Source organism: Pseudomonas sp. PAMC 26793 (assembly GCF_000313235.1).
Classification (GTDB): domain Bacteria; phylum Pseudomonadota; class Gammaproteobacteria; order Pseudomonadales; family Pseudomonadaceae; genus Aquipseudomonas; species Aquipseudomonas yamanorum.
On the sequence record NZ_AMXG01000023.1, the window covers coordinates 1 to 57,671 of the forward strand.

Sequence of the window (57,671 nt, forward strand, 5' to 3'; positions counted from 1 at the left end):
CCAGCGTTCAATCTGAGCCATGATCAAACTCTTCAGTTCAAACATCTTTGGGTTTTAAGAAACCCTAAACTTGGCTCAGCAATCGTTGGTTACATCTTTGATTTCTCGCGGAGTAACTTGTGATGCTGATAATCTTGTTGACTATCAGTCTGACTCCACAAGCACCCACACGAATTGCTTGATTCAGTTGTTAAAGAGCGGTTGGTTAAGATCTTTCGTCTCAACCGAGGCGCGCATTCTACAGCAGCCTCATTTGCTGTCAAGTGATTATTTTCAGAAGTTTTCAAAGCTTCCTTTGTAACTTCAACCACTTGCGCTTCCGATCTCTCGTTAGCGGGAGGCGAATTCTACAGCGTTACACGCTGCTGTCAACACCTCTTTTTCTCCGCTTTCGACCGAGAAGATCGAACCGTTAATAGGGCTAAACAACACGGCCTTACTAACTCCTTCTGGGCTTCGATGACCTGAAGCAACTCGCTGTCGAAACTTACATAACTCTTTGTTTACCAAGGAGTTTTCCGTTTCGACTGCGCCGGAAGTGGGGCGAATTATAGACAGATATAAATCGCCGTCAACAGTTAATTTCAGGTTTATTCGGATTTAAGCGTAATACGCGCAAATGCCTTCTTACCCGCCTGGCAAACGTGAGTCGCACCCAGCTCGTATATAAAGGTGCGATCAACAACCTCACCATCAATACGCACACCACCAGCCCCCAGAAGGTCGCGCGCCACAGCCGAGTTCTTCACCAGGCCCGCCTTATTAAGGACCGCAGCAATCGGCATTGCCTCGGCAGCAGTCAACTCAACCTCCGGCAGATCGTCCGGCAGCTCGCCATCCTTCATGCGGTTACCCGCAGCACGGTGAGCGCTGGCAGCAGCCTCCTCACCATGGAAGCGCGCAACAATCTCTTCCGCCAGCTTGATCTTCACGTCCCGCGGATTCGCACCAGCCTCTACTTCAGCACGCAATGCATTGATCTCATCCATCGAGCGGAAGCTCAACAGTTCGAAGTAACGCCACATCAGCGCATCCGGAATCGAAACCAGCTTGCCGTACATCACACCCGGTGCCTCCTGGATACCTACATAGTTACCCAAGGACTTGGACATCTTCTTGACGCCATCCAACCCCTCCAGCAATGGCATGGTCAGAATGCATTGAGCCTCTTGCCCATACGCGCGCTGCAACTCACGCCCCATCAGCAGGTTGAACTTCTGATCGGTACCGCCCAACTCGACATCGGCACGCAACGCCACCGAGTCATACCCTTGAACCAACGGGTACAGGAACTCATGGATAGCGATCGGCTGATTGGTGGAGTAGCGCTTATCGAAGTCATCGCGCTCGAGCATGCGAGCAACGGTGTACTGGGACGTAAGACGAATGAAATCCGCCGGCCCCATTTGATCCATCCAGGTGGAGTTGAATGCCACCTCGGTCTTGGCCGGATCGAGAATCTTGAAGACCTGGGTCTTATAGGTCTCGGCATTATCGAGGACCTGCTCACGGGTCAGCGGCGGACGCGTAGCGCTCTTGCCGCTCGGGTCGCCGATCATCCCGGTGAAGTCACCTATAAGGAAGATCACCTGATGCCCCAGCTCCTGGAACTGACGCAGCTTATTAATAAGCACCGTATGCCCAAGGTGCAGATCCGGCGCTGTCGGATCAAAGCCGGCCTTAATACGCAGGGGCTGGCCACGCTTGAGCTTTTCGATCAGCTCAGCTTCGACCAACAGTTCTTCCGCACCACGTTTGATCAGCGCTAGCTGCTCTTCAACCGACTTCATAACAGACCCGCAAGGCTCAGATTCAAAAGGGAACCAACCATACAAGATCAGGGACTAATTACAAGTTTTGCCCTGCGCACGGACACCGTTCAGCAAGCCTAGCGTTCGCAAGCTTGCACCACAGATGATTTGGTTATATTTTATACAGTTATTTCATCTTCATCATGTCATTCATCTTTTCCAATTCATCTTTTCAAAGTCAAAATTACTTATGACCACAGAACCGTCTAAAGCGCCGCCGCTTTACCCGAAGACCCACCTGCTCGCCGCAAGTGGGATCGCCGCCCTCCTGAGCCTGGCACTCCTGGTATTTCCTTCCAGCGATGTGGAAGCCAAACGAACGACACTGAGCCTTGACCTGGAAAGTCCGGTTGAGCAACTGACACAAGATCAAGACGCTTCCGACGCACTGCAAGCCACAAATAGCGCAACAGAGTCGCCGTTTGCCCAGATTGAAAACAGCGCCGAAGACACTAAAGAGACCGCGCAGGCCAAGCCTGCGGTAGAAGCCCCCAAGAACCCGCTACACCGGGAAGTTATTGTTGCCAAGGGCGACACCCTTTCGACCCTGTTCGAAAAGGTCGGCCTCCCAGCCGCGACGGTCAATGATGTGCTGGCAAGCGACAAGCAGGCCAAGCAGTTCACCCAACTCAAGCATGGCCAGAAGCTTGAATTCGAACTGACAGCCGACGGGCAACTGCACAACCTGCACAGCAATATCAGCGACCTGGAAAGCATCACGCTGACCAAAGGCGCCAAAGGCTTTGCATTCAACCGCATCACCACCAAGCCAGTGATGCGCTCTGCCTATGTACACGGCGTGATCAACAGCTCGCTGTCCCAATCAGCCGCACGCGCCGGCTTGTCCCACAGCATGACCATGGACATGGCCAGCGTGTTTGGCTACGACATCGACTTTGCCCAGGACATTCGCCAGGGCGACGAATTCGACGTGATCTACGAGCAAAAGGTCGCCAACGGCAAGGTCGTCGGCACCGGCAACATCCTTTCTGCGCGGTTCACCAACCGTGGCAAGACCTACACCGCCGTGCGCTACACCAACAAACAAGGCAACAGCAGCTACTACACCGCTGACGGCAACAGCATGCGCAAGGCGTTCATCCGTACTCCGGTTGACTTCGCCCGTATTAGCTCGCGTTTCTCGATGGGTCGCAAGCATCCAATTCTGAACAAAATTCGCGCCCATAAAGGCGTCGACTACGCAGCTCCGCGCGGCACGCCAATCAAGGCGGCTGGTGACGGCAAGGTTTTGCTGGCCGGTCGCCGTGGCGGCTACGGCAATACTGTGATCATCCAGCACGGCAATACCTACCGTACGCTGTATGGCCACATGCAAGGCTTTGCTAAAGGCATCCAGACTGGCGGCAACGTCAAGCAAGGCCAGGTGATCGGCTATATCGGCACCACTGGCCTGTCCACCGGACCACACCTGCACTACGAGTTCCAAGTCAACGGCGTGCACGTCGACCCACTGGGCCAGAAGCTGCCAATGGCCGACCCGATCGCCAAGGCCGAGCGCGCGCGCTTCCTGCAGCAGAGCCAGCCATTGATGGCCCGCATGGATCAGGAGCGCTCGACCCTCCTGGCCTCGGCGAAACGCTAAGCCATGTCGCTCTATATAGGTGTGATGTCCGGGACCAGCCTTGATGGCTTGGACATTGCGCTGATCGAGTTGGCACCGGCGATCAAGCTGATTGCCACCCATTACATCCCTATGCCTGACTCCCTGCGTTCCGAGCTGCTTGGCCTGTGCGCCAGTGGCCCGGACGAGATTGCCCGTTCGGCGATTGCCCAGCAGAACTGGGTGACACTCGCCGCCCAAGGCATTCACGCCTTACTGGACCAGCAGAAACTCAAACCCCAGGACATTCGAGCAATTGGCAGCCACGGCCAAACCATTCGCCACGAACCTGCCCGGGGCTTTACCGTGCAGATCGGCAACCCGGCGCTGCTCACCGAATTGACCGGAATCACCGTCGTCAGTGATTTCCGCAGCCGCGATGTCGCCGCAGGTGGCCAAGGCGCCCCGCTGGTTCCTGCATTTCATGAGGCATTGTTTGGCGAGCGCACGGGCAACCGCGCCGTACTGAACATCGGCGGCTTCAGCAACCTCAGCCTGATCGAGACCGACAAGCCAGTCGCCGGCTTTGATTGCGGCCCGGGCAACGTCCTGCTGGATGCCTGGATTCACCAGCAACGCGGCGAGAACTTCGACCGCGATGGCCTGTGGGCTGCCAGCGGGAAAGTTGAACCCCTGCTACTCAAGGCGTTACTCAGCGACCCGTTCTTCGTGACCAAAGGGCCAAAAAGCACCGGACGTGAAGTCTTCAACCTGGGATGGCTTGAGCATCATCTGGGACGGCTGCCGCCATTCGCAGCCCAGGACGTGCAAGCCACACTGCTTGAGCTGACCGCCCTGACCATCGTCGAATCCCTGCAAACCGCACAACCGCAGACCGAAACCCTGCTGGTCTGCGGCGGCGGCGCCCATAACGCAACCTTGATGAGCCGCCTCAGCGCACTGCTACCAGCCACCCAAGTCAGCAGTACCGCCACTTACGGCGTGGACCCCGACTGGGTCGAAGCCATGGCCTTCGCCTGGCTTGCCCATTGCTGCCTTGAAGGCATCGCCGCCAATCGCCCCAGCGTCACCGGCGCCCGCGGCCTTCGGGTACTCGGCGCGATCTACCCGGCCTGACCCCCCCACAGCAAAACGCCGCTTGACCCTATCAAGGCCAAGCGGCGTTTTTACATCCGCTTTCGATCAGATCGAGAACGAAGACCCGCAACCACAGGTAGTAGTGGCATTCGGGTTCTTGATCACGAAGCGCGAACCTTCCAGACCTTCCTGATAGTCCACCTCGGCTCCTGCCAGGTACTGGAAGCTCATCGGATCGACGACCAGGCTTACGCCCTCGCGCTCAACGATGGTGTCGTCATCGGCCACGTCTTCATCGAAGGTGAAACCGTACTGAAACCCTGAACAACCGCCGCCCGTAACAAATACGCGCAGCTTCAAGCGATCATTACCCTCTTCATCGACCAGGCTCTTCACCTTGTGCGCAGCACCGTGGGTGAATTGCAAAGCCGTGGGGGTGAAGGATTCAACGCTCATGCTGATAATCTCCCGGCGTAGCGCCGCCATATGCGTGATGGCGGGCATTATCCGCTTCTCCTAGAAAAGCGGTCAACTATTGTTACGGTATATCAATCTGCGCAGCGGCCGTTAAAAACACGAAAGGCCCGATCAACGGGCCTTTGCGCGACAGCAGAAAACTTACGGCAGCATGCCCGCATGGGACAGGCCCAGCTTCTCATCCAGGCCAAACAGGATGTTCATGTTCTGCACAGCCTGGCCCGAGGCGCCCTTGACCAGGTTATCGATCACCGACAGCACCACCACCAGGTCACCATCCTGTGGACGGTGCACCGCGATACGGCACACATTGGCACCACGCACACTGCGGGTTTCCGGGTGGCTGCCCGCCGGCATCACATCGACGAACGGCTCATTGGCATAACGTTTTTCAAACAGCGCCTGCAGGTCCACCGAACGATCAACGACTGTCGCATACAGCGTGGAGTGGATCCCGCGGATCATCGGCGTCAGGTGAGGCACAAACGTCAGGCCGACATCTTTACCTGCTGCGCGACGCAGCCCCTGCCGAATTTCCGGCAAGTGACGATGACCTTTCACCGCATAGGCTTTCATGCTTTCCGACGTTTCGGAGTAAAGCGAGCCGACAGCAGCACCACGGCCCGCACCGCTGACACCCGACTTGCAGTCAGCAATCAGCCGCGATGCGTCCGCCAGCCCGGCTTCCAGCAATGGCAGGAAACCCAGCTGTGTAGCGGTTGGATAGCAACCTGGTACGGCGATCAGGCGCGCTTGTTTGATCTGCTCGCGATTGACCTCCGGCAGGCCATACACCGCCTCTTCCAGTAACTCCGGCGCGCCGTGAGGCTGGCCGTACCACTTGGCCCACTCATCGGCGTCCTGCAGGCGGAAGTCGGCCGACAAGTCGATCACTTTGGTGCCCGCTGCCAGCAACTCGCCCGCCAGGGCATGGGCAACACCGTGAGGCGTGGCGAAGAACACCACATCACAGGCACCCAGGGTCTTGATGTCCGGCACGCTGAACGCCAGGCCATCGTAGTGGCCTCGCAGGTTCGGATACATGTCCGCCACAGCCAGACCGGCCTCGGATCGGGAAGTGATCACCACCACCTCAGCTTGCGGATGCTGAGCCAACAGACGCAGCAATTCGACACCGGTGTAACCCGTGCCGCCGACGATACCGACCTTGACCATAAACCTGCCCTCAACGAACCCACTGGAAAGCCGTCGATAATAGGGTCCGTATCGTCCTGCGACAACCGTCAACGTGACGTGTGGACGCTTGAGCCACTACTATCTTCAGCTACCGTGAACCTGGGAATAACTAAAAATGCTTTATCTATGGGTCAAAGCCTTCCATATCGTCAGCATCGTCTGCTGGTTTGCCGCGCTGTTCTACCTTCCGCGCCTGTTCGTCTACCACGCGCAAAGCGAGGACACCGTCAGCAAGGAGCGCTTCAGCGTGATGGAGCGCAAGCTCTACCGGGGCATCATGGGGCCGGCGATGATTGCCAGCCTGGTGTTCGGCGGCTGGCTGATCTACCTCAACCCGGCCATCTTTCAATCCGGCGCGTGGATTCACGCCAAGTTGACCCTGGTAGTACTGCTGATTGGCTACCACCACATGTGTGGCGCGCAGGTAAAACGTTTTGCCCGTGGCGAAAATACCCGCAGCCATGTCTTTTATCGCTGGTTCAATGAAGTGCCAGTTCTGATATTGCTGGCTATCGTAATTTTGGTCGTAGTTAAACCGTTCTAATCTCTATTACTCGGGGTACTTCCAATGTCGCTGCCCGCTTCGCTCGAACACAGTCTGCGCCTGCCTGTCGTGGCCGCGCCGATGTTTCTTATTTCCAACCCGCAACTGGTCCTGGCCTGCTGCCGTAATGGAATCGTCGGCAGTTTCCCTGCCCTCAACCAACGGGAAAGCAGCGGTTTCAAGGCATGGCTGGAAGAGATCGAAGCGGGCCTGGCGCTGCTGGACAACCCGGCGCCCTATGCGGTCAACCTGATCGTGCACAACAGCAACCCACGTGTGGAAGCTGACCTGGCGATCTGCGTCGAGCACAAAGTGCCGATCGTCATCACCAGCCTGGGCGCAGTGAAAGAACTGGTGGACGCCGTACACAGCTACGGCGGCCTGGTATTCCACGATGTCACCACCCGGCGCCATGCAGAGAAAGCCGCTGAAGCGGGCGTTGATGGCCTGATCGCCGTTGCGGCGGGTGCCGGTGGCCATGCCGGTACCTGGAGCCCATTCTCGCTGATTGCAGAAATCCGTCAGTTCTTCGACAAGACCCTGCTCCTCGCCGGTTGCCTCAACCACGGCCACGAGATCCTGGCCGCGCAGCTGCTCGGCGCCGACCTGGCCTATTTCGGTACCCGCTTTATCGGCACCACCGAAAGCCACGCCCCGGATGCTTATAAAGAGATGCTGCTCACATCGCGCGCCGCCGACATCGTGCACACTCCAGCCGTCTCCGGTGTACCCGCAAGCTTTATGCGCCAGAGCCTGGAAAACGCCGGTTTTGACCTCGCTGCGCTGCAAGGCAAGGGCGAAGTCAATTTCGGCTCCAAGCTCAAGCCTCTCAACGACGAAGCCAAAGCCTGGAAGACCGTGTGGTCCGCGGGCCAGGGCGTCGGCGAGATTAATGATTTGCCCAGCGTCGATGAACTCGTGGCCCGCCTGGATGCCGAATACCGCAAGGCGCTCGAACATGCGGCACAATTGCCTGAACGCTGGCCACGCTGATCCGCGATGTAACGCCTGCTGACCGAAGCAGGCCTCCCCTATTCAAGTGACAAGGATGCCCGCATGAGCGACAACCGTTTCAAGATTGTGTTTGATGGCGCATTGCTCCCGGGTGTCGAAAGCACCACCGCCAAGCTGAATCTCGCCGAACTGTTCAAAAGCGACGTTGAAGCGATCGAAAAACTCTTTACCGGCCGCCCGGTCGCCCTGAAACGCGACCTTTCCCGCGCCGATGCCGAGACCTATCTGCAAGCGTTGAAAAACGCCGGGGTCGATGCACGCATAGAAGAAGAGCAGCCTGTCGCCTTCAGCCTTGCCGAAACCCACGAAACGGACGCCGGCAGTTCCACTGATTACACCCGCCCCGCCGCTTCGCCTTACGCCCCGCCCCGGGCAGCCGTCGGCGAGAACCTGCCGGAGTTTTCCACCCTTAAAGTGTTCACCGTCAACGGTCGTATCGGACGCCTGCGCTTCCTGGCGTGGACACTGGTGTTGAGCGTGGTGATGCTCCTTATCTCAGGCGCGTTCTTCACTGTCGGGCTGGGCATCGCCGCGGTGTCTCCAACGATTGCCATGGTCATTGGCTTCCTGGTGGGGATTGCCCTGCTCGTGGCCGCTGTGTGGGTCAGCGTGCAGATCACCGTGCAGCGCCTGCATGACCTGGGCTGGTCCGGCTGGCTGTGGTTTCTGCACCTAGTGCCCTTCGTAGGCAGCATCTTCCCGATCCTGCTGATGGTGCTCCCGGGCAATACCGGCGCCAACCAGTACGGCGCGCCGCCACCGCGCAACTCTACCGCGGTCAAAATCCTGTCCGCCCTGTGGCTGGCATTCATTCCGCTGGTCTTTGCCGGCGCAGTGCTAGTGGGCATGAGCGGCTACCTGGACCAACTGGAAAGCGACGTAGGCGGTAGCTACGAAAGCAGCTCCATCAACTCCGATGACGACAGCGACCAGGCCACCACCGTCGATGAAGTCGATGTGCAAAGTGCTGACGACGCAGCCGAACCTGTAGACTCTACGCAACAGTGAAAAACGCCCGACGCCTGTGACGCCTTTGTCACAGGCCCGGTAGCGTTGCGATGGAGAAACGCATGACCCGTTACGCTCTGATCACCGGTGCCTCCAGCGGCATCGGCCTGGCCTTGGCCGAAGCACTGGCCCGTCGCGGCCGCAGCTTGATTCTGGTGGCCCGCCAGCGTGATCAGTTGGAAAGCATTGCAATCGAATTGACTCAACGCTTCGGCGTCGAAGTGCTGTTCCGTGCCTGCGACCTCGGCGAGCCCTTGCGGCTGTCGGGGTTCCTGCTGGAGCTTGAGGAAGGCGAGCGGCAGATCGACCTGCTGGTCAACTGCGCCGGCATCGGCACCAGCGGCCCGTTCCTGGCACAGGACTGGATGACCGAACAGGACCTGATGGAAGTCAACATCCTGGCCCTGACCCGCATGTGCCATGCACTCGGCAACGCCATGGCCCTGCACGGCGGCGGGCAGATTCTCAACGTGGCGTCGGTTGCCGCATTCCAGCCGGGGCCGTGGATGAGCACCTACTACGCCAGCAAGGCTTACGTGCTGCACTTTTCCGAAGGCTTGCGCGAGGAACTGAAGACCTGCGGCATCAAGGTTTCCGTACTCTGCCCGGGCCCGACCCGTACCGCGTTCTTCGGCACCGCGCAAATGGACACCGCCAAGCTGGACCGCAGCCAACAGCTGATGAGCCCGGAAGAAGTCGCGCTCTACACCGTGCGCGCCCTGGCCAAGAACAAAGCCATCATCATTCCGGGCCGGCGTAATCGCTGGCTGGCGTTCAGCCCGCGCCTGAGCCCGCGCTGGCTGACCCGCAAAATCGCCGGCGCGATCAACAAGGCCTATTGCCCGCGCTGATCGCCTGAGTACACTCACCCTGCACTTTCACAATGGAGAAACAGCTGTGGATACTCTGTTCACCAAGATCATCAACAGAGAAATACCCGCGAAGATCATCTACGAGGATGACCAGGTCCTGGCGTTCCACGACATCGCGCCAATGGCCCCGGTGCACTTCCTGGTGATACCGAAAAAGCCGATCCGCACCCTTAACGACCTCACCGAGGAAGACAAGGCACTGGCCGGGCATATCCTGTTCACCGCCCAGCGCCTGGCGGTGGAGCAAGGCTGCGAAAAGGGCTTCCGTGTGGTGATGAACTGCAATGAAGATGGCGGGCAGACCGTTTATCACATCCATATGCATGTGCTGGGTCAACGCCAGATGAACTGGCCGCCGGGCTGAGCACTACCTGTGGCAAGGGAGCTTGCTGTGGCGAGGGAGCTTGCTCCCTCGCCACACAAGCAATTTGACCCAGCGCAAACGCGTCCCCCTCTCTTGCGGTAAACTGGCCGCCGAGATTCTTCCCGGAGGTCAGCATGACTACCCAACGTCACTACTCGCCGATTGATCGCCTGTTGCTGCAAGCCGACACGGCCATGCGCACGCTGTTGCCATTCAGCGGCCAACCGCAGCGTCCGTCGCCCGCCATCGTGCAGCCCGAAGCGCAGATGAGCGAGACCGACACCCGCCACGTCGCCGGCCTGATGCGCATCAACCATACCGGCGAAGTCTGTGCCCAGGCGCTGTACCAAGGCCAGGCCCTGACCGCCAAGCTGCCGCAAGTACGCGCCGCGATGGAACACGCCGCCGAAGAAGAAATCGACCACCTGGCGTGGTGCGAGCAACGCATCCGCCAGCTCAACAGCCACCCAAGCGTGCTAAACCCGCTGTTCTACGGCTTATCGTTTGGTATTGGCGCGGTAGCCGGGCTGATCAGCGACAAAGTCAGCCTGGGTTTTGTGGCCGCCACCGAGCATCAGGTGTGCAAGCACCTCAATGAACACCTTGAGCAACTGCCGGCTGAAGACGAAAAGTCTCGGGCGATTCTTGAGCAGATGCGCATTGATGAAGAGCATCACGCCGAAAGCGCGCTGGACGCGGGCGGCTTCCGCTTCCCGGCGCCGGTGAAGTTTGGCATGAGCCTGTTGGCCAAGGTCATGACCAAGAGCACCTACCGCATCTGACAGTCCCGCATAACGCAGAAAGGGCGCTTTTTAAGCGCCCTTTCTTTTTGCCTGCCAATCAACGATCAGCCCAGCTCAATGATCTCGTAGTCATGAGTGATGACAACACCCGCAGCGCCCAACATGATCGAGGCCGAGCAATACTTCTCAGCCGACAGCTCGATGGCACGTTTGACCTGGGCTTCTTTCAGCGCCCGGCCCTTGACGACAAAGTGCATATGGATCTTGGTAAACACCTTCGGGTCTTCGGTCGCACGCTCTGCTTCCAGGAACGCTTCGCAGCTTTCCACCGCCTGGCGGGACTTCTTCAGGATGCTGACCACGTCGAAATTGCTGCAACCGCCTACACCGAGCAGGAGCATTTCCATCGGGCGTACGCCCAGGTTGCGGCCACCGGCCTCCGGCGGACCGTCCATGACCACGACATGGCCACTGCCCGACTCACCGAGGAACATGGCTTCGCCCGCCCATTGGATGCGTGCCTTCATCGCCCAGACTCCACTGCTAAAAAAGGGTCGCCAGCTTAGCACAGGGCTTTGGGCCGTCAGCGTTTCCCATCAAAGCGATCAACAGCAGGGATTACGGGGTAAATTCCCTAATGAAGCCGGAATGTGTCTGTTAAGCTGGCGCCAAATCAATGGCGCATTGCCATCCACTGGATGACATGACTTAACCGTTGATCGCGCTGAACAAAAAAACAAGCTCAACAACACCGTGCAGTCTTTTCGGGATACAACCATGGTTGCGATTACTCCCACACCCAAGATCAAGAACCTCGACAAACTGCTGATGCATTGTCAGCGCCGGCGTCATCCGGCCAAGCACAACATCATCTGCGCGGGGGAGCGTTCGGAAACCCTGTTCTTCATTATCAAAGGCTCAGTCACCATCCTGATCGAGGATGACGATGGCCGCGAAATGATCATCGCCTACCTCAATACCGGTGACTTCTTCGGCGAACTCGGGCTTTTCGAACAAGCCGGCAAGGAACAGGAACGCAGCGCCTGGGTGCGGGCCAAGGTCGAATGCGAAGTCGCCGAGATCAGTTATGCAAAATTTCGCGAATTGGCCCAGCAGGATCCCGACATTCTGTACGCCTTGAGCGGCCAGATCGCCCAGCGCCTGAGAGACACCACGCGCAAAGTCGGCGACCTGGCGTTCTTCGACGTCACCGGCCGGGTTGCCCGCTGCCTGCTGGAACTGTGCAAGCAGCCGGATGCCATGACCCATCCCGACGGGATGCAGATCAAGATCACCCGTCAGGAAATCGGACGGATCGTCGGTTGCTCAAGGGAAATGGTTGGACGGGTGCTGAAGGACTTGGAAGAACGCAACCTGGTGCATGTCAAAGGCAAGACCATGGTGGTTTTCGGAACGCGTTAACCCGGAAGGAAGCTCGCGAGCATCTGTCGGTACAACGTGTCGAGCCGGGCAATCGCGTCTGGCGCAGCAAAGGCTTCGTGCAGGGCGATGTGGCTTTCAGCGCGCACCCGTTGTTCCAGGCCACACGCTTCATTGAAGCGATTGACCGCGGCGATCAACTCGACGCGATCATCATCCAGCAACAACGCACCATGCACCAACCCCACCGGGCGCCCGCCACTCTGGCGCCAGCGCTGGGCAGTACCGACCATTTTGCGGCCATCCAGGTTGACGTTGTAGCGACCGTCGCAAAAAGCCCCGTCAATCTCGCCCACCGATGCATTGCCACCCAGCTCGATAAGCAGGTCGCAAATCGGCTGGCACAAACGCTGGTAACCGGTTTCGATGCGTCCTTGGTCGCCTTCACTTCGCGGTGGCGCGTAGACCAGCGCGATATTGACCGTGGCGGCCGATTGCGGAACCGGCTCACCGCCCGTTTCCCGCAGCAGCACCGGCCAACCAGCATCTGCCGATACCTGGCTGGCGGTCTCGAATGCCGGAAGGCGGCTCAAACGACGAGGCATCACCAACGCTTGATCGCTGGGCTGCCAGAACAGCAGGCCGAACGGCTGCTCCCCCGCGCAGACAGCGGCGAGCAAATCCTGCTCGGCCTTAAGGCCCGCCTCGACCGTCATCGCCACCGGCTGGGTCATCATCAATCCAGGGTTGAACCGCTGACAGCAACGCCACGCTCCGGGAAGAACAGGCGCTGCAATTCAGCCCCCGGGTTCTCGGCACGCATGAAGGTTTCGCCGACGAGGAACGAGTACACGCCGCTGATTTCCATCAGTTCGACATCGGCGCGATTGACGATGCCACTTTCGGTAATCACCAACCGGTCGCGCGGGATACGCGGCAACAGGTCGAGGGTGTTTTCCAGGCTGACTTCAAACGTGTGCAGGTTGCGGTTGTTGACGCCCACCAACGGTGTGTCGAGGGTTTTCAACGCGCGTTCCAGTTCATCACCGTCGTGCACTTCCACCAGCACATCGAGGCCAACACTTTTGGCCACGGCTGCCAGTTCGGCCATCTTCACGTCATCCAGTGCGGAGACGATCAACAGCACGCAATCGGCGCCCAAGGCACGGGCTTCGACGATCTGGTACGGGTCGACCATGAAGTCCTTGCGGATCACCGGCAGCGAGCACGCGGCACGTGCTTGCTGCAAGTACAGGTCGGAACCCTGGAAGAAGTCGATATCAGTCAACACCGAGAGGCATGTCGCGCCGCCCTTCTCGTAGCTCTTGGCAATGTCTTCAGGGATGAAGATCTCGCGGATCACGCCCTTGCTCGGCGAAGCCTTCTTGATTTCAGCGATAACGGCCGGCTGCTTTTCCTTGGCCTGCTTGATCAGCGCACTGGCAAACCCGCGCGGTGCATCAGCGGTTTTCGCCAGGCTTTCCAGCTCAGCCAGGCTGACCCGGGCACGGCGTTCGGCGACTTCTTCTGCCTTGCGGGCCAGGATTTTTTCCAGAACGGTCGGAACACTCATCCTTCATTCTCCACTTTGAACACCGCAGTAAACGCACCCAGTTCTTCGAGCTTTTCGCGCGCCAGCCCGGTATGCAATGCATCATGAGCGAGGGCAACACCCTCTTTAAGACTGTAGGCGTGATCCGCGGCATACAGCGCCGCACCGGCATTGAGCACGATCATTTCTGCAGCTTTCTGGCCGTTTTCGGTCTTGCGACGCCCCAGGGCATCGCGAATCAATTCAAGGGAGGCCGCCGGGCTTTCCACCGCCAGGCCGTGCAGGCTCTGGCTTTTCATGCCGAGGTCCTCAGGTTCGACCCAATATTCGGTGACCTGGTCATCCTTCAGCTCCGCCACGAAGGTCGGTGCGGCCAGGCTGAACTCGTCCAGGCCATCCTTGGAGTGCACCACCAGCACATGCTTGCTGCCCAGGCGCTGCAAGACTTCGGCCAATGGCCGGCAGAGCGCCTGGCTGAACACGCCCACCACCTGATGCTTCACACCGGCCGGATTCGTAAGCGGGCCGAGCATGTTGAACAGGGTGCGCAGGCCCAAGTCCTTGCGCGGACCGGCGGCGTGCTTCATCGCGCCGTGATGGGACTGGGCAAACATGAAGCCGATGCCGACGTTATCGATGCAGCGCGCCACTTGTACCGGGGTCAGGTTCAGGTAGATGCCTGCCGCTTCCAGCAAATCGGCGCTGCCGCTTTTACCCGACACCGCACGGTTACCGTGTTTGGCCACGGTGCAGCCGGCAGCTGCCACCACAAAGGATGAGGCCGTCGACACGTTGAAGATGTTCGCACCGTCGCCGCCGGTGCCGACCACGTCGACCACGCCGTCGAGGGTCTTGAGTTCGACTTTGTCCGCCAGCTCACGCATGACCGACACGGCGCCGACGATTTCGTCGATGCTCTCGCTCTTCATGCGCATGGCCATCATGAACGCGCCAATCTGTGCATCGGTGCATTGACCGGTCATGATCTCGCGCATCACATCGCTCATTTCGGCGGTGCTCAGGTCCAAGTGGCCGACGATACGGCTCAGGGCAGTCTTGATATCCATGAAAAGTCCTTAGCGCGTGCCGCCGCTCTGCTTGAGAAAGTTAGCGAACAGCTCGTAGCCCTGCTCGGTCAAAATCGATTCCGGGTGAAACTGTACCCCTTCGACATTCAGTGTCTTGTGACGCAGCCCCATGATCTCGTCAACGGAGCCGTCTTCCAGTTGAGTCCAGGCCGTCAGCTCGAGGCACTCGGGCAGGGTTTCACGCTTGACCACCAGCGAGTGGTAGCGGGTGACCGTCACCGGAAGGTTCAAACCGTGGAATACGCCCTGGTCCTTGTGGAACACCGGGCTGGTCTTGCCGTGCATCACCTGGCGGGCGCGCACTACGTCGCCGCCGAAGGCCTGGCCGATGGACTGATGGCCCAGGCAAACGCCCAGGATCGGCAGCTTGCCGGCAAAGTATTGGATGGCTTCGAGGGAGATGCCCGCTTCGGTCGGGGTGCACGGGCCCGGGGAGACGACGATGCGTTCAGGGTTCAACGCGGCGATTTGCGCCACGGTCAATTCGTCGTTGCGCACTACCTTGACCTCGGCGCCGAGCTCACCCAGGTACTGCACAACGTTGTAGGTAAAGGAGTCGTAGTTATCAATCATCAGCAACATGTGGGTTAAAACCTCTTGAATTCACTGACTTCTAATGACGGCCTTCCAAGGGAGTGACCCGCTGCCAGACGCACTTTCCGGTTACCGGGGTTGGCCGGCAAGGGGCGTCGAACAAAGGGTGAAGAAGGCAAATCGGTACAGGTCCGGCGGGGCCGGTAGAGAAAAGTTAGGCGCGCCAACGCCAACGGGCGTGTGCCTTGACTACTCGCATCAAGAGTTTGCTGATGATCAACACGGGGAGGGTCTCATTCATACGTTCAGGCACAGTAACGTAGCCTCGCCAGCGGTGCAATATGGCGCCGCAAATACGGGGGGAAGTGCCCGACCGATAATTGGCGTCAATTTTTTCAGAACCCTTGAAAGGTCGCTACAGTCACAGTGCTGATAAAAAAACAAAAGCATGGACGGACTCATGACCAAGACCCCTTATTTCGCTCCACTCGTCGGCTGCCTGTTAACCCTGGCCTGCTTCCAAGCGTTCGCCGCGCCGTCGCCCTACTCGACCATGATCGTATTCGGCGACAGCCTGGCCGATGCCGGGACATTCGCCGACCCTGGGGCACCCGGCTCAACCTATCGCTTCACCAACCGCACCGGCCCGCAGTACTTCGACGGCAGCGGCGAAAGCACTTCGCTGATTTCCTCGACATTGTTGGGCGGCAAGCTGGGAGTGGCAGCAGGCGACCTGAACGCATCCTCCTCGCCGGAGCGCGCCGCGTTGGGCCAGGCAGACGGCAACAACTGGGCCGTCGGCGGCTACACCACCCAGCAGATCTACGATGCCATTACCGGTAACTCCACCGTCACCGATAGCGACACCGGGCTGGTGTTGCGTACACGCCCCGGATATCTGGCATCCACGGGTGGCCGAGCCGACCCCAACGCGTTGTACTTTCTCTCCGGCGGCGGCAATGACTTCCTCGACGGCCTGGTCCTCAGCCCCGGTCAAGCCTCGGCCGCAGCCGGTCGCCTGGCCGACAGCGCCCAGGCTCTGCAACAGGCTGGCGCCCGATATGTCATGGTGTGGATGCTGCCGGACCTGGGCCTGACGCCTGCCGTCAATGGCACGCCGCTCCAAGGGACCGTCAGCGCCCTGGCCGGCGTGTTCAACCAGACCCTGGTGCAGCGCCTGTCACAAATCGATGCGCAGATCGTCCCGCTGAACATTCCGTTGTTGCTCAAGGAAACCTTCGCCGATCCCGGACGCTTTGGCTTTGCCACCGATCAAAACCTCAACCAGACCTGCTTTAGCGGCACCACCTGCCGGAACCCAGTGTATGGCGTCGGCGGCACCAACCCGGACCCGACCAAGCTGATTTACAACGACACGGTCCACCCGACCGAGGCCGGCCAGGTATTGATCGCCGACTACGCGTATTCGCTGCTGGCTGCCCCTTGGGAAATCACCCTGCTTCCGGAAATGGCCCAAGGTACCTTGCGCGCCCATCAGGATTCATTGCGTAACCAATGGCAAGCCGACTCTGGTAGCTGGCAGGCCGTAGGCCAATGGCGAGCGATTGTCGACGCTGGCGGCCAGCACCTGGACTTCGATGATCAAAACAGCTCGGCCAGCGGCGACGGCAGTGGCTATAACCTGAATATTGGTGGCAGCTACAGGCTCAATGACGAGTGGCGCGTGGGTGTGGCGGCAGGCTTCTATCGCCAGAGCCTTGAGGCCGGCGCCAGCGATTCGGACTACAAGCTCAATAGCTACCTGGGCACCGCGTTCGCCCAGTATCAGGAAGATCACTGGTGGGCCGACGCCGCATTGACCGGCGGCAAACTGGACTTCGACAACCTCAAACGCAAGTTCGCCCTGGGTATCAGTGAAGGCACCGAGAAAGGCGACACTGACGGCTGGCTATGGGCCTTGAGCGCACGCGTGGGGTATGACATCGCCGAGCCGAATAGCGAATGGCACTTCTCGCCCTTCATCAGCGCCGATTACTCGCGGGTCGAGGTGAATGGTTATTCGGAGAAAGATGCCCGCTCCACCGCGCTGACCTTTGGTGACCAACAGCGCGACTCCAAGCGCCTGGGAATCGGATTACAAGCCAACTACCGCCTCACTCCGCAAACCCTGGTGTTTGGTGAAGTGGCCCACGAACACGAGTTTGAAAACGATACGCAGCGAGTGGGCATGTCCCTCAACAGCGTGCCGGGGATTGATTTCAAACTGGACGGCTACACGCCACGCAGCAATTCGGACCGCTTGAACCTGGGGATTACCCACAAGGTGACCAAGGACCTGGCGTTGAACGCGGCCTATAACGTGAGAAAGGACGACAACTTTACCCAGCAGGGGGTGAGTGTCGGGGTGAGTCTGGATTTCTGACTCGGATTTGAAGATTGCACAAAAACAAATGTGGGAGCGGGCTTGCTCGCGAATGCAGTGGGTCAGTCAATACATCAGGTGACTGTCACACCGCCTTCGCGAGCAAGCCCGCTCCCACATTTTTTGATCTACGTCTGACTTCAGTCCTGCGGGGTCTGCTCAGCCAACGCCACCGCACGGAACATCGCCCGGCGCTTGTTCAGCGTCTCTTCCCACTCCAGGGCCGGCACCGAGTCGGCCACAATCCCGCCGCCCGCCTGCACATGCAGTTCGCCGTCCTTGATCACCGCCGTACGAATCGCGATCGCAGTGTCCATATTGCCGTTCCAGGCGAAATACCCCACCGCACCGCCATACACACCACGCTTGACCGGCTCCAGCTCGTCGATGATTTCCATCGCACGAATCTTCGGCGCGCCCGACAAGGTGCCCGCCGGCAGAATCGCCCGCAGCGCATCCATCGCCGTCAACCCGGCCTTCAGCTCGCCGGTGACGTTGGACACGATGTGCATCACGTTGGAATAACGCTCGATCACCATCTTCTCGGTGAGTTTCACCGAGCCGATTTCCGAGACACGCCCGGTGTCGTTGCGGCCCAGGTCGATCAGCATCAAGTGCTCGGCGATTTCCTTGTCGTCGCTCAGCAGGTCCTGCTCCAGCGCCAGGTCCGCCTCCTCGGTCGCACCGCGAGGGCGCGTGCCGGCGATCGGGCGCACGGTGATCAGGTTGTCTTCCACACGCACCAGCACTTCCGGCGAACTGCCCACCACATGGAAGTCGCCAAAGTTGAAGAAGTACATGTACGGCGTCGGGTTGAAGCAGCGCAGCGCCCGGTACAAATCAATCGGCGCAGCCTTGAAGTCGATGGACATGCGTTGCGACGGCACCACCTGCATGCAGTCACCGGCAAGGATATATTCCTTGATGGTATCGACGGCACGCTCGTAGTCATCCTGGGTAAAGCTGGAGCGGAACACCGGGTCAGCCGCCGGTGGACGGCTAAGGTCCAGGCCGCGACGCGGGGTGATTGGCTGGCGCAGTTTTTCCAGCAGCGCTTCGAGGCTGGCCTGGCCTTGCTCGAACGCGTCGGCCTGGGAAGGATCGGCCAACACAATCGCGTGCATCTTGCCCGCGAGGTTGTCGAACACCACCACCGCGTCGGAAACCATCAGCAGAATGTCCGGCACGCCCAACGGATCGGGGTTCGGGGATTTGCCCAGGCGTTTTTCTACGTAGCGCACGCAGTCGTAGCCGAAGTAACCCACCAGGCCGCCGTTGAAGCGCGGCAGGCCGGCGATGGTCGGCACGTTGTAGCGCGCCTTGAACTCCTCGACGAAGGCCAGCGGATCGTCCACGTCGTGGCTTTCAATCTCGACGCCGTCCAGGGTGATGCTCACATGGTGATCATGTACCCGCAGCACCGTACGGCACGGCAGGCCGATGATCGAATAACGACCCCATTTCTCGCCGCCCTGCACCGACTCCAGCAGATAGGAGTTGGGCTCGTCGGCCAGTTTCAGGTAGATCGACAATGGCGTGTCGAAGTCGGCCAGGGTTTCGCAGGCCATGGGGATACGGTTGTAGCCGGCAGCGGCCAAACGCAGGAATTCTTCGCGGATCATGGGGTGCCTCGTGGCTTGAGGGTCTAACGGTCAGGTGTGCAAACGTGCCGCAGCGCGGCCAGGATCAGTCAGGCGCGCCAACGCCAGCGGGCCAGGGCCTTGATGACTTTCATCCAGAGTTTGCGAGTGACCACCACGATGGGATTTCCAGAAGGGGATGGAACAGCGTCGGGCAACGTTATCTCAGCGCCCGCTCCCAAGCAACCGGGGATTAACAGGCGCAGGTCATCAATCACCAGCGCCGGGGATTCCTCGGCAATCGGCCGGCCATGGTTGTAGCCGTAACTCAAGGCCACGCACTTGACCCCCGCCGCTTTCGCCGCCAGCACATCGCTGCGTGAATCGCCGACAAACAGCGATTGGGACGCCGGAATATTGGCCATTTTCATCACGAAAAACAGTGCCGCCGGATCGGGCTTCTTCTGCGGCAAGGTATCGCCACCGATGATCCAGCGGAAATACCGGCCGATCTTCATCTGGTCCAACAAAGGCGCGACAAAGCGCTCCGGTTTGTTGGTGATCAGGGCCATTTCCACGCCCTGCTTGTGCAGCCATTTAAGGGTGTCGCGCACGCCGGGATAAACCACGGTCAGCTCGTGGCCGTTTTCATAGGCCACGTTGAACAACTCAAGGGCGTGCTCGGCCTCCACCTCATCGACACCCTCGGCCTCGATGTTGTTGGCCAGGGCCCGGCGCACCAGCATCTGCACGCCGTTGCCAACCCACTCGCGCACCGACTCGATGCCCGCTGGCTTGCGCCCCAGCTTGAGCAGCATCTGGTCCACCGCCGCCGCCAGGTCCGGCACCGAATCGATCAACGTACCGTCCAGATCGAACATCACCAACCGTGGCAGTTTGCCGGGGAACAACTGCTCAAAGCCACTCATGGACGCGCCAGCGCCAGTTCTGCGCGCATCTTGGCGATCACTTCCTGATAGTCCGGGGCATTGAAAATCGCCGAGCCGGCCACAAAGGTGTCGGCACCCGCTGCGGCGATTTCGCGGATGTTGTTGACGTTGACGCCACCGTCGATCTCAAGGCGGATATCACGGCCCGAGGCATCGATCAGCGCCCGTGCTTCGCGCAGCTTGTCGAGGGTGCCGGGGATGAACTTCTGCCCGCCGAAGCCTGGGTTGACGCTCATCAGCAGCACCATGTCGACCTTGTCCATCACGTACTTGAGCACGTCCAGCGGGGTGGCCGGGTTGAACACCAGGCCGGCCTTGCAACCGCCCTCGCGGATCAGTTGCAGAGTGCGGTCCACGTGCAGCGTGGCTTCCGGGTGGAACGTGATGTAGGTCGCACCGGCCTCGATGAAGTCACCGACGATGCGGTCCACCGGGCTGACCATCAAGTGCGCGTCGATGGGCGCGGTCACGCCGTATTTGCGCAGGGCGGCGCAGACCATCGGACCAATGGTCAGGTTCGGCACATAGTGGTTGTCCATGACATCGAAGTGAACGAAGTCGGCACCGGCGGCCAACACCTTGTCCACTTCCTCACCCAGGCGGGCGAAGTCGGCGGAGAGAATCGATGGAGCAATGACGAAGGGCTGCATGACGCACCTTTTTGAGCTAAATCACGATGGCGCGCATTGTATACCTCATGCTTTGCCGCGCGCACCGTGACCTCGCTCAATGGTTAGAACGCGGCCCGGTAGATTTTCTCGATATCCGCGGCGCTGAGCTTGCGCGGATTGTTGCGCATCAGGCGTTCGATCCCCGCGGCCTCTATGGCCATGGCCGGGATGGCGTCTTCGGGCACACCGAAGCTGCGCAGGCCGGACGGGATCTCCACTGCGGCACACAGTCGCGTCATCGCCTCGACGGCCTGATCCGCCGCATCCACGGCACTCAGCCCCGTGACGTTCACGCCCATGGCCTCGGCAATCTCCTGCATGCGCTCCACGCATGCCAGCTTGTTCCAATGCATCACGTAGGGCAGCAGCAAGGCATTGCTCACGCCGTGGGCGATGTTGAAGCGCCCGCCCAGTGGATAGGCCAACGCATGCACCGCGCCCACGCCGGCATTTCCGAACGCCATCCCGGCCATCAGGCTGGCGGTGGCCATGTCGTCACGGGCTTGCAGGTTGAGCGGATTGGCGTAGGCCTTGGGCAACGCCTTGGCGATGAGCTTGATCGCACCGATGGCCAGCGCATCAGTGATCGGCGAAGCATTCAGCGACAAGTAGGACTCGATGGCATGCACCAGCGCATCCACGCCACTGGCGGCCGTCACGCTGCGGGGGCAGGTCAGGGTCATTTGCGGGCTGATCAGGGCCACGTCCGGTAGCAGGAAGTCGCTGACGATGCCTTTTTTCAGTTGCGCGACCTTGTCCGACAGAATCGCCACGTTGGTCACTTCAGAACCGGTGCCGGCGGTGGTAGGAATCGCGATCAGCGGCGGGCCTTTGCGCGGCACCTGGTCCACGCCGAACAGGTCGGCCAGGGCACCGTGGTAACCGGCGTAGGCCGCCACGCTCTTGGCGATGTCGATCGCACTGCCGCCGCCGACGCCGATCAGGCCATCGTGCCCGCCTTCGCGGTAGACACGCATGCAGTCCTCGACGATGGCGATTTCCGGGTCGGGCAGCACGCGGTCGAAAATTTCATAGGTCCGCTCACCCAGGTGCGCCAGCGCCAGCGCCACGGTGCCGGACTTGACCAGCGCCGCGTCAGTGACAATCAGCGGGTTGTCGACATCCAGCCGCGTCAGCTCGGCGGCCAGTTGCTCGATGGCGCCTGGGCCGGTGAGCAGTTTATGGGCGATCTTGAATGAGGAAGTACTCATGTGCGCGGCCTCTTATCAGTTATGGGCTGGCACAAGAGTAGCTGACTTAGGCTGGTTGTCTTGCATTCAGCTACTGAATAGACACAGGCCCAATGTGGGAGCGGGCTTGCTCGCGAAGGCGGTAGGCCAGTCGATATCTCTGTTGACTGACACACCGCCTTCGCGAGCAAGCCCGCTCCCACATTTTGATTTCTGTTTGGCTTCAGACTTGGGCGGTGCGCAGTTTCTCGCTGCGCCCGCGCAGCCATTCCAGGGTCAGCAACAGCACCACCGAGAACGCAATCAACAAGGTCGCCGCTGCGGCAATGGTAGGGCTGAGGTTTTCGCGGATGCCGCTGAACATCTGGCGGGGCAAGGTCGCCTGTTCGGGCCCGGCGAGGAACAGCGTCACCACCACTTCATCAAACGAGGTGGCAAACGCAAACAGCGCCCCGGAGATCACCCCCGGCGCAATCAGCGGCAAGGTCACCCGGCGAAACGCCGTCAGCGGTGATGCGCCCAGGCTGGCCGCCGCCCGCACCAGGTTATGGTTGAACCCCTGCAAGGTCGCCGACACCGTGATGATCACAAACGGCACGCCCAGCACCGCGTGCACCACGATCAGCGAGAAGAAGCTGTTGCCCAGGCCCAGCGGTGCGAAGAACAGGTAACTGGCCACGCCGATAATCACCACCGGCACCACCATCGGCGAAATCACCAGGGCCATGACCAGCGCCTTGCCCGGGAAATGCCCACGGGTCAGGCCGATCGCTGCCAAGGTGCCGAACACCATCGCCAGCACCGTCGCCGCCGGAGCCACGATGATGCTGTTCTTCAGGGCCCGCATCCATTCCGCCGAGCCGAAGAAGTCCTGGTACCAGTGCAGCGAGAAACCTTGCAGCGGGTAGACCAGGAAACTTCCGCTGTTGAACGACAGCGGGATGATCACCAGCACCGGCAAGATCAGGAACAACAGGATCAGGCCGCAGAGAATCCGCAAGCTGTAGAACCAGACCCGTTCCACGGGCGACATATAAGGGCTCAGCATCGCAACGGTCTCCTTAGCTCAGGCGCAGGCGGCTGGCGCCCACCAGCCAGTTGTAGATCAGGTACAGCACCACGGTGGCCAGCAGCAGCAAGCCGCCCAAGGCCGTGGCCATGCCCCAGTTGATGCTGGTGTTGGTGTAGAAGGCCACGAAGTAGCTGACCATCTGGTCGTTCGGGCTGCCCAGCAACGCCGGGGTGATGTAGTAGCCAATCGCCAAAATGAACACCAACAGGCAGCCGGCGCCAACGCCGGCGTAGGTCTGCGGGAAGTACACGCGCCAGAAGCTGGCGAATGGGTGGCAGCCCAGGGAAATTGCCGCTCGCATGTAGGTGGGCGAGATGCCCTTCATTACGCTGTAGATCGGCAAGATCATGAACGGCAACAGGATGTGCACCATGGAGATGTAGACCCCCAGCCGGTTGAACACCAACTCGACGGGTTTATCGATCAGCCCCATTCCCATCAGCGCGCTGTTGATCAAGCCGCCGGACTGCAGCAACACGATCCAGGCCGCCACGCGCACCAATACCGAGGTCCAGAACGGCAGCAGCACCAGGATCATCAGCAGGTTGCTTTGCCGTGCCGGCAAGTTGGCCAGCAGGTAAGCCAGCGGGTAGGCCAGCAGCAGGCAGCACACGGTGATGACCAGGCCCATCCAGAACGTACGGGCGAAGATATCGAGGTAGATCGCCTGGTCCGGAGTGGCCGGGGCGATTTCGCCGAGGTCGTCGATGCGATGATCCACGGCCGCCAGCAGGTAGTACGGCGTCAGGCTGCTGGTGTTGCGCCGGATCGCCTGCCAGTACGCCGGGTCACCCCAGCGTTCGTCGAGGTTTTCCAGCGCTTCTTTATAAGAGGCAGGCGCTTCGGTAAACGGCAGCGCCCGCGCGGTTTTCGTCAGCAGGCTGCGATAGCCCGCCAGTTCCATGTTCAAGCGTTTTGAGAGGTCGCCCAGGGTCGAGTTTTTCCGGGCTTCGCCCAGGTCCTCGCTGATGGCCTGGTACACCGGCTCGCCGGGCAGGCCACGACCGTCCCAGGCGGTTACCGCTACCACCGTGCGCGGCAGGCCGCCCACCACTTCCGGGTTGCCGACGCTTTTGTAGAGCAGCGCCACAATCGGCACCAGGAACACCAGCAGCAAAAACACCACCAGCGGCGCGATCAAGGCCTGGGCCTTCCAGCGGTTGAGCCGCTCGGCACGCGCCAGGCGCTGTTTCAGGGTGGGGCTGGGAATGGCGATGGCCATGGCGAACTCCGGGTTCTTAAACATGAATGCAAAACGTTGGTGTGGCGCTTGTCCTGTGGCGAGGGAGCTTGCTCCCGCTGGGCTGCGAAGCGGCCCCAAAAGATGGGACTGCTGCGCAGTCCAGCGGGAGCAAGCTCCCTCGCCACCAGGTGGGTGTCACATTGGCAACCGAGTTACTTGGCAGCCCAGGAATTGAAGCGCTGCTCCAGTTGCTCACCGTTATCCGCCCAGAAGCTCACGTCGATCTGCACCTGGTTGGCGATGTTTTCCGGGGTAGTCGGCATATCCTTCAGGATGTCCTTGGCCAGCAACGGTACGGCTTGCGTATTGGCCGGGCCGTAGGCGATGTTTTCCGAGTAGGTCTTCTGCTGCTGCGGCTGAACCGAGAAGGCGATGAATTTCTTCGCCGCGTCAGCACGGTCCTTGGCCAGGCCTTTTGGAATGGCCCAGGCGTCGAAGTCGTAGATCCCGCCGTTCCACACCACTTTCAGGTTGCTTTCTTTCTGCACGGCGGCGATCCGGCCGTTGTAGGCAGAACTCATCACGACGTCGCCAGAAGCGAGGTACTGCGGCGGCTGGGCGCCCGCTTCCCACCACTGGATATACGGCTTGAGCTCATCGAGTTTCTTGAACGCGCGGTCCTGACCATCTTTGCCGGCCAGCACTTTGTACACATCCTTCGGCGCCACACCGTCAGCCATCAAGGCGAATTCCAGGGTGTACTTGGCGCCCTTGCGCAGGCCGCGTTTGCCCGGGAATTTCTTGGTGTCCCAGAAATCTGCCCAGCCGCCTGGCGGTGCTTTGAGTTTGTCGGCGTTGTAGGCCAGCACGGTGGACCATACGAAGAAGCCCACGCCGCAGGGCTGGATCGCGCCCTTCACGTAGTCGCCTGGGTTGCCGAACAGTTTCGGGTCCAGGGGTTCGAACATGTCTTCGTCACAACCACGGGACAGTTCCGGTGACTCCACTTCCACCAGGTCCCAGGACACGCTCTTGGTGTCGACCATGGCCTTGACCTTGGCCATTTCACCGTTGTACTCGCCGGCGACAATCTTACCGTTGCCCGCACTTTCCCACGGGGCGTAGAAGGCCTTGACCTGCGCCGCCTTGTTCGCGCCACCGAAGGACACGACCGTCAAATCGGGGCCTGCCATGGCCTGTGTCGCCCCCATCAGGCTCAAAGCCAGGGCGGAATATTTCAGGGATCTCAACATTGTTGTTCTCTCCACGTGCGAGGTTGGTGAAGCAAGGGGGCGATCAATTCGCCTCTAGAAGTGGGTCGAGTGCGCGAACGTGCTCGACCTGCCAGCCAATCGGTACCACGTCGCCGACCGCCAGGGCCGTGTCCAGCTCGGCGATCGGTTGTTTCACAAAAAAATCGGACTTGCCGCAGACTTCCAGGCGCACCCGCACGTGGTCGCCCAGGTAGATGAATTCGGCCACGCGCCCGGAGAAGCGGTTGACGCAGCTTTCGCTGGAACCATTCACGCTGACGCGCTCCGGGCGTACCGACAGGGTCACCGGACCGCCGACCTGGCCAACGTTCACCGCCAGCGCCTCGACCTTTTCGCCGCGCGCCAACTCGACCACGCAGCGGTCGCCGGTGTGGCTGTGCAGGCGGCCATTGAGACGGTTGTTCTCACCGATGAAGTTGGCGACGAAGGTGTTTTTCGGTTCTTCATACAGGGTGCGCGGGGCGGCGATCTGCTGGATCTCGCCCTGGTGGAAAACTGCCACCCGGTCGGACATGGTCAGCGCTTCGCCCTGGTCGTGGGTCACGTACACCACGGTCACGCCGAGGCGCTGGTGCAGGTGCTTGATCTCCATCTGCATGTGTTCGCGCAGTTGCTTGTCGAGGGCGCCGAGGGGTTCGTCCATCAGCACCAGCTGTGGCTCGAACACCAGCGCCCGGGCCAGGGCCACACGCTGTTGCTGGCCGCCAGAGAGTTGCGCCGGGTAGCGCTGGGCGAAGGCATCGAGTTGGACCATGCTCAGTACACGCTTGACCCGCTCGCTGATGTCGGTCTTGCTCAGGCCGCGTACAGAGAGCGGAAACGCCAGGTTCTCGGAGACCGTCATGTGCGGGAACAGCGCGTAGTTCTGGAACACCATGCCGATGTCACGCTTGTGGGGCGGCACGTTGTTGATGGAACGACCGGCCAGCTGGATCTCGCCGGCGGTAGGGGTTTCGAAGCCGGCGAGCATCATCAGGCTGGTGGTCTTGCCCGAGCCGGACGGCCCGAGCAGGGTCAGGAACTCGCCCTTGCGAATCTCCAGGTTGAGGTCTTTGACGATCAGGTTCTCGCCGTCGTAGCTCTTCTGCACGCCACGAAAGCTGACCAGCACATCATTTGAATCCACCTCGCTCATACCCGCACCTTTTTGTTTTGGACTGCCATGAACCCAGCGTAGTCCAGCCGCAAGTTGGCGAAAATCGGGGGCCCGGAGAGATTGGCATCAGCAGGATGGAAGGTTTGGGGTAGGGATCGCCCTACACGGATGGCGGGCACAGAACAGTGCGACAGCTGCAGGTGGCAGGAATGGGTTTTCTAGCGGCACAGGGTGGTCGCAAATAGATAGGCGGCTATAGGAGCTTGTGCTCCATGGCGTACTTCACCAGTTCCGCCAGGGAGGTGATGTTGAGCTTTTGCATCAAGCGCGCCTTGTGGGTGCTGATGGTTTTGCTGCTCAACGCCAACTGCTGGGCGATGTCGTTGACGTTGGCGCCCTGGGCCAGGCGCTCGAAGACCGAGAACTCGCGCTCCGACAACAGCGAATGCAGTGGCCGGGAGTCGGTCAGGCCGACCTCGAAGACCATGCGGTCCGCCAGGTCCGGATCGATGTACCGTCCGCCCGCCGCAACCTTGCGGATCGCCGTCAGCAGCAGCGCCGGGTCACTGTCCTTGGTGGCATAACCGGCGGCACCGACCTTCAGCGCACGGGCGGCCATTTGCGCTTCATCGTGCATCGACAGCACCAGGATCGCCGGGGGGTTGTTCAGCGCACGAATCCGCGGGATGGCTTCCAGGCCGTTGACGCCGGGCATCGAGATGTCCAGCAACACCACCTCGCAAGGCACGTGGCGCAGAGTTTCCAGCAACTGCTCGCCATTGCTCGCCTCGCCCACCACCAGCAGGTCCTTGGCCAGGCCGATCAGTTGCTTGATGCCTTCGCGAACGATGGTGTGGTCTTCAGCTACCAGTACACGGATCACTGTGGATGTCCTCTTCTTTTGGTTATCAATCCAGCGGCACCGTCACACTCAGGGTGGTGCCTTCACCCAATGCGCTGTCCAGGCTCAACTGCCCGCCCATGATCAGCACCCGTTCGCGCATGCCCACCAGGCCAAACGACACTGGTCGACCGGGGGCCTGGACGAAACCAATGCCATCGTCGCTGATGGTCAGCCGCAAGTACGCGCCCTCCACCACCAGCGTCAGTTCGACAGTATGCGCCTGGGCATGGCGCATCACATTGGTCAGTGCCTCCTGCAGGATGCGGAACAGGCCGATGGCCTTGGCGTCGCTCAGTAGCGGCAGGTTATCCGGCACCTGCACCAGGCACGGAATCTGCGTACGGGCTTCGAAACGCCGGGCCTGCCATTCGATCGCCGAGGCAATCCCGGCATCGAGAATCGGCGGACGCAAGGCGGTGGCCACATCGCGTACCAGTTGGAACAGTTGGGCGATCAGGCGCTTCATACTGTTCAGCCGCTCGTGCAGGCCGGGATCCAGTTGCGCGTAGGTCAGTTCGCACATCGAGGTTTCCAGTTTGAGCACGGTGAGCATCTGCCCCAGTTCGTCGTGCACTTCCCGGGCGATGCGGGCCTTCTCTTCCTCGCGCACGGTTTCCAGGTGGGCCGACAATTCCCGCAGTTGCGCGCGGGAGGCGTCCAGCTCCAGCTCGATGCGTTTGCTCTCGCTGATGTCCCAGACAATGCCGTCCCAGACCACGGCGCCGTCTTCCAGGCGCCGGGTCACAGCCTTGATATCGGCCCAGCGCTGCTCGCCCAGGCGGGTCAGGATGCGGCCCTGCCAGGCCCAGTTGCTCTCGGTCTCGATGGCGTGGTCCTGGGTGCGGTGATAACTGGCGCGGTCGTCGGGATGCACCAGGCTGCGAATGCCCATGGCCGGGTGACTGAGCACTTCCGGCGCGTAACCTACCAGCCCCTCGCTGCCCTGGCTGATATAGGCAAACTCGATCGCCTCGCTGCGCGGCAAGCGCTCCAGGCGAAACACCAGCCCCGGCACATTGGCGGCGATCCCTTGCAGCCGCGCCTCGCTTTCCTGCAAGGCCGCGAGGGCCCGGCGACGCTCGGTGACGTCGTTGAGGTAGACCACCAGGTATTCGCCGTCGGCAAAGCGCAGGAAACTCAGCGACACGTCGGCCGGCAATACACTGCCATCGGCGCGCAGGCAATTGGTCGCAAAACTCTGCGGCCCGTCTTCGCTGGCCCGGGCGCGTTTCCACAGGTTGAGCCAGCGGTCCATGGTCAGCGTCGGGTCGAATTCGATCAGCGGTCGCTCGATCAGGGCGCCGGGAGCGTAGCCGAGCATGGTTTCTGCGGCCTGGTTGGCGTAGCGCACATGGCTGTCCCAATTGACCCAGAGGATGCCGACGGTGCTTTGGTCGATGGAGAACTGGGTCAGGCGCAAGGCTTCGGCACCGGCGGCACGGGCGGCGCTTTCTTCCCGGGCGGCCAGCAGGTTGTGTTCCAGGCCGCGTTGCTGGCGGCGTTGCCAGAACACCACGGCCAGGCTGGCGAGCAAGAGAAGGCCGAGAAGCAAGGTGAGGTTTTGCCAGAACCCGGGGGACTCGGTCACACGAGGATATTTGGGCTGCAGCCAGCGGGTGTGCAACTGGTCCAGATCCCGGGCGGGAATCGCGCGCAAGGCGCTTTGCATGATGTCGGCCAACTCGGGCCAGTCGCGCCGCGTCGCCACCCGCAACAATTGCGGCAGGCCGATATCGCCCACCACGGCCAGGCCGGCGAACTCGGTTTCCCCAGACAACCGGCTCAATTGCGCCTCATCCACCACGGCATACCGGGCTTGCTGGCTTACCAGCAATTGCAGGGCCTGGCGCTCCATGGGCACGCCTTGCAGGTTGAGGTTCGGGTAGGTGCTGCGCAGGTAATCCGCCACCGCGCTGGGCATGCGCACGGCGACGCGGGCTTGGTCGTCGAGTTTTTCCAGGTCTACCGACGTGCCTCCGTCGCGAATCCCGACGATGTGCTGGGGAACCCGCATATACGGATCAGAGAATAGCCACAGCCGCAGCCCGGCCGGGGTTTGCAGCAGCCCGGGAGCGAGGTCGACCTCGCCGTCACGCACGGCTGCCTCCAGTTGCTCCTGACTGGGAAAGTTGCGCCAGGTCAGCTCGATATTCAGCGCCTTGGCCAGCCACTGCATCAATTCGACGTTGGCCCCGGACAGCCGCTGCAAGCGCCGATCGTATTGGGCATAAGGCGCCTGCAACACCAGGCCGACCCGCAAGTCGGGATGCTGGCCGAGCCATTCACGCTGGCCGGCATCGAGCTGCGCCTGGTGAGGGGCAGGCGCAGGCACGGCGCCCACGATCAAGGGAAAGCATAAACAGCCGATAACCAGCAGGTAGCGAAAACCCATGATCCACGTCTCATCTCACTGACAAATACTGACCAACCCATTAGGCTGCCGGAATCACTTCTGGCCGGAATTCAACGATGCCACTTTCCCACCGTTCGGCACTGCCAGCATTGTGCCTGTCGCTGCTGTTTACCAGCGCCTTTTGTGTCGAGGCTGCCGACACGCCCGCTCCGGCCCCGGAAAAACCGGTGGCGCGCCAGCCTTTGCCGGAGCGCAGCCAGGAAGAAGCCAATGCCCTGGAGCGACAAATCCCGCAGCAGGAACAGCAACAGTTGCAGGCGGGCAGCGACTCCTTCCTCGCCTTATGGAAGCCGGCCAACACTGGCGAACCTGAAGGCGTGGTGATTATCGTCCCGGGCAACGGCGAAAGTGCTGACTGGCCTCAAGCAATCGGGCCGTTGCGCCAGAAATTACCGGACGCGGCATGGGGCACCCTCAGTTTGTCCCTACCGGACCTGACCCTGGACACACTGCCGCCGCGCCTCATCGAATCGCCCAAGGCGGCCGTGGACACCAGCAGCAAAGACGCGAGCACTGTCGCCAAACCCGTGGAGCAGGCCGCCAGCGCCGAAGCTGAAGGCACCGACCCGGCCGTGGTTCCGGGCAACGATGAACAAGACAAGACCGATGCCACGCGAATCTTTGCGCGCATTGACGCCGCCCTCGCCTTCGCCCAGACCCAGAATGCCCGCAGCGTTGTGCTGCTCGGCCACGGCACCGGCGCATGGTGGGCCGCGCGTTACCTGAGTGAAAAACAACCGGCGCAGGTGCAGAAATTCGTTATGGTGGCCGGGCAAACCCCGGTGGGCCGTGCCCCGGACCTGCAACAACTGGCACCGAAACTGAAGTTGGCGACGGCAGACTTTTTCTATCAGGACGACACCCAGTCACGCAAGACCGCCCAAGAACGTTCCCAGGCCAGTAAGCGTTTGAAGAATGACAACTACAAACAAGTGTCCCTGAAGGCCTTCCCCGACAACAGCCCGGCCGGACAAGAGCAACTGTATCGGCGGATTCGCGGCTGGCTGAGCCCGCAAAATCCCGGGGACTGATCGCCAATCTCAAAAACACTGGAGAGTAAAATGTGGGAGCGGCGGTGCGACGATTCGACTTGCTCGCGAATGCGGTGAGTCAGTCACTATATCTGTTACTGATCCACCGCATTCGCGAGCAAGCCCGCCCCCACAATTGATCCGGTTTACACCATAAAAAACAGCGGCTCCTGCTTCTGCTATCGAAAGTCTCGTCTTTCGCGAATCAGCGCATAGGCGTTGTGCAGCTCCCGGGTACGTTCGGTCGCCTCCCGCACCTGCGCGGGGCTGGCGCCAATGCCGGCAATCTTGTCCGGGTGGTGCCGGCTGAGCAGGCGCCGGTAGGCGCGTTTGATCACCGAAGGCTCAGTGGTCGAGGTCACCCCCAGAATTCGCAGCGCCTCCTGATAGGCCCCGCCACGATTGGCCAACGGTTTGCGCTCTGGCTCGTAGTCAGCCGCCAGGGCCTGGATCTGCTGGACCGTCCAACCCAGCCATTTGCCCCATTGCTCAATCAACTCTCGCTCGGCGGTACTGGCCTTGCCGTCCGCCCAGGCCATGCGCCAACAGGCACGCAGCACACCTTCCGCCGCATGAGGCTGGGCCTTGAGCACGCCCAAATAACTGCGCACCCGGTCCGAGCCGGATTTGCCGCGATTGAACGCGGCAATCGCACGGCGCTGAGCCGGCTCGGACATGTCCAGCGAGCGCATTTCCTGGCGCGCCTGCTGGATATGCCCGTCCACTACCCGGCCATTACTCTTGGCCAGGCGGCCGAGCAACACGAACAGCAATTCGTCATTACGCAGCGCCGGCCGACCGCCGAGGCGCTCACGTAGCTGCGCCCAGCTTTGCAGTTCCAAACGCCGGTCCAACGCCTGGCCCAGCAACGCGCCCAACATAGCCCCCGGAATGCTGGCAATGGCAAAGCCTGCCCCGGCTCCAATCAGAGTCCCTGGCCACAACATCCTAGTGCCCCGCTGCCAGCAGGGTTTCGACTTGCGCCAGGCGCTCCAGCGTCCCGACATCAATCCAGCGTCCGTTCATGTGTTCCCCCGTCACCAACCCTTTCGCCATGGCGTCACGCAACAGCGGCGCCAGTTTGAAAGCACCCGCACTGCAACCCGCGAACAGCTTGGGATGGAGCACGGAAATGCCACTGAAGGTCAGGTTATCGGCACCGGGAGCGGCATCATGAAGCGCGCCGTCCTTTATGTAGAAGTCACCGCCGGACGGGTGATGGGCCGGATTGTCGACCATTACCAGGTGGGCCAGGCCATTCAACGGCTGGTTCAGGCTGGCGAAGTCATAGTCGGTCCAGATGTCGCCATTGACCACCAGGAACGGTTCGTCCCCCAGCAGCGGCAAGGCCTTGAAAATCCCGCCGCCGGTTTCCAGCGGCTCGCCTTCGGCCGAGTATTGGATACGTACGCCGTACTGCGCGCCGTCCCCCAGGTAGCCTTCGATCTGCTGGCCGAGCCAGGCATGGTTGATGACGATATCGGTGAAGCCGGCTTTCGCCAGCGCCTCGAGGTGATACTCGATCAGGCGCTTGCCGCCGGCCTGGATCAGCGGCTTGGGAGTGTGCAGGGTGAGCGGGCGCATCCGCTCTCCTTTGCCGGCGGCCAGGATCATGGCCTTCATACCGCCGCCTCGACACGCAGGCTCGCCAGCAACTCACCCAGTTCGCTCAACTCTGGCCGGTCCGCGAGTACCGCATCTATATAAGCAAAGAAGCGCGGCACGTCCGCCAGGTAGCGTGGTTTGCCATCGCGATGGCAAATGCGCGCGAAGATGCCAATCACCTTCAGGTGACGCTGCACGCCCATCAGGTCGCTGGCCCGCAGGAATTCTTCAAAGTCTGCCTGCACCGGTATGCCCAACTCGCCAGCACGCTGCCAATAACCCCGCTGCCATTCCCGCACGCGGGCCTGCGGCCAACTGAGGAACGCATCCTTGAACAGGCACGTGATGTCGTAGGTCACCGGGCCGTAGACCGCGTCCTGGAAATCCAGCACGCCGGGGTTCGGCTCGCTGATCATCAGGTTGCGCGGCATATAGTCGCGATGCACCAGCACCTTGGGCTGGGCCAGGGCGCTGTTTATCAGGTGTTCGCTGACGCGCTGCCACAGGCCAAGTTGCCGCGCGTCGAACTCGATGCCCAACTCCCGGCGAACGTACCATTCAGGAAACAATTCCAGCTCCCGACGTAAAAGCGCGACGTCATAGCTGGGCAATGGCGCTTCCATCGGCAATTGCTGGAAAGCCAGCAACGCATCGATGGCATCGGCGAACAATTGATCAGCATTTTGCTCGTCAATGACGTCCAGATAGGTTTTTTTCCCCAGGTCGTTAAGCAAAAGAAAGCCGCGAATCAGATCTTGCGCATAAATTTTCGGAACATTTATTCCCGATTGACCGAGCAAATGAGCGATATCGACGAAAGGTTTGCAGTTTTCCTGGGGGGGTGGAGCGTCCATTACGACAAAACTGCGACCTCCTCCGTCCCATCGGAAGTAACGCCTGAAACTCGCGTCACTGCTGGCCGCAGTCAACGTGGCCGGGGGTACGACACCCCAGCCCTGGGCGGTAAAAAGGCTGGGCAATTGCTCATCAAGCCAGACTTTCAGCTGTTGCAAACGTAGATCTTGGTCGGGCATTACAAGGGTCTCCGACGGCGCTAGCCGTCAAGCGGGTCATGCTTTATTATCACGCATCTTTTTCAGACCATCGAGAGGCGTGCGGCCCACACCGCGGGCAGATGGCACGCAGGAAGCCCGGACTAATAAGATGGCATTGAAATCCCCCGCGTTTCGTAGAAAATTTCCGTTGCTGGTAACCGGCAGTCTGCTGGCCATGCAACCTTTCGCCACCTCATTCGTGGTCGCCGCGGAACAGTATGACTGCTCAGTCTCTGCTTCGGGTGCCTGGGATTGCGCGCCGAAGACGGCCGCAGCCCCGCTGCCACCGCGCCCGGTGCATGACGGCAGTGCCGTCAGCTCCGCCAGTGGCACGCCGCAAGGCGAGTCCGGCGGCAGTGCCGAGGCCGTGCCGCAGACCACGCTGGTCACCGAAGCCAAGGGCCGTGGCCTGCGTTCGCGCAGCGCCGACTACAGCCATCTGGACTGGGTCCCTCGCGAGAAGCTCACCGCTGCGCAACTGGCCGAAACCGGCCCGTACTGCTCCGGTGCGTACATCGAGCCGATCCGTCCTGGCATGAACGACAAGACGAACAAGAGCGACGCGCCGACCTTTATCGGCGCCAAGGTCTCTCGTTACGAGCAGGAACAACAGATCGCCTCCCTGGCCGGTGACGTCGTCATGCGCCAGGGCAGCATGCAGGTCGAGGCCGACGAGGCCAACCTCTACCAGGCCGAGAACCGTGGCGAGCTGAACGGCAACGTCCGTCTGCGCGACAACGGCGCCCTGCTGGTGGGCGACCACGCTGAAGTCCAACTGGACACCGGTGCCGCCAAGGTCGACAACGCCGAATACGTGATGCACAAATCGCGCATCCGCGGCAACGCGCTGTACGCCAAGCGCGCCGAGAACGCGATCATCCGTCTCAAGGACGGTACGTACACCACCTGTGAGCCGAACAGCAACGCCTGGCAGCTCAAGGGCAACAACATCACGCTCAACCCGGCCACCGGTTTCGGTACGGCGACCAACGTGACGTTGCGAGTGAAGGACATTCCGATCCTTTACACCCCGTACATCTACTTCCCGATCGACAACCGTCGTCAATCCGGCTTCCTGCCGCCGAGCTTCAGCACCGGTGGCGAGACTGGCTTCACGCTGGTTACGCCGTACTACTTCAACCTGGCGCCGAACTACGATGCCACGTTGTACCCGCAATACATGACCAAGCGCGGCATGTTGATGGAAGGCGAATTCCGCTACCTCACCAAGTCCAGCGAAGGGCAGTTTGGCGGCGCGTACCTGAACGACGATAGCGACGAGCGAAGCAAGCAGACCGACTACGAAAAAACCCGCTACATGCTCAACTGGCAGCATAAGGGCGGGTTGGATTCGCGTGTACTGACACAGGTTGATTACACGAATATCAGCGATCCATATTACTTCCAGGATTTGAAGTCCTATCAGGAAGGGATCAAGAGTTCGGACTACATCAATCAGCAAGGTTCGGTGACCTATCGTGGTGATAGCTACCAGGCGCGGCTGAATCTTCAGGCTTACCAATTGGCGACGATCTCCCAGATCACTCCTTATAACCGCTTGCCGCAGATCACCTTCAATGGTCAGCTGCCGTACCATCCGGGCGGGTTGAACTTCTCTTACGAGACTGAAGCAGTACGCTTTGATCGTGACCTAGAGAACGGCACCTTTACCGATGAAAATGGCCTGGTATCGCCTCGCCTGGATACCTACGTAACAGGTCTGACCCGTGCAAACGGTACTCGTCTGAACGTAGCGCCAGCCGTCGACTACCCGATGAACTGGACTTATGGCTTCGTTACGCCAAAGTTGAAGTATGTCTATACCAAGTACGATCTTGATCTGGACAGCACCGGCAAGAATCAGATTATCGCAGCGCAAGCAGCGTCAACTGCAGCCAACCCTTATGCCGGCGGCAGCTTCAAAAGCTCGCAAGACCGCGCGATTCCGGTTGCCAGCGTAGACAGCGGCCTGTATTTCGACCGCAACACCAACTGGTTTGGCAAAGACTACCGCCAGACGTTGGAACCTCGTGCGTTCTACCTGTACGTACCGAATAAAGATCAGAGCGATATCCCGGTATTCGACACCAGCGAGTACTCGTTCAGCTATGCATCCCTGTTCCGCGACAACCGCTTCAGCGGCTCTGACCGTATCGGCGACGAGAACAAACTGTCTCTGGGCGTGACTAGCCGCTGGATCGAAGAGAACGGTTTCGAACGTCAACGCGTTGCAATCGGCCAAGCCATTTACTTCAAGGATCGTGAAGTACAGTTGCCTGGCATCCTCGCAAGCCAGCGTGATGATGCGCAATCCAACGTTTCACCGGTTGCACTGGACTACGAGTTCCGCTTCAACCGCGACTGGCGTGCCACTGCCGACTACAACTGGGACACCGAAAGCCATAGCCCACGCTCCGGCAGTGCGATGTTCCACTATCAGCCGGAAGATAACCCGAACAAGGTCATCAACGTCGGCTACCGCTACCGTAACGACCAGGTTGTTTACAACCAGCTGACCGGCAAATACCAGTTTGGTGGCGACTACGGCAGTGCTTCGGACCCGTCGACCTTCATCAAGGATTACTACAAAATCCAGCAACACGACTTCTCGATGATGTGGCCGATCGTTCCCCAGTGGAACCTGATCACCCGCTGGCAGTATGACTATGCCCGCAACCGTACCCTGGAAGCCTTCGGTGGTTTCGAGTACGACAACTGCTGCTGGAAACTGCGCGTCATCAACCGTTACTGGGTTTCCAACGACGAATACAGCCAGATCGCCCCGCTGAACGAAAAGGGTGACCACGGGCTCTTCTTCCAGATCGTCCTTAAAGGACTCGGCGGCCTGACCGGCGCCAAGGTAGAGAGCTTCCTCGACAAAGGCATTGAAGGTTATCGTGAACGTGAAGACCAAGCTTTCTGATTGTCTGCGCCCGCTGATGCTGGGCGCGCTGTTCCTGGGTACCGCCGCAGCTCACGCTGCGGTTCAACCGCTGGACAAGGTAGTGGCCATCGTCGATAACGACGTGATCATGCAGAGCCAACTGGACCAGCGGGTCAAGGAAGTTCAGCAAACCATCGCCAAGCGTGGTGGCGGCGTACCGCCGACCAGCGTGCTGGACCAGCAGGTGCTTGAGCGCCTGATCGTTGAGAACCTGCAATTGCAGATCGGCGATCGTTCCGGCATCCGTATCAGCGACGAAGAATTGAACCAGGCTGTCGGCACCATCGCCCAGCGCAACAACATGAGTGTTGATCAGTTCCGCGCCGCCCTGGCTCACGACGGCCTGTCCTATGAGGACGCCCGTGACCAGATTCGCCGTGAAATGATCATCAGCCGTGTGCGTCAGCGCCGTGTGGCCGAGCGGGTTCAGGTGTCCGAGCAGGAAGTGAAGAACTTCCTGGCCTCTGACCTTGGCAAGATGCAGCTTTCCGAAGAACTGCACCTGGCCAACATCCTGGTTCCGACACCAGACAGCGCCAACGCAGAACAACTCAACGCTGCTGCGGCGAAAACCCAGGCTATCTATGACCGTCTCAAGCAAGGTGCTGACTTTGCCCAGATGGCCATTGCCCAGTCCGGCAGCGACAACGCCCTCGAAGGCGGTGACATGGGCTGGCGTAAAGCCGCGCAACTGCCACCACCGTTCGACCGCGAGCTGAGCGCCATGGAAGTCGGTGGCATCACCCAGCCTGCGCGTACGCCAGGCGGGTTCATCATCCTCAAGTTGCTCGGCAAGCGCGGTGGCGAAGAAGCCCAGATGAAGGACGAAGTTCACGTTCGACACATCCTGGTCAAGCCAAGCGAGATCCGTACCGAAGCCCAAACCAAGGAACTGGCCCAGAAGCTCTATGACCGCATCGAAGCGGGCGAAGACTTCGGCGAGTTGGCGAAGAGCTATTCCGAAGACCCGGGTTCGGCGCTTAACGGCGGTGATCTGAACTGGATCGACCCGAAAGCACTGGTTCCCGAGTTCCAGGACGTCATGGCCAAGACTCCGCAAGGCGTACTGTCCAAGCCGTTCAAGACCCAATATGGCTGGCATGTGCTGGAAGTCCTTGGCCGTCGCGCCACTGACAACACCGCCCAGGCCCGCGAGCAACAAGCCCTGACCGTGCTGCGTAACCGCAAATACGACGAAGAGCTGCAAACCTGGTTGCGTCAGATCCGTGACGAAGCCTACGTAGAGAACAAGCTTCCTGGCGCCGACCAAACAGGCACCGACCAGGCAGCCCAGTGAAACCCAAGCGTTTCGCATTGACACCCGGCGAGCCGGCCGGCATTGGTCCTGACCTTTGCCTGCTGCTCGCCTCGCACACCCAGCCACATCCCCTGATTGCCATTACCAGCCGCGACCTGCTCCTTGAGCGGGCCGCGCAGTTGGGCGTGGTTGTCGATCTGCTGTCGGTGGGCCCGGGCAACTGGCCTGACCTTCCGGCACCGGCAAACAGCCTGTATGTGTGGGATACCCCGCTGGCGACCAAGGTCGTCGCCGGGCAACTGGACAAGGCCAACGCGGCCTTTGTCCTGGAAACCCTGACCCGGGCCGGTCAAGGCTGCATCGACGGCGATTTCGCGGGAATGATCACCGCCCCGGTGCACAAGGGTGTGATCAATGAGTCCGGGATCGCCTTTTCGGGCCATACCGAATTCCTCGCCGAGCTGACCCACACCGAACAAGTGGTAATGATGCTGGCAACGGGCGACCTGCGGGTGGCGCTGGTGACCACTCACCTGCCCCTGCGGGAGATTGCCGACGCCATTACCCCCGAGCGCCTGGAGCGTGTCACACGCATCCTGCACGCCGACCTGCAACAGAAATTCGGCATCGCCCAACCACGCATCCTGGTCTGCGGGCTCAACCCCCACGCCGGTGAAGGTGGCCACCTGGGCCATGAAGAAATCGACATCATCGAACCAACCCTGGAGCGTCTGCGCCTTGAGGGCATGGACCTGCGCGGCCCATTGCCTGCCGACACTCTGTTTACCCCCAAATATCTGGAGCACTGCGACGCAGTGCTGGCGATGTACCATGACCAGGGGCTGCCCGTGCTGAAGTACAAAGGCTTCGGCGCCGCCGTCAACGTGACGCTGGGCCTGCCGATCATCCGCACCTCCGTCGACCATGGCACCGCCCTGGACCTCGCAGGCAGCGGCAAGATCGATACCGGCAGCCTGCACGTGGCCCTGGAAACCGCCTATCAGATGGCCGAGACCCGTATATGACCGAGCATTACCAACACCGGGCGCGCAAGCGTTTCGGGCAAAACTTCCTGCACGACGCTGGCGTGATTGATCGCATCCTGCGCTCCATCCATGCCAAGCCCGAAGACCGCCTGCTGGAAATCGGCCCGGGCCAGGGCGCCCTGACCCAAGGCCTGTTGAAGAGCGGCGGCCAGCTGGACGTGGTTGAGTTGGACAAGGACCTGATCCCGATCCTCAACCAGCAGTTCGCCAGCATGCCCAACTTCAACCTGCACCAGGGCGATGCGCTAAAGTTCGACTTCACCAGCCTCAATGCAGCGCCCAACAGCCTGCGGGTGGTCGGCAACCTGCCTTACAACATCTCCACCCCGCTGATTTTTCACCTGCTGAACAACGCCGGCATCATCCGCGACATGCACTTCATGCTGCAAAAGGAAGTGGTTGAGCGTCTGGCCGCAGGCCCTGGCGGCGGTGATTGGGGTCGTCTGTCGATCATGGTTCAGTACCATTGCCGCGTAGAACACCTGTTCAACGTCGGCCCGGGCGCGTTCAACCCGCCGCCGAAGGTCGACTCCGCCATCGTGCGCCTGGTGCCTCACGCGGTGCTGCCGCACCCGGCCAAAGACCACAAATTGCTGGAGCGCGTGGTGCGCGAGGCGTTCAACCAACGCCGCAAGACCTTGCGCAATACGCTGAAGGCTTTGCTCAGCAACGCCGAAATCGAAGCCGCCGGTGTCGACGGCAGCCTGCGCCCCGAGCAGCTTGACCTGGCCGCCTTCGTGCGCCTGGCTGACCAGCTCGCCATTCAGCCTGCGCCAGCGGCCGAATAAAGTAGAGTCGGGCACCGCCAGACAGCATGTCTGGCCTAGTGCCCACCACTTGGCCTAGACTGATCGGCATCCGCTGTTCCCCCGCTTTTGCTTTTAAGGCCTCTTGCATGTCCGATCCTCGTTATCAGATCGACGTCAGCGTCGTCACCCGCTTTCTGGCGGAACAATCGCAACCCGAGCAGAACCGTTTTGCGTTCGCCTACACCATTACCGTGCAAAACAACGGCGAGCTGCCTGCCAAGCTGCTGTCGCGCCACTGGGTCATCACCGACGGTGACGGCCAGGTCGAGGAAGTCCGCGGCGCCGGCGTGGTTGGCCAGCAACCGCTGATCGCCCCCGGCAAGAGCCACACCTACAGCAGCGGCACCGTCATGACCTCCCGCGTCGGCAACATGCAAGGCAGCTACCAGATGCTCGCCGAGGACGGCAAACACTTCGACGCCATCATCGCCCCGTTCCGCCTCGCGGTACCTGGAGCCCTGCACTGATGGCGACGTACGCCGTCGGCGACCTGCAAGGCTGCCTGGAACCGCTCAAGTGCCTGCTCGACCGCGTGGCCTTCGATCCGGCCAAGGATCGCCTGTGGCTGGTAGGCGACCTGGTCAACCGTGGCCCGCAATCCCTGGAAACCCTGCGCTTCCTTTATGGCATGCGCGATTCCCTGGTGTGTGTGCTGGGTAACCATGACCTGCACCTGCTGGCCGCCGGCAATAACATCGAGCGCCTGAAAAAGGGCGACACCCTGCGGGAAATCCTCGAAGCGCCGGACCGCACCGAGCTGCTTGACTGGCTGCGCCGGCAAAAAATCATGCACTACGACGAGAGCCGCGACACCGCGCTGGTGCATGCCGGGATTCCACCGCAGTGGACGCTGAAGAAAGCCCTCAAGTGCGCCGCCGAAGTCGAGGCTGCCCTGGCCGACGACAACCTGTACACGGCCTACCTGGATGGCATGTACGGCAACGATCCCGTGAAGTGGGACAACGAACTCACCGGCGTCGCCCGCCTTCGGGTAATCACCAACTACTTCACCCGCATGCGCTTCTGCACCGCCGAAGGCAAACTGGACCTCAAGAGCAAGGAAGGCGCCGACACCGCGCTGCCCGGCTACAAGCCCTGGTTCGCCCACAAGGAACGCAAGACCCGTGAAACGAAGATCATCTTCGGCCACTGGGCAGCCCTGGAAGGCAAATGTGATGAACCTGGCGTCTTCGCCCTCGACACCGGCTGTGTGTGGGGCGGCGCCATGACCCTGATGAACATCGACACCGGCGAGCGCTCGAGCTGCCAGTGCGACTCCCCCCTTCCCGAACAACTGCAGGCCACGGCAAAGCGCTGAGCTGCGCTTTCACACAGGCCAAAGGAGCCAGCCATGACTGAATTCAAACGTATCCCTCCCGAGCAAGCCCAGGCCCTGCGCGAAAAAGGCGCAGTGGTTGTCGACATCCGCGACCAGCCGACCTACATCGCCGGCCACATCAGTGGCGCCCAGCATCTGGATAACCACAACATCGCCGATTTCATCCGCGCCGCCGACCTCGACGCGCCGGTGATTGTGGCGTGCTACCACGGCAACTCCAGCCAAAGCGCCGCGGCCTACCTGGTGAGCCAGGGTTTCTCCGACGTCTATAGCCTCGACGGTGGCTTTGAGCTATGGCGTACGACCTATCCTGCAGAAATTGCCGCAGGCGACGCGCAATAATTTTTTTCAAACCCCGCTACCCCGCGTGACGCTTGGCCTCGCGCCGTTTCTGACGAACGGCGCGGCCAAACTAATTACGTATCGCGCCTTGAACTCCCGGATTCCGAACTATCCTTAAGCGCAGGCCATCCAAAACAGGGGAGAGCCGGTACACCGGCGTGCGGGTCATCGGTAGCGTTTCAGGGTGTTCTGGGGGGAAAACGGCCATTGGTGTCCACCAATGGCTGCCAGCATCGACTGATTGATCCGGCGTCGGCTCCACGTATCGAGCGAGGTGACGACGTCATGAGTATTTTTAGCCACTTCCAACAACGCTTCGAGTCCACCCGCCAGGAAGAGCTCTCGCTTCAGGAGTATCTCGAACTGTGCAAAAAGGACCGCAGCGCCTACGCGTCTGCCGCTGAACGCCTGCTCTTGGCGATCGGCGAGCCGGAGCTGGTGGACACCGCAGCCAATTCGCGCCTGTCGCGAATTTTCTCGAACAAGGTGATCCGTCGCTACCCGGCCTTTGAAGACTTCCACGGCATGGAAGAATGCATTGACCAGATCGTCTCGTATTTCCGCCATGCCGCCCAAGGCCTGGAAGAGAAGAAACAGATCCTCTACCTGCTCGGTCCCGTCGGCGGGGGCAAGTCGTCCCTGGCCGAGAAGCTCAAACAACTGATCGAAAAGGTGCCGTTCTACGCCATCAAGGGCTCGCCCGTGTTCGAGTCGCCCCTGGGGCTGTTCAACGCCACGGAAGATGGCGCGATCCTCGAAGAGGACTTCGGCATTCCACGGCGCTACCTCAACACCATCATGTCGCCGTGGGCGACCAAGCGCCTGGCCGAGTTCGGCGGCGACATCAGCCAGTTCCGGGTGGTGAAGCTCTATCCATCGATCCTCAACCAGATCGCCGTGGCCAAGACCGAACCGGGTGACGAGAACAACCAGGACATCTCGGCGCTGGTGGGTAAGGTCGATATTCGCAAACTGGAAGAATTCCCACAGAACGATGCCGACGCTTACAGCTACTCGGGCGCACTGTGCCGGGCCAACCAGGGCCTGATGGAGTTCGTGGAAATGTTCAAGGCACCGATCAAGGTGCTGCACCCACTGCTTACGGCGACACAAGAAGGTAACTACAACAGCACCGAGGGCCTGGGGGCGATTCCGTTTACCGGGATCCTGCTGGCCCACTCCAATGAATCGGAATGGCACACCTTCCGCAACAACAAGAACAACGAAGCCTTCATCGACCGGATCTACATCGTCAAGGTGCCGTACTGCCTGCGGGTCAGCGATGAAATCAAGATTTACGACAAGCTGCTGTTCAACAGTTCCCTGGCCAAGGCCCATTGCGCGCCTGACACCCTGAAGATGCTGGCCCAGTTCACCGTACTGTCGCGCCTCAAGGAGCCGGAAAACTCCAACATCTACTCGAAGATGCGGGTGTACGACGGCGAAAACCTCAAGGACACCGATCCGAAGGCCAAGTCGATCCAGGAATACCGCGATACCGCGGGCGTTGACGAGGGCATGAACGGCCTGTCGACACGCTTTGCGTTCAAGATCCTGTCCAAGGTCTTCAACTTCGACCCCCACGAAATCGCCGCCAACCCGGTGCACCTGCTGTATGTGCTGGAACAGCAGATCGAACAGGAACAATTCCAGGCCGAAACCCGCGAGCGCTACCTGCGCTTCCTCAAGGAATACCTGGCACCGCGCTACATCGAGTTCATCGGCAAGGAAATCCAGACCGCGTACCTGGAGTCCTACAGCGAATACGGCCAGAACATCTTCGACCGCTACGTGCTGTACGCAGACTTCTGGATCCAGGACCAGGAATACCGCGACCCGGAAACCGGCGAGATCCTCAACCGCGTAGCCCTCAACGAGGAGCTGGAAAAGATCGAAAAACCCGCCGGCATCAGCAATCCGAAGGATTTCCGCAACGAAATCGTCAACTTCGTGCTGCGCGCCCGGGCCAACAACAATGGCAAGAACCCTACCTGGCTCAGCTACGAGAAGCTGCGGGTGGTCATCGAGAAGAAAATGTTCTCCAATACCGAGGATCTGCTGCCGGTCATCAGCTTCAACGCCAAGGCCAGCAAGGAGGATCAGCAAAAACACAACGACTTCGTCACTCGAATGGTCGAGCGTGGCTACACCGACAAACAGGTACGACTGCTCTCCGAGTGGTACCTGCGGGTCCGGAAATCGCAGTAAGGCAGCGACAAGCGTGCAATGCCAGGCTCCCGGTACGCCGGACAGCCTGGCAATCGACCGCTTGTCTTTAAGCTTCCAGCTTGCCGCTTGAAGCTTGTAACTTGAAGCTGCCCGGAGGGCTCCTACATGAGCTACGTGATCGACCGACGTCTCAATGGCAAGAACAAGAGCACGGTAAACCGTCAGCGTTTCCTGCGGCGTTACCGTGACCACATCAAAAAGGCCGTCGAAGAGGCCGTCAGTCGCCGCTCCATCACCGACATGGAGCATGGCGAACAGATCAGCATTCCCGGACGGGACATCGATGAACCGGTGCTGCACCACGGCCGGGGCGGCAAGCAAACCGTCGTGCATCCCGGCAACAAGGAATTCACCAGCGGCGAACATATCCAGCGCCCCCAGGGCGGCGCGGGCGGCAAAGGCCCGGGCAAGGCCGGCAACTCCGGCGAAGGCATGGACGAGTTCGTGTTCCAGATCACCCAGGAAGAGTTCCTGGAGTTCATGTTCGAAGACCTGGAACTGCCCAACCTGGTCAAACGCAACCTGACCGGCACCGACACCTTTAAAACCGTGCGCGCCGGGATCAGCAACGAAGGCAACCCGTCACGGATCAACATCATCCGCACCCTGCGTTCGGCCCATGCGCGGCGTATTGCCTTGTCTGGCAGCAGCCGGGCAAAGCTGCGGGATGCCAAGGCTGAACTGGAGCGCCTGAAACGCGAAGAGCCGGATAACTTCGGCGATATTCAGGAAATCGAAGCCGAAATCGCCAAACTCAGCGCGCGCATTCACCGCGTGCCGTTTCTCGACACCTTCGACTTGAAGTACAACCTGCTGGTCAAGCAACCCAACCCCAGCTCCAAGGCAGTGATGTTCTGCCTGATGGACGTGTCCGGCTCCATGACCCAGGCGACCAAGGACATCGCCAAGCGCTTCTTCATCCTGTTGTACCTGTTTCTCAAGCGTAACTACGACAAGATCGATGTGGTGTTCATCCGCCATCACACCAGCGCCCGGGAAGTCGACGAAGAGGAGTTTTTCTACTCGCGGGAAACCGGCGGCACCATCGTTTCCAGCGCCTTGAAGCTGATGCAGGAAATCATGGCCGAACGTTATCCGGCCAACGAGTGGAACATCTACGCCGCCCAGGCCTCCGACGGCGACAACTGGAATGACGACTCACCCATTTGCCGCGACATCCTGATCAACCAGATCATGCCGTTCGTGCAGTACTACACCTACGTCGAAATCACCCCGCGTGAGCATCAGGCCCTGTGGTTCGAATACGAGCGCATCAGCGAAGCCTTCGCTGACACCTTCGCCCAGCAACAATTGGTCTCGGCCGGCGATATCTATCCGGTCTTCCGTGAACTCTTCCAGCGCAGGTTAGTGACATGACCGCCAAAGAGCATAAGCGCCAACCCATATCCACGGGGTCCGAATGGACCTTCGAACTGATCCAGGCCTATGACCGGGAAATCAGCCGCATCGCGGCGGGTTATGCCCTGGATACCTACCCCAACCAGATCGAAGTGATCACCGCCGAACAGATGATGGATGCCTATGCGTCCGTGGGCATGCCCCTGGGCTATCACCACTGGTCCTACGGCAAACACTTCCTCAGCACTGAAAAGTCCTACACCCGCGGCCAGATGGGCCTGGCCTACGAAATCGTTATCAACTCCGACCCGTGCATCGCCTACCTGATGGAAGAAAACACCATCTGCATGCAGGCGCTGGTGGTGGCCCACGCGTGCTACGGGCATAACAGCTTTTTCAAGGGTAACTACCTGTTCCGCACCTGGACCGATGCCAGCTCGATCATCGATTACCTGGTGTTCGCCAAGCAGTACATCATGCAGTGCGAGGAGCGCCACGGCATCGACGCGGTGGAAGACCTGTTGGACTCCTGCCATGCCCTGATGAACTACGGCGTAGACCGCTACAAACGCCCGTACCCGATCTCCGCCGAAGAAGAACGGCTGCGCCAGAAGGACCGTGAAGAGCATCTGCAAAAGCAGATCAACGACCTGTGGCGCACCATTCCCAAACGCGCCGGCAAGAACAGCGACAAGGACAATGCGCGCTTCCCCGCCGAACCTCAGGAAAACATCCTGTACTTCATCGAAAAGCATGCGCCGTTACTGGAACCCTGGCAGCGGGAAATCGTGCGGATCGTGCGCAAGATTGCCCAGTACTTCTACCCACAACGCCAGACCCAGGTGATGAACGAAGGCTGGGCCACGTTCTGGCACTACACCCTGATGAACGACCTGTACGACGAGGGCTTGGTGACCGACGGCTTCATGATGGAATTCCTGACGTCCCACACCAGTGTCGTCTATCAACCGGGCTTCGATAGCCCGTACTACAGCGGCATCAACCCGTATGCTCTGGGTTTTGCCATGTACCGCGACATCCGGCGCATGTGCGAACACCCCACCGAAGAAGACCGCCGCTGGTTCCCGGAGATTGCCGGCAGCGATTGGCTGTCCACCATCAAGTTCGCCATGAGCAGCTTCAAGGATGAAAGCTTCATCCTGCAGTACCTGTCACCTCAGGTGATTCGTGATCTCAAGCTGTTCAGCATCATGGACGACGACCTCAAGGACGACCTGCTGGTGCCGGCGATTCATGATGAGCCGGGTTACCGCACCATTCGCGAGACCCTGGCAGCGCAGTACAACCTGGGCAACCGCGAACCCAACGTGCAGATCTACAGCATCGACGTACGCGGCGATCGCTCGCTGACCCTGCGCCACCAGCAACACGACCGTAAACCGCTGGGAGAGTCCACTGAGGAGGTCCTCAAGCACCTGCACCGGCTGTGGGGGTTCGATATCCACCTGGAAACCCTGCAGGGCGACCAGGTGATGAAAACCCACCATGTTCCGCCCCGCAACGAACACAGCGACAACGATTACGGCCGCCTGGACCTGGCCGTCGTGCATCTGTGAAACGGCAAAGCCTCCATTGGCGGGCCGCAGGCGTTATCCTGTGCCGCTAATGGAGGCTTTTTCATGCAAATCTACAAAGTCGGCGGTGCGGTGCGTGATCGCCTGCTGGGCATCCCCGTTACCGATGTCGACCGTGTCGTAGTCGGCGCGACCACTGAAGAAATGCTCGCCCTGGGCTACAAGCCTGTGGGTTCGGACTTCCCGGTATTTCTTGACCCGAAAAATGGCGACGAGTACGCCCTCGCCCGCACAGAGCGCAAGAGCGGCCGGGGTTATGGCGGCTTTGTGTTTCACGCCAGTCCCGAAGTCACCCTGGAAGAAGACCTGATCCGCCGCGACTTGACCATCAACGCGATGGCCGAAGACGACGGCGGCAACCTGACCGATCCTTATCACGGTCAGCGCGACCTGGAAGCACGCATTCTGCGCCACGTTTCCCCCGCGTTTGCCGAAGATCCGCTCCGAGTCCTGCGCGTTGCTCGCTTTGCTGCGCGATACGCCAGCCTTGGTTTTCGCGTTGCGCCAGAAACCCTCGAACTGATGCGCGAACTCAGCAATTCAGGCGAGTTGGAGGCCCTGACGCCTGAGCGCAGCTGGAAAGAAATTTCCCGCGCCCTGATGGAAAATCAGCCACAGGTTTTTATCCAGGTGCTGCGCGATTGCGGCGCGCTGAAGACCCTGATGCCGGAAATCGAAGCACTGTTTGGTGTACCGCAGCCCGAAGTCCATCACCCCGAGATCGATACCGGCATCCACACCTTAAGCGTCCTGGAACAGGCGGCCATCCACGCCCAACCCCTCACTGTGCGCTGGGCCTGCCTGCTGCACGACCTGGGCAAGGGCCTCACGCCTGTGGATAAGTTACCGCAGCACATCGCTCACGAACATCGCGGCCTGGCGCTGATCAAGGCAGTGAACGAGCGCTTCAAAGTGCCAAGGGATTGCCAGGAACTGGCGCTGCTGGTGGGCGAATATCATACCCATGGCCATCGCGCCCTGGAGCTGAAGCCCTCGACGTTGCTGGAGCTGCTGCAACGTTTTGACGTGTACCGTCGGCCGCAGCGCTTCGAAGAGTTTGTGGTGGCATGCGAGATGGATGCCCGCGGCCGCAAGGGCCTTGAGCAGAGAAGTTATCCACAGGCGGAATATCTGCGTGGCGCAGCAATGGCGGCACGGAGCGTGGCGGTCGCTCCGCTATTGGAACAAGGACTCAAAGGCCCCGAGCTGGGTGAAGCGCTGAAACGCGAACGGCTCAAGGCGTTGAAAGCCTACAAGAGCGCATCCGGCGTTAACGGCTGATTCCGCCACTCGAAAGCGACCGGCGCCAGTACCTGATCGATTTGCGCATCCTGCCAAAGCGCGGCAAATGTCTTGCCTGCTTCAGGATGCACACGTCCCGGCGCCATCAACGACAGCGGCCACAGCACAAACGCGTTCTTCAGAATTTCGGCCCGGGGCAGAATCAGGCCATCGAAGTTACCCACCAACTCGCCATACAGCAGCACGTCGATGTCCAGCGGCAAGCCCTTGCGATCCGGGGCGTAGCGGCCATTGTCGGCCTCGATGAATTTCAGTCGGCGGTCCAGCTCCATCAACGGCAGGTCGGTATAGGCCGACACCACCAGATTGAAGAACGGCCCGCTCTTGATGCCCACCGGCTGGCTTTCAAACACCGGCGAACAGCGCAGATCCGTCAGGAAACCCGCCAGCGCATCGAGGCCAGCGCGTAAATGGGCCTCACGCTCAATATTGCTGCCAAGACCAAGGTAAACCTGAGTTAGCGACATCCGCGCTCGATCTCCACGCCCACGCCCTTGGCGGCCGGAACGGCGCCAGGCTTGGTCAGCTTGAGGTGCAGCCAGGGAATCTGGAATTCACTCATCAACACTTCAGCCAGGCGCTCGGCGAAGGTTTCCACCAGTTGGAACTGCGCCTGCTCGGCAAAGGCCTGGATGCGCGCGGACACGCTGGCATAATCCAGCGCCAGCGTCAGGTCATCACCGGCGGCGGCCGGGCGATTATCCCAGGCGAAGCTCAGGTCCAGACGCAGGCATTGCCGGATACCGCGCTCCCAGTCGTAGGCCCCGATCACGGTGTCGACTTCCAGGCCTTCGATAAACACTCTGTCCAAGCACTCTTCTCCGCTGCACGACAAGGGCGCGATGCCCCGTTAGAATCAGGGCGTCCTCGCCCGGAATAGTTAGCATGTTTTGGTTACTGGCGACTCTCGCCTACCTGCTCGGCTCGCTGTCCTTCGCCATTTTGCTCAGCCGCCTGACGGGAAATCCCGACCCGCGAATGAGTGGCTCAGGCAATGCCGGCGCCACCAATATGTTGCGCCTGGCCGGCAAGAAACTCGCCGTATTGACACTGTTCGGTGACGTCTGCAAGGGCCTGTTGCCGGTGCTGATCGCCGATCTCGCCGGGCTGTCGCTGCAACAGCAAGCCTGGATCGGCGTCTGCGCGGTGCTCGGCCACCTGTTCCCGCTGTACTTCCGCTTCCGCGGCGGCAAAGGCGTTGCGACGGCGGCCGGCATGCTGCTGGGGATCTACCCACCGGCGGCGCTGCTGGCCATCCTGGCCTGGCTGCTGACGTTCTACCTGACCCGCACCAGCTCGCTGGCCGCATTGATCGCCACGCCCCTGACCCTGCCGTTGCTGGCCTGGCAGGAGCCGGCGGCGCTGGTGCCGATGAGCATGCTCACGCTGCTGATCGTCTGGCGCCATCGAGGCAATTTACGCGACCTGTTTGCCGGGCGCGAACGGCATTTTTAAATACGCCCGGTGAACCCGGTTCACGTTCGCCCGTTACAGCGGCGGCAACTGCTCCATCGGCCAGCGTGCCTGCACGCTGATTGCCAGGCTTTCATGCTGCCCGGCCTGCAAACGCTGGCAACCGGCATAAGCGATCATCGCGCCGTTATCGGTACAGAATTCGGGGCGGGCGTAAAATACGTCGCCCTTCATGTCGCCGAGCATTTTCTCCAGGGAGCTGCGTAACGCCTTATTCGCGCTGACGCCGCCCGCGATCACCAGGCGCTTCATGCCCGCCTGCTTCAGGGCCCGCTTGCACTTGATGGTCAAAGTCTCCACCACGGCCTGCTGGAACGCCAGCGAGATGTCGCAACGGGCTTGCTCACTGTCGTCTGCGGCGCTGACGCTCTGCTGCCAGGTGTTCAGGGCAGAGGTTTTCAAGCCGCTGAAGCTGAACATCAGGCCGGGGCGATCGCACATCGGACGCGGGAAGGTGTAGCGCCCTGCCACACCTTTTTCCGCCAACCGCGCGATTTCCGGACCTCCTGGATAATTGAGGCCCATCATCTTTGCGGTCTTGTCGAACGCTTCACCGGCCGCGTCGTCCAGGCTTTCGCCCAGCAGCGTGTATTGACCGATTCCGTCGACCTGAACCAGCTGCGTATGGCCACCTGAAACCAACAAAGCGACGAACGGGAACTCTGGCGGGTTTTCTTCCAGCATCGGCGCCAGTAAATGGCCTTCCATGTGGTGCACACCGAGGGCCGGAATGCCCCAGGCAAATGCCAGCGCCTGGGCGCAAGAGGCCCCAACCAGCAGGGCTCCGACCAATCCCGGGCCTGCGGTGTAGGCAATGGCGTCGATCTCGGTCGGCACGCAGCCGGCCTCGTCCAATACCTGGCGAATCAATGGCAGCATGCGTTTCACATGATCACGGCTGGCCAGCTCCGGCACCACGCCACCATAGGCGCGGTGCAGGTCGATCTGACTGAACAGTGCGTCGGCCAAAAGCCCGCGTTCACTGTCGTAAAGTGCGACACCGGTTTCGTCGCACGAGGTTTCTAATCCCAGAACTAGCATGGGTTTGCGCCTTGTAGAGGCTGAATTCGAAGGCGCGCATAATAGTCGCCACTCCCCCTCCCGACTAGCGGTTTTCGATCAGAGGCTTTGCATTCCGGGCAATGAGGGGTTAACATCCGCAACCCTTAAAAACCGACGACCTCAGCCGCGAATTTTTTGCGACGAGAACGTTGATTCCCGGTAATGAAAGAAGGTAGCTCTGGATGCCAGCCGTCAAAGTAAAAGAGAACGAACCCTTCGACGTAGCTCTGCGTCGTTTCAAGCGCTCCTGCGAAAAAGCCGGTGTTCTGGCTGAAGTTCGTAGCCGCGAATTTTACGAGAAGCCAACTTCTGAGCGTAAGCGTAAAGCAGCAGCCGCTGTTAAGCGTCACGCCAAGAAAGTTCAGCGCGAGCAGCGCCGCGCCGTTCGTCTGTACTAATACACAGACGTTCGTAGCAAGCTTCTGCCAAGCCCGGCCCTCAGCCGGGCTGTTGGCATTTGCGGATATCGCTTGATGCTTCACCGTTGAGGCCGCCCATGCGACTGAAACGAACTGCTTCACACGTCAGGACTGGCTCTTTTGCCAGCGGTGCACGTCTCTTCTGACGAGCCTAACAAGGCTACTGACGAGCACACTTATTTTTTAACAGGCGATCAACAGGTCGGCTGCGCCCACCGATGAGTTTCCGAGGCCCCCACATGGCCAAGACCGGACTCCCGGGCAACATTTCTACGCCGGGCACTGATCGGAACTAACGTCAGTGAATGTTCGGCAGATACACTTCCTGACAGACCAAGCAGACGACAGTTGATCGAGCCGCACAATACGCGCGCCTTGAGCACTTTGCGGGCCCTCTTTTACACGCAGTGATGACGAGAACGCCATGGCCGGGCTAATTCCCCAGAGCTTTATTGACGACCTTCTGAACCGCACCGACATCGTCGATGTTGTCAGCTCGCGCCTGCAAATGAAAAAGGCCGGCAAGAACTACACCGCCTGCTGCCCGTTCCACAAGGAAAAGACCCCGTCCTTCAGCGTCAGCCCCGACAAGCAGTTCTACTACTGCTTTGGCTGCGGCGCTGGCGGCAACGCCCTCGGCTTCATCATGGACCACGACAACCTGGATTTCCCCCAGGCCGTCGAGGAACTGGCGAAAGCCGCCGGCATGGAAATCCCCCGCGAAGAAAGTGGCCGCCCGCACAAACCGCGGCAACCCACCGATTCGCCGTTGTACCCACTGCTCACCGCGGCCGCCGACTTTTACCGCCAGGCGCTGAAAAGCCACCCGCAGCGCAAAGCCGCCGTCGATTACCTCAAGGGCCGCGGCCTGACCGGTGAAATCGCCCGCGACTTCGGCCTCGGCTTCGCCCCGCCCGGCTGGGACAATCTGTACAAGCACCTGAGCAGTGACACCCTGCAGCAAAAAGCCATGATCGACGCCGGCCTGTTGGTGGAAAACGCCGAGACCGGCAAGCGTTATGACCGCTTCCGCGATCGCGTGATGTTCCCGATCCGTGACAGTCGCGGCCGCATCATCGCGTTCGGCGGCCGGGTGTTGGGGGACGACAAGCCTAAATACCTGAACTCACCGGAAACCCCGGTGTTTCATAAAGGCCAGGAACTCTACGGCCTGTTTGAAGCGCGCAAGAACAACCGCAACCTCGACGAGATCATCGTGGTTGAAGGCTATATGGACGTGATCGCCCTGGCCCAGCAAGGCTTGCGCAACGCCGTGGCCACCCTGGGCACCGCGACCAGCGAAGAACACTTGAAACGCCTGTTTCGCGTAGTGCCCAACGTGCTGTTCTGCTTCGACGGCGACCAGGCCGGCCGCAATGCCGCCTGGCGCGCCCTTGAGTCAACACTTTCAAGCCTGCAGGACGGACGCCGCGCACGCTTCCTGTTCCTCCCCGAGGGCGAAGACCCGGACACCCTGGTCCGCTCCGAAGGGACCGACGCGTTCCGCGCGCGCATCAACCAGCACGCACAACCGCTGGCCGATTATTTCTTCCAGCAACTGACCGAAGAGTCCGACCCGCGCTCCCTCGAAGGCAAGGCCCATATGGTGACCCTCGCGGCACCACTGATCGACAAGGTTCCGGGGGCCAACCTGCGAACCCTGATGCGCCAGCGACTGCTGGAAATTACCGGATTGAGTGGCGAGGCCGTCAGCCAGCTGGCGCGCAGCGCGCCGCAAGAGGCGCCGCCGGCCTACGACCCGGGCATGGATTACGACGCCATGCCGGACTATTCCGACTTCCACCAACCGCAGGAGGCGTACACGCCCCAGCAGGAGTGGACACCGAAGAAACCCGGCGCCGGCGGCAAGAAATGGGAAAAGAAACCCTGGGACAAAAACGGCAAACGTGGCGGTGACCGTGACGAACCGCGCGGCCCGCGCGTCCCAGCAGCAGTAGAGCCACCTACCATGGCGGCCCTGCGTACACTTTTGCACCACCCGCAACTGGCACAAAAAGTCGAAGATGCGGGGCACTTTGCGGCTGAAGACCACACCAATACACAACTGTTGGTGGCCCTGCTCGAAGCCGTACAGAAGAATCCTAAGCTAAACTCATTCCAGCTGATTGCACGCTGGCACGGCACCGAACAGGGCCGTTTGCTAAAGGCGTTGGCAGAAAAGGAATGGCTGATTGATGGCGATAACCTTGAACAACAGTTTTTCGACACCATTACTAGCTTGGTAGCTCGTCAACGCGAGCGAAACCTGGAACAACTTCTTCGAAAAGCGCGTCAGAGTGAATTGACCGCCGAAGAGAAAAATCAACTGCGCGACCTTTTAAGTCGCAATGTTTCCGCATCAAACCCGACCTCAGCTGGCGTGTGAGGTCATAGCTCGGGTATAATCCTCGGCTTGTTTTTTGCCCGCCAAGACCTTCAGTGGATAGGGTGTTATGTCCGGAAAAGCGCAACAGCAGTCTCGTATCAAAGAGTTGATCACCCTTGGTCGTGAGCAGAAGTATCTGACTTACGCAGAGGTCAACGACCACCTGCCTGAGGATATTTCAGATCCAGAGCAGGTGGAAGACATCATCCGCATGATTAATGACATGGGGATCCCCGTACACGAGAGTGCTCCGGATGCGGACGCCCTTATGTTGGCCGACGCCGATACCGACGAGGCAGCCGCTGAAGAAGCAGCCGCCGCGTTGGCAGCGGTCGAGACCGACATCGGTCGCACGACTGACCCTGTGCGCATGTATATGCGCGAAATGGGTACGGTAGAGCTGCTGACACGTGAAGGCGAAATCGAAATCGCCAAGCGTATCGAAGAGGGCATCCGTGAAGTAATGGGCGCAATCGCGCACTTCCCAGGCACGGTTGACCACATTCTCTCCGAGTACACTCGCGTCACCACCGAAGGTGGCCGCCTGTCCGACGTCCTGAGCGGTTATATCGACCCGGATGACGGCATTGCGCCACCTGCGGCTGAAGTTCCTCCACCGATCGATGCCAAGGCTGCCAAAGCAGACGACGACACCGACGATGAAGAAGCTGAAGCCAGCACCGATGACGACGAAGAAGTCGAAAGCGGTCCGGATCCGATCATCGCAGCCCAGCGCTTTGGCGCGGTCTCCGATCAGATGGAACTGGCTCGCAAGGCCCTGAAGAAGCACGGTCGCGGCAGCAAGCAGGCAACTGCTGAATTGCTGGCCCTGGCTGAACTCTTCATGCCGATCAAACTGGTACCGAAGCAATTCGAAGGCCTGGTTGAGCGGGTTCGTAGCGCCCTTGAGCGTCTGCGTGCACAAGAGCGTGCGATCATGCAGCTCTGTGTCCGTGATGCGCGCATGCCGCGTGCCGACTTCCTGCGCCAGTTCCCGGGCAACGAAGTCGACGAAAGCTGGACCGACGCACTGGCCAAAGGCAAAAGCAAATACGCTGAAGCCATTGGTCGCTTCCAGGCCGACATCGTTCGTTGCCAGCAGAAGCTGACTGCATTGCAGACCGAAACCGGTCTGACGATTGCCGAGATCAAGGACATCAACCGTCGCATGTCGATCGGTGAGGCCAAGGCCCGCCGCGCGAAGAAAGAGATGGTTGAAGCGAACCTGCGTCTGGTGATCTCCATCGCCAAGAAGTACACCAACCGTGGCCTGCAATTCCTCGATCTGATCCAGGAAGGCAACATCGGCTTGATGAAGGCTGTGGACAAGTTCGAATACCGTCGCGGCTACAAGTTCTCGACTTATGCCACCTGGTGGATCCGTCAGGCGATCACTCGCTCGATCGCCGACCAAGCCCGCACCATCCGTATTCCGGTGCACATGATCGAGACGATCAACAAGCTCAACCGTATTTCCCGGCAGATGTTGCAGGAAATGGGTCGCGAACCGACCCCGGAAGAGCTGGGCGAACGCATGGAAATGCCTGAGGATAAAATCCGCAAGGTATTGAAGATCGCTAAAGAGCCGATCTCCATGGAAACCCCGATCGGTGATGACGAAGACTCCCACCTGGGTGACTTCATCGAAGACTCGACCATGCAGTCGCCAATCGATGTAGCCACCGTTGAGAGCCTGAAAGAAGCGACTCGCGACGTACTGTCCGGCCTCACTGCCCGTGAAGCCAAGGTACTGCGCATGCGCTTCGGCATCGACATGAATACCGACCACACCCTTGAGGAGGTTGGTAAGCAGTTCGACGTTACCCGTGAGCGGATTCGTCAGATCGAAGCCAAGGCGCTGCGCAAGCTGCGCCACCCGACGAGAAGCGAGCATTTGCGCTCCTTCCTCGACGAGTGATCACAAAAACCCCGGCCCAGGCCGGGGTTTTTGGTTCTACAGATTAAATCCTCGCGGCCTCCCCTCCCCCGCAATGCCCGTCTACACTCGAAACATTCCCCGTGCCATAACGAGACCGTTATGCCCAGATTGCCGACCGTGTTACTGCTGTCGCTGCTGACCTGGACCGCAACGGCTGGCGCGTTGACTCTCACCGATGAAGAGCGTGGCTGGCTGGCGGACCATCAAGAGTTGCGCCTGGGCGTCGATGCCTCCTGGCCCCCCTTTGAATACCGTGATGAAGACGGTCGCTACCAGGGCCTGGCCGCCGATTACGTGCGGCTGATGCAGGATCGCCTTGGCATCAGGATCAAACTGATCGAGCCGGTCAACTGGAGCGCCGTGCTGGAACAGGCCCGCAACAACCAGATCGACCTGTTGCCGGGCATCATGTCCACACCGGAACGCCAGAGTTTCCTGTCGTTTACCCGGCCTTATCTCGACTTCCCCATCGTCATCCTCGCCCATGAAGGGGGCCCACAACCGCGCAGCCTCAAGGACTTGTATGGGTTGAAAGTCGCCGTGGTGGAAAACTACGCGCCCCACGAACTGCTGCGCACTCACCACCCAGACCTCAATCTGGTGGCCATGCCCAATGTCAGCGCAACGTTGCAGGCCCTGGCCACCGATAAAGTCGATGCCGTAGTCGGCGATCTGGCCTCCAGCGTGTGGAGCCTGCGCCAACTCAAGCTGGAAGGCCTGTACATCAGCGGCGAAACACCCTACCGCTATCAGTTGGCGATGGGCGTCCCCAAGGACGACAAGATGCTGGTGGGCATCCTCGACAAGGTCCTGGCCGACATCAGCCCGGCCGAGACCGAAGCCATCCAGCAACGCTGGGTCGGCAATGTCATCGACCACCGCACCCTTTGGACGGACGTGCTGCTCTACGGGCTGCCAGCCGTACTGCTCCTGAGCATCGTGCTGGCCGTGGTTATCCGGATCAATCGTCGGCTCAGTTCGGAAATTTCCCGCCGGGTCGCCCTCGAACAGGAACTGCGCAGCAGCGAATACCACTATCGCGGCCTGGTGGAGAGCCTTTCCGCGATCGCCTGGGAAGCGAGCATCAGCGATTTCACCTACAGCTACGTGTCGCCCCATGCCGAGGAACTGCTCGGCTACCCCCGCGCTCACTGGCTGATCCCGGGCTTCTGGCGGAACATCATCCACCCGGCCGACCTGACCCGAACAGAGGCCTATTGCTACGCCGAAACCCGGGCCAACCGCGACCACAGTGTCGACTACCGGGTAATCACCGCCGATGGCCGCTGTCTGTGGGTGCGGGACATCGTCAGCCTGATCGAACACGGCCACGAACCGGTGCTGCGCGGCCTGATGATCGACATCAGCGAAGCCAAGCGCACCGAGGAAGCGCTGCAGCTTTCGGAGCAGAAGTTTGCTTCCGTGTTCCAGCAATGCCCGGACATCCTGGTGATCGCCCGCCTGTCCGACGGCTGCCTGATGGAGGTCAATAAGGCATTCGAAGACCAGATCGGCCTGAGCGCTGAAGAAGTCGTAGGAAAAACCGCCACCGAATTGAATATCTGGGGCATCCAGGGCGTAGGCCCCGGCCTGCTGCAGCGGGTACAGACCACCAGCATCCGCAACCTGGAAATGCCCTTCCTGCGCAGCAACGGCCAGGCCTTCACCGGGCTGATCTCCGCCGAACCCTTTCAGCTCGATACCACCGAAGCCCTGGTGGTGGTGGTGCGCGACATCACCCAACTGAAAGAAACCCAGCAACGCCTGCAAACCTCCGAAGAGAAATTCGCCAAGGCTTTCCACGCTTCCCCCGACGGCCTGCTGCTGTCACGCCAAAGCGACGGTTTGCTGATTGAGGTCAACGAAGGATTCAGTCGCATTACCGGCTTCAACAGCGTGATGTCGCTGGACCAGTCAACCCTGGACCTCGGCATCTGGGTCGACCTGAACGAACGCAAGCGCATGCTGGAGATGCTGCACCGGGATGGATTTGTGCGCGACTTTGTCTGCCATATCCGCCGCAACGACGGCGAGATTCGCCTCTGCGAGGTCTCCAGCCGACCGCTGCCCATCGGCGACGAAGACTGCATGCTGACCATCGCCCGGGACATCACCGAGCGCCAACTGATGCAGGAAAAACTGCAACAGGCGGCCACCGTGTTCGAGAGCACGGCCGAAGGCGTACTGATCACCGACACCCGGCAAAACATCAGCGCCGTGAACCGCGCCTTCAGCGAGATCACCGGCTACAGCGAGGCCGAAGCCCTTGGCCAAACCCCGCGCCTGCTCGCTTCCGGCCTGCACGACAGCGCCTTCTACGCGGCCATGTGGCACCAACTGACGGCCAACGGCCACTGGCAAGGCGAGATCTCCAACCGGCGCAAGAACGGCGAGCTGTACCCCAGCTGGCTGACCATCAGCGCGGTGCGCAACCGCGAGGAGTCGATCACTCACTTCGTCGCCGTGTTTGCCGACATCTCCAGCCTCAAGCACGCCCAGGCGCGCCTCGATTACCAGGC

The 57,671-nt window shown here is 60.4% G+C and carries 51 protein-coding genes (1 of these 51 running past the window's edge); 27 read left to right on the plus strand and 24 right to left on the minus strand.

The window, feature by feature from the left end; translation table 11 throughout:
* Positions 1-590 precede the first annotated feature (590 nt).
* Complete coding sequence (gene tyrS, locus D109_RS0107360; RefSeq protein ID WP_017476324.1) at positions 591-1,790, minus strand: tyrosine--tRNA ligase; 1,200 nt, start codon at positions 1,788-1,790, stop codon at positions 591-593.
* 211 nt (positions 1,791-2,001) lie between these two features.
* Between tyrS and D109_RS0107365 the strand changes: the two genes are divergently transcribed.
* Complete coding sequence (locus tag D109_RS0107365) at positions 2,002-3,414, plus strand: peptidoglycan DD-metalloendopeptidase family protein (protein WP_017476325.1); 1,413 nt, start codon at positions 2,002-2,004, stop codon at positions 3,412-3,414.
* Positions 3,415-3,417: 3 nt separating this feature from the next.
* A complete protein-coding gene (locus D109_RS0107370) occupies positions 3,418-4,509 on the plus strand; it encodes an anhydro-N-acetylmuramic acid kinase (protein ID WP_026077828.1) in 1,092 nt (363 codons plus the stop codon).
* 66 nt (positions 4,510-4,575) lie between these two features.
* Here the strand turns inward: D109_RS0107370 and erpA are convergent, their stop codons facing one another.
* Both erpA and argC read right to left on the minus strand, forming a co-directional pair.
* The gene (gene erpA, locus D109_RS0107375; RefSeq protein WP_003176443.1) at positions 4,576-4,926 is read right to left on the minus strand and encodes an iron-sulfur cluster insertion protein ErpA; all 351 of its coding nucleotides are present in this window, start codon (positions 4,924-4,926) and stop codon (positions 4,576-4,578) included.
* A gap of 162 nt (positions 4,927-5,088) precedes the next feature.
* Entirely contained in the window at positions 5,089-6,123 is a 1,035-nt protein-coding gene (argC, locus tag D109_RS0107380; protein WP_010206935.1) for an N-acetyl-gamma-glutamyl-phosphate reductase, read from the minus strand.
* A gap of 136 nt (positions 6,124-6,259) precedes the next feature.
* Here argC and hemJ point away from each other — a divergent pair, with 136 nt between their 5' ends.
* The 6 genes from hemJ to coq7 all read left to right on the plus strand — a co-directional run bounded on the left by hemJ (position 6,260) and on the right by coq7 (position 10,728).
* The gene (gene hemJ, locus D109_RS0107385; protein WP_017476328.1) at positions 6,260-6,688 is read left to right on the plus strand and encodes a protoporphyrinogen oxidase HemJ; all 429 of its coding nucleotides are present in this window, start codon (positions 6,260-6,262) and stop codon (positions 6,686-6,688) included.
* 24 nt (positions 6,689-6,712) lie between these two features.
* Positions 6,713-7,681 carry a nitronate monooxygenase family protein gene (locus tag D109_RS0107390; RefSeq protein ID WP_017476329.1) on the plus strand — a complete coding sequence of 323 codons (969 nt, stop codon included), beginning with the start codon at positions 6,713-6,715 and terminating at the stop codon, positions 7,679-7,681.
* A gap of 63 nt (positions 7,682-7,744) precedes the next feature.
* Positions 7,745-8,710 carry a DUF805 domain-containing protein gene (locus tag D109_RS0107395; protein ID WP_017476330.1) on the plus strand — a complete coding sequence of 322 codons (966 nt, stop codon included), beginning with the start codon at positions 7,745-7,747 and terminating at the stop codon, positions 8,708-8,710.
* Positions 8,711-8,772: 62 nt separating this feature from the next.
* Complete coding sequence (locus tag D109_RS0107400; protein ID WP_010167219.1) at positions 8,773-9,561, plus strand: SDR family oxidoreductase; 789 nt, start codon at positions 8,773-8,775, stop codon at positions 9,559-9,561.
* Between the two features lie 46 nt (positions 9,562-9,607).
* Positions 9,608-9,946 carry a histidine triad nucleotide-binding protein gene (locus D109_RS0107405; RefSeq protein ID WP_003210943.1) on the plus strand — a complete coding sequence of 113 codons (339 nt, stop codon included), beginning with the start codon at positions 9,608-9,610 and terminating at the stop codon, positions 9,944-9,946.
* A gap of 134 nt (positions 9,947-10,080) precedes the next feature.
* Positions 10,081-10,728 carry a 2-polyprenyl-3-methyl-6-methoxy-1,4-benzoquinone monooxygenase gene (coq7, locus tag D109_RS0107410; protein ID WP_017476331.1) on the plus strand — a complete coding sequence of 216 codons (648 nt, stop codon included), beginning with the start codon at positions 10,081-10,083 and terminating at the stop codon, positions 10,726-10,728.
* 65 nt (positions 10,729-10,793) lie between these two features.
* Here the strand turns inward: coq7 and D109_RS0107415 are convergent, their stop codons facing one another.
* Positions 10,794-11,216, minus strand: a complete 423-nt coding sequence (locus D109_RS0107415) for an OsmC family protein (RefSeq protein ID WP_003194686.1) — start codon at positions 11,214-11,216, stop codon at positions 10,794-10,796.
* A 250-nt stretch (positions 11,217-11,466) separates the two neighbouring features.
* On the opposite strand from D109_RS0107415, the gene crp reads away from it, so the two are divergent.
* A complete protein-coding gene (crp, locus tag D109_RS0107420) occupies positions 11,467-12,111 on the plus strand; it encodes a cAMP-activated global transcriptional regulator CRP (RefSeq protein ID WP_017476332.1) in 645 nt (214 codons plus the stop codon).
* Here crp and D109_RS0107425 read toward each other — a convergent pair.
* Genes D109_RS0107425 through D109_RS0107440 form a run of 4 tightly spaced genes read right to left on the minus strand, consistent with a single transcriptional unit; the run spans position 12,108 to position 15,291 of the window.
* On the minus strand, positions 12,108-12,803 hold the full coding sequence (locus D109_RS0107425; RefSeq protein WP_026077829.1) for a lipoate--protein ligase family protein: 696 nt from the start codon (positions 12,801-12,803) through the stop codon (positions 12,108-12,110). The genes crp and D109_RS0107425 overlap by 4 nt on opposite strands.
* 2 nt (positions 12,804-12,805) lie before the next feature.
* On the minus strand, positions 12,806-13,642 hold the full coding sequence (gene trpC / locus D109_RS0107430; RefSeq protein WP_017476334.1) for an indole-3-glycerol phosphate synthase TrpC: 837 nt from the start codon (positions 13,640-13,642) through the stop codon (positions 12,806-12,808).
* On the minus strand, positions 13,639-14,688 hold the full coding sequence (gene trpD / locus D109_RS0107435) for an anthranilate phosphoribosyltransferase (protein WP_017476335.1): 1,050 nt from the start codon (positions 14,686-14,688) through the stop codon (positions 13,639-13,641). Before trpD ends, trpC begins: the two co-directional genes overlap by 4 nt.
* A gap of 9 nt (positions 14,689-14,697) precedes the next feature.
* Positions 14,698-15,291, minus strand: a complete 594-nt coding sequence (locus D109_RS0107440; protein ID WP_017476336.1) for an aminodeoxychorismate/anthranilate synthase component II — start codon at positions 15,289-15,291, stop codon at positions 14,698-14,700.
* A 412-nt stretch (positions 15,292-15,703) separates the two neighbouring features.
* On the opposite strand from D109_RS0107440, the gene estP reads away from it, so the two are divergent.
* A complete protein-coding gene (gene estP, locus D109_RS0107445; RefSeq protein ID WP_017476337.1) occupies positions 15,704-17,626 on the plus strand; it encodes an esterase EstP in 1,923 nt (640 codons plus the stop codon).
* 140 nt (positions 17,627-17,766) lie between these two features.
* Here the strand turns inward: estP and trpE are convergent, their stop codons facing one another.
* From trpE to D109_RS0107495, 10 genes are all read right to left on the minus strand, one after another.
* Positions 17,767-19,248 (minus strand): anthranilate synthase component I, encoded by a 1,482-nt coding sequence (gene trpE / locus D109_RS0107450; RefSeq protein WP_017476338.1) that lies wholly within the window; start codon positions 19,246-19,248, stop codon positions 17,767-17,769.
* Positions 19,249-19,316: 68 nt separating this feature from the next.
* The gene (locus D109_RS0107455) at positions 19,317-20,135 is read right to left on the minus strand and encodes a phosphoglycolate phosphatase (RefSeq protein WP_017476339.1); all 819 of its coding nucleotides are present in this window, start codon (positions 20,133-20,135) and stop codon (positions 19,317-19,319) included.
* Complete coding sequence (gene rpe / locus D109_RS0107460; protein ID WP_017476340.1) at positions 20,132-20,806, minus strand: ribulose-phosphate 3-epimerase; 675 nt, start codon at positions 20,804-20,806, stop codon at positions 20,132-20,134. The genes D109_RS0107455 and rpe overlap by 4 nt, the downstream gene beginning before the upstream one ends.
* An 83-nt stretch (positions 20,807-20,889) precedes the next feature.
* Complete coding sequence (locus D109_RS0107465; protein ID WP_017476341.1) at positions 20,890-22,038, minus strand: iron-containing alcohol dehydrogenase; 1,149 nt, start codon at positions 22,036-22,038, stop codon at positions 20,890-20,892.
* 202 nt (positions 22,039-22,240) lie between these two features.
* A complete protein-coding gene (locus tag D109_RS0107470) occupies positions 22,241-23,065 on the minus strand; it encodes an ABC transporter permease (RefSeq protein ID WP_003210970.1) in 825 nt (274 codons plus the stop codon).
* Positions 23,066-23,078: 13 nt separating this feature from the next.
* Entirely contained in the window at positions 23,079-24,311 is a 1,233-nt protein-coding gene (locus tag D109_RS0107475; protein ID WP_010167250.1) for an ABC transporter permease, read from the minus strand.
* A gap of 173 nt (positions 24,312-24,484) precedes the next feature.
* Positions 24,485-25,525 carry an ABC transporter substrate-binding protein gene (locus D109_RS0107480; RefSeq protein WP_003210973.1) on the minus strand — a complete coding sequence of 347 codons (1,041 nt, stop codon included), beginning with the start codon at positions 25,523-25,525 and terminating at the stop codon, positions 24,485-24,487.
* A 43-nt stretch (positions 25,526-25,568) separates the two neighbouring features.
* The gene (locus D109_RS0107485; RefSeq protein ID WP_017476343.1) at positions 25,569-26,681 is read right to left on the minus strand and encodes an ABC transporter ATP-binding protein; all 1,113 of its coding nucleotides are present in this window, start codon (positions 26,679-26,681) and stop codon (positions 25,569-25,571) included.
* Between the two features lie 214 nt (positions 26,682-26,895).
* Positions 26,896-27,525 (minus strand): response regulator transcription factor, encoded by a 630-nt coding sequence (locus tag D109_RS0107490; RefSeq protein ID WP_003210977.1) that lies wholly within the window; start codon positions 27,523-27,525, stop codon positions 26,896-26,898.
* 25 nt (positions 27,526-27,550) lie between these two features.
* A complete protein-coding gene (locus D109_RS0107495; RefSeq protein WP_017476344.1) occupies positions 27,551-29,938 on the minus strand; it encodes a PAS domain S-box protein in 2,388 nt (795 codons plus the stop codon).
* 77 nt (positions 29,939-30,015) lie between these two features.
* Between D109_RS0107495 and D109_RS0107500 the strand changes: the two genes are divergently transcribed.
* Complete coding sequence (locus D109_RS0107500) at positions 30,016-30,990, plus strand: alpha/beta hydrolase family protein (RefSeq protein ID WP_017476345.1); 975 nt, start codon at positions 30,016-30,018, stop codon at positions 30,988-30,990.
* 179 nt (positions 30,991-31,169) lie between these two features.
* On the opposite strand, the gene D109_RS0107505 is transcribed toward D109_RS0107500, so the two are convergent.
* Genes D109_RS0107505 through D109_RS0107515 form a run of 3 tightly spaced genes read right to left on the minus strand, consistent with a single transcriptional unit; the run spans position 31,170 to position 33,629 of the window.
* The gene (locus D109_RS0107505; RefSeq protein WP_026077830.1) at positions 31,170-31,937 is read right to left on the minus strand and encodes a TerB family tellurite resistance protein; all 768 of its coding nucleotides are present in this window, start codon (positions 31,935-31,937) and stop codon (positions 31,170-31,172) included.
* A 1-nt stretch (position 31,938) separates the two neighbouring features.
* Positions 31,939-32,613 carry an N-acetylmuramate alpha-1-phosphate uridylyltransferase MurU gene (gene murU, locus D109_RS0107510; RefSeq protein ID WP_017476347.1) on the minus strand — a complete coding sequence of 225 codons (675 nt, stop codon included), beginning with the start codon at positions 32,611-32,613 and terminating at the stop codon, positions 31,939-31,941.
* Positions 32,610-33,629, minus strand: coding sequence for an aminoglycoside phosphotransferase family protein (locus D109_RS0107515; RefSeq protein WP_026077831.1), 1,020 nt, complete (start codon positions 33,627-33,629; stop codon positions 32,610-32,612). Before D109_RS0107515 ends, murU begins: the two co-directional genes overlap by 4 nt.
* Before the next feature lie 130 nt (positions 33,630-33,759).
* On the opposite strand from D109_RS0107515, the gene D109_RS0107520 reads away from it, so the two are divergent.
* The 11 genes from D109_RS0107520 to D109_RS0107570 all read left to right on the plus strand — a co-directional run bounded on the left by D109_RS0107520 (position 33,760) and on the right by D109_RS0107570 (position 47,852).
* Positions 33,760-36,573 carry an LPS-assembly protein LptD gene (locus D109_RS0107520; protein ID WP_026077832.1) on the plus strand — a complete coding sequence of 938 codons (2,814 nt, stop codon included), beginning with the start codon at positions 33,760-33,762 and terminating at the stop codon, positions 36,571-36,573.
* Positions 36,554-37,891: a peptidylprolyl isomerase gene (locus D109_RS0107525; RefSeq protein WP_371103567.1), complete on the plus strand. Its 1,338-nt coding sequence runs from the start codon at positions 36,554-36,556 to the stop codon at positions 37,889-37,891. The genes D109_RS0107520 and D109_RS0107525 overlap by 20 nt, the downstream gene beginning before the upstream one ends.
* Positions 37,888-38,877, plus strand: a complete 990-nt coding sequence (gene pdxA / locus D109_RS0107530; protein WP_017476352.1) for a 4-hydroxythreonine-4-phosphate dehydrogenase PdxA — start codon at positions 37,888-37,890, stop codon at positions 38,875-38,877. Before D109_RS0107525 ends, pdxA begins: the two co-directional genes overlap by 4 nt.
* Positions 38,874-39,686, plus strand: coding sequence for a 16S rRNA (adenine(1518)-N(6)/adenine(1519)-N(6))-dimethyltransferase RsmA (rsmA, locus tag D109_RS0107535; protein WP_017476353.1), 813 nt, complete (start codon positions 38,874-38,876; stop codon positions 39,684-39,686). Before pdxA ends, rsmA begins: the two co-directional genes overlap by 4 nt.
* 107 nt (positions 39,687-39,793) lie before the next feature.
* Positions 39,794-40,174, plus strand: a complete 381-nt coding sequence (gene apaG / locus D109_RS0107540) for a Co2+/Mg2+ efflux protein ApaG (protein ID WP_017476354.1) — start codon at positions 39,794-39,796, stop codon at positions 40,172-40,174.
* Positions 40,174-41,025, plus strand: coding sequence for a symmetrical bis(5'-nucleosyl)-tetraphosphatase (locus D109_RS0107545; RefSeq protein ID WP_017476355.1), 852 nt, complete (start codon positions 40,174-40,176; stop codon positions 41,023-41,025). Before apaG ends, D109_RS0107545 begins: the two co-directional genes overlap by 1 nt.
* 33 nt (positions 41,026-41,058) lie before the next feature.
* Positions 41,059-41,388 (plus strand): thiosulfate sulfurtransferase GlpE, encoded by a 330-nt coding sequence (gene glpE / locus D109_RS0107550; RefSeq protein WP_017476356.1) that lies wholly within the window; start codon positions 41,059-41,061, stop codon positions 41,386-41,388.
* A 285-nt stretch (positions 41,389-41,673) separates the two neighbouring features.
* Positions 41,674-43,596: a PrkA family serine protein kinase gene (locus D109_RS0107555; RefSeq protein WP_003210999.1), complete on the plus strand. Its 1,923-nt coding sequence runs from the start codon at positions 41,674-41,676 to the stop codon at positions 43,594-43,596.
* A 126-nt stretch (positions 43,597-43,722) separates the two neighbouring features.
* Complete coding sequence (locus D109_RS0107560; protein ID WP_003211000.1) at positions 43,723-44,994, plus strand: YeaH/YhbH family protein; 1,272 nt, start codon at positions 43,723-43,725, stop codon at positions 44,992-44,994.
* Positions 44,991-46,553: a SpoVR family protein gene (locus D109_RS0107565; protein ID WP_017476358.1), complete on the plus strand. Its 1,563-nt coding sequence runs from the start codon at positions 44,991-44,993 to the stop codon at positions 46,551-46,553. The genes D109_RS0107560 and D109_RS0107565 overlap by 4 nt, the downstream gene beginning before the upstream one ends.
* 63 nt (positions 46,554-46,616) lie before the next feature.
* Positions 46,617-47,852 (plus strand): multifunctional CCA addition/repair protein, encoded by a 1,236-nt coding sequence (locus tag D109_RS0107570; protein ID WP_017476359.1) that lies wholly within the window; start codon positions 46,617-46,619, stop codon positions 47,850-47,852.
* On the opposite strand, the gene folK is transcribed toward D109_RS0107570, so the two are convergent.
* Both folK and folB read right to left on the minus strand, forming a co-directional pair.
* Positions 47,822-48,340 carry a 2-amino-4-hydroxy-6-hydroxymethyldihydropteridine diphosphokinase gene (folK, locus tag D109_RS0107575; protein ID WP_017476360.1) on the minus strand — a complete coding sequence of 173 codons (519 nt, stop codon included), beginning with the start codon at positions 48,338-48,340 and terminating at the stop codon, positions 47,822-47,824. The genes D109_RS0107570 and folK overlap by 31 nt on opposite strands.
* The gene (gene folB / locus D109_RS0107580) at positions 48,331-48,684 is read right to left on the minus strand and encodes a dihydroneopterin aldolase (protein ID WP_003211007.1); all 354 of its coding nucleotides are present in this window, start codon (positions 48,682-48,684) and stop codon (positions 48,331-48,333) included. Before folB ends, folK begins: the two co-directional genes overlap by 10 nt.
* Positions 48,685-48,758: 74 nt before the next feature.
* On the opposite strand from folB, the gene plsY reads away from it, so the two are divergent.
* The gene (gene plsY / locus D109_RS0107585; RefSeq protein WP_017476362.1) at positions 48,759-49,328 is read left to right on the plus strand and encodes a glycerol-3-phosphate 1-O-acyltransferase PlsY; all 570 of its coding nucleotides are present in this window, start codon (positions 48,759-48,761) and stop codon (positions 49,326-49,328) included.
* A 33-nt stretch (positions 49,329-49,361) separates the two neighbouring features.
* Here plsY and tsaD read toward each other — a convergent pair whose 3' ends face one another.
* On the minus strand, positions 49,362-50,387 hold the full coding sequence (gene tsaD, locus D109_RS0107590; RefSeq protein ID WP_017476363.1) for a tRNA (adenosine(37)-N6)-threonylcarbamoyltransferase complex transferase subunit TsaD: 1,026 nt from the start codon (positions 50,385-50,387) through the stop codon (positions 49,362-49,364).
* A 203-nt stretch (positions 50,388-50,590) separates the two neighbouring features.
* Here tsaD and rpsU point away from each other — a divergent pair, with 203 nt between their 5' ends.
* The 4 genes from rpsU to D109_RS0107610 all read left to right on the plus strand — a co-directional run.
* A complete protein-coding gene (rpsU, locus tag D109_RS1000000132635; RefSeq protein WP_002551877.1) occupies positions 50,591-50,806 on the plus strand; it encodes a 30S ribosomal protein S21 in 216 nt (71 codons plus the stop codon).
* A 445-nt stretch (positions 50,807-51,251) separates the two neighbouring features.
* A complete protein-coding gene (gene dnaG, locus D109_RS0107600; protein WP_017476365.1) occupies positions 51,252-53,213 on the plus strand; it encodes a DNA primase in 1,962 nt (653 codons plus the stop codon).
* A gap of 67 nt (positions 53,214-53,280) precedes the next feature.
* Positions 53,281-55,131 (plus strand): RNA polymerase sigma factor RpoD, encoded by a 1,851-nt coding sequence (gene rpoD, locus D109_RS0107605; protein WP_017476366.1) that lies wholly within the window; start codon positions 53,281-53,283, stop codon positions 55,129-55,131.
* Between the two features lie 120 nt (positions 55,132-55,251).
* Positions 55,252-57,671: the 5' portion of a bifunctional diguanylate cyclase/phosphodiesterase gene (locus D109_RS0107610; RefSeq protein ID WP_017476367.1), read on the plus strand. Its footprint extends 1,324 nt past the window's final position; the window shows 2,420 of its 3,744 coding nt (coding positions 1-2,420); its start codon is at positions 55,252-55,254; the stop codon falls past the right edge of the window.

What these genes read in the sequence shown, in the direction of transcription:
- D109_RS0107370 (WP_026077828.1), top strand. Translation starts at nt 3,418, where the DNA reads ATGTCGCTCTATATAGGTGTGATGTCCGGGACCAGCCTTGATGGCTTG.
- D109_RS0107440 (WP_017476336.1), bottom strand. Translation starts at nt 15,291, where the DNA reads ATGTTGCTGATGATTGATAACTACGACTCCTTTACCTACAACGTTGTG.
- D109_RS0107520 (WP_026077832.1), top strand. Translation starts at nt 33,760, where the DNA reads ATGGCATTGAAATCCCCCGCGTTTCGTAGAAAATTTCCGTTGCTGGTA.
- glpE (WP_017476356.1), top strand. Translation starts at nt 41,059, where the DNA reads ATGACTGAATTCAAACGTATCCCTCCCGAGCAAGCCCAGGCCCTGCGC.
- erpA (WP_003176443.1), bottom strand. Translation starts at nt 4,926, where the DNA reads ATGAGCGTTGAATCCTTCACCCCCACGGCTTTGCAATTCACCCACGGT.
- coq7 (WP_017476331.1), top strand. Translation starts at nt 10,081, where the DNA reads ATGACTACCCAACGTCACTACTCGCCGATTGATCGCCTGTTGCTGCAA.
- trpE (WP_017476338.1), bottom strand. Translation starts at nt 19,248, where the DNA reads ATGATCCGCGAAGAATTCCTGCGTTTGGCCGCTGCCGGCTACAACCGT.
- D109_RS0107500 (WP_017476345.1), top strand. Translation starts at nt 30,016, where the DNA reads ATGCCACTTTCCCACCGTTCGGCACTGCCAGCATTGTGCCTGTCGCTG.
- crp (WP_017476332.1), top strand. Translation starts at nt 11,467, where the DNA reads ATGGTTGCGATTACTCCCACACCCAAGATCAAGAACCTCGACAAACTG.
- D109_RS0107565 (WP_017476358.1), top strand. Translation starts at nt 44,991, where the DNA reads ATGACCGCCAAAGAGCATAAGCGCCAACCCATATCCACGGGGTCCGAA.
- D109_RS0107480 (WP_003210973.1), bottom strand. Translation starts at nt 25,525, where the DNA reads ATGTTGAGATCCCTGAAATATTCCGCCCTGGCTTTGAGCCTGATGGGG.
- plsY (WP_017476362.1), top strand. Translation starts at nt 48,759, where the DNA reads ATGTTTTGGTTACTGGCGACTCTCGCCTACCTGCTCGGCTCGCTGTCC.
- trpD (WP_017476335.1), bottom strand. Translation starts at nt 14,688, where the DNA reads ATGGATATCAAGACTGCCCTGAGCCGTATCGTCGGCCACTTGGACCTG.
- D109_RS0107465 (WP_017476341.1), bottom strand. Translation starts at nt 22,038, where the DNA reads ATGAGTACTTCCTCATTCAAGATCGCCCATAAACTGCTCACCGGCCCA.
- D109_RS0107475 (WP_010167250.1), bottom strand. Translation starts at nt 24,311, where the DNA reads ATGGCCATCGCCATTCCCAGCCCCACCCTGAAACAGCGCCTGGCGCGT.
- rsmA (WP_017476353.1), top strand. Translation starts at nt 38,874, where the DNA reads ATGACCGAGCATTACCAACACCGGGCGCGCAAGCGTTTCGGGCAAAAC.
- D109_RS0107395 (WP_017476330.1), top strand. Translation starts at nt 7,745, where the DNA reads ATGAGCGACAACCGTTTCAAGATTGTGTTTGATGGCGCATTGCTCCCG.
- D109_RS0107425 (WP_026077829.1), bottom strand. Translation starts at nt 12,803, where the DNA reads ATGACCCAGCCGGTGGCGATGACGGTCGAGGCGGGCCTTAAGGCCGAG.
- D109_RS0107400 (WP_010167219.1), top strand. Translation starts at nt 8,773, where the DNA reads ATGACCCGTTACGCTCTGATCACCGGTGCCTCCAGCGGCATCGGCCTG.
- D109_RS0107555 (WP_003210999.1), top strand. Translation starts at nt 41,674, where the DNA reads ATGAGTATTTTTAGCCACTTCCAACAACGCTTCGAGTCCACCCGCCAG.
- estP (WP_017476337.1), top strand. Translation starts at nt 15,704, where the DNA reads ATGACCAAGACCCCTTATTTCGCTCCACTCGTCGGCTGCCTGTTAACC.
- D109_RS0107505 (WP_026077830.1), bottom strand. Translation starts at nt 31,937, where the DNA reads ATGTTGTGGCCAGGGACTCTGATTGGAGCCGGGGCAGGCTTTGCCATT.
- D109_RS0107470 (WP_003210970.1), bottom strand. Translation starts at nt 23,065, where the DNA reads ATGCTGAGCCCTTATATGTCGCCCGTGGAACGGGTCTGGTTCTACAGC.
- tyrS (WP_017476324.1), bottom strand. Translation starts at nt 1,790, where the DNA reads ATGAAGTCGGTTGAAGAGCAGCTAGCGCTGATCAAACGTGGTGCGGAA.
- D109_RS0107545 (WP_017476355.1), top strand. Translation starts at nt 40,174, where the DNA reads ATGGCGACGTACGCCGTCGGCGACCTGCAAGGCTGCCTGGAACCGCTC.
- hemJ (WP_017476328.1), top strand. Translation starts at nt 6,260, where the DNA reads ATGCTTTATCTATGGGTCAAAGCCTTCCATATCGTCAGCATCGTCTGC.
- D109_RS0107485 (WP_017476343.1), bottom strand. Translation starts at nt 26,681, where the DNA reads ATGAGCGAGGTGGATTCAAATGATGTGCTGGTCAGCTTTCGTGGCGTG.
- D109_RS0107560 (WP_003211000.1), top strand. Translation starts at nt 43,723, where the DNA reads ATGAGCTACGTGATCGACCGACGTCTCAATGGCAAGAACAAGAGCACG.
- D109_RS0107515 (WP_026077831.1), bottom strand. Translation starts at nt 33,629, where the DNA reads ATGCCCGACCAAGATCTACGTTTGCAACAGCTGAAAGTCTGGCTTGAT.
- rpsU (WP_002551877.1), top strand. Translation starts at nt 50,591, where the DNA reads ATGCCAGCCGTCAAAGTAAAAGAGAACGAACCCTTCGACGTAGCTCTG.
- D109_RS0107415 (WP_003194686.1), bottom strand. Translation starts at nt 11,216, where the DNA reads ATGAAGGCACGCATCCAATGGGCGGGCGAAGCCATGTTCCTCGGTGAG.
- D109_RS0107570 (WP_017476359.1), top strand. Translation starts at nt 46,617, where the DNA reads ATGCAAATCTACAAAGTCGGCGGTGCGGTGCGTGATCGCCTGCTGGGC.
- D109_RS0107455 (WP_017476339.1), bottom strand. Translation starts at nt 20,135, where the DNA reads ATGAGTGGCTTTGAGCAGTTGTTCCCCGGCAAACTGCCACGGTTGGTG.
- tsaD (WP_017476363.1), bottom strand. Translation starts at nt 50,387, where the DNA reads ATGCTAGTTCTGGGATTAGAAACCTCGTGCGACGAAACCGGTGTCGCA.
- murU (WP_017476347.1), bottom strand. Translation starts at nt 32,613, where the DNA reads ATGAAGGCCATGATCCTGGCCGCCGGCAAAGGAGAGCGGATGCGCCCG.
- rpoD (WP_017476366.1), top strand. Translation starts at nt 53,281, where the DNA reads ATGTCCGGAAAAGCGCAACAGCAGTCTCGTATCAAAGAGTTGATCACC.
- D109_RS0107495 (WP_017476344.1), bottom strand. Translation starts at nt 29,938, where the DNA reads ATGGGTTTTCGCTACCTGCTGGTTATCGGCTGTTTATGCTTTCCCTTG.
- apaG (WP_017476354.1), top strand. Translation starts at nt 39,794, where the DNA reads ATGTCCGATCCTCGTTATCAGATCGACGTCAGCGTCGTCACCCGCTTT.
- rpe (WP_017476340.1), bottom strand. Translation starts at nt 20,806, where the DNA reads ATGCAGCCCTTCGTCATTGCTCCATCGATTCTCTCCGCCGACTTCGCC.
- argC (WP_010206935.1), bottom strand. Translation starts at nt 6,123, where the DNA reads ATGGTCAAGGTCGGTATCGTCGGCGGCACGGGTTACACCGGTGTCGAA.
- trpC (WP_017476334.1), bottom strand. Translation starts at nt 13,642, where the DNA reads ATGAGTGTTCCGACCGTTCTGGAAAAAATCCTGGCCCGCAAGGCAGAA.
- dnaG (WP_017476365.1), top strand. Translation starts at nt 51,252, where the DNA reads ATGGCCGGGCTAATTCCCCAGAGCTTTATTGACGACCTTCTGAACCGC.
- D109_RS0107365 (WP_017476325.1), top strand. Translation starts at nt 2,002, where the DNA reads ATGACCACAGAACCGTCTAAAGCGCCGCCGCTTTACCCGAAGACCCAC.
- D109_RS0107390 (WP_017476329.1), top strand. Translation starts at nt 6,713, where the DNA reads ATGTCGCTGCCCGCTTCGCTCGAACACAGTCTGCGCCTGCCTGTCGTG.
- folK (WP_017476360.1), bottom strand. Translation starts at nt 48,340, where the DNA reads ATGTCGCTAACTCAGGTTTACCTTGGTCTTGGCAGCAATATTGAGCGT.